This is a genomic window from Sphingomonas aerolata (assembly GCF_003046295.1).
Lineage (GTDB): Bacteria > Pseudomonadota > Alphaproteobacteria > Sphingomonadales > Sphingomonadaceae > Sphingomonas > Sphingomonas aerolata.
The window spans coordinates 1,317,210-1,371,745 of record NZ_PZZN01000001.1 but is presented as its reverse complement, the minus strand read 5'-3'; the positions used below and the strand labels follow the sequence as shown (position 1 = coordinate 1,371,745).

At 67.8% G+C, this 54,536-nt stretch carries 61 protein-coding genes and 1 tRNA gene (1 of these 62 only partly in view); 31 read left to right on the top strand and 31 right to left on the bottom strand.

The genetic code is table 11. The features are described 5' to 3' along the window. Window positions 1–63: 63 nt before the first annotated feature. The 5 genes from C8J24_RS06420 (at window position 64) to C8J24_RS06400 (ending at window position 2,765) form a co-directional block, all read left to right on the top strand. Complete coding sequence (locus C8J24_RS06420; RefSeq protein ID WP_107931477.1) at window positions 64–531, top strand: PTS sugar transporter subunit IIA; 468 nt, start codon at window positions 64–66, stop codon at window positions 529–531. After that, on the top strand, window positions 521–1,000 hold the full coding sequence (locus C8J24_RS06415) for a PaaI family thioesterase (protein WP_031395097.1): 480 nt from the start codon (window positions 521–523) through the stop codon (window positions 998–1,000). Before C8J24_RS06420 ends, C8J24_RS06415 begins: the two co-directional genes overlap by 11 nt. Window positions 1,001–1,010: 10 nt before the next feature. After that, on the top strand, window positions 1,011–1,337 hold the full coding sequence (locus C8J24_RS06410; protein ID WP_107931056.1) for a DUF1491 family protein: 327 nt from the start codon (window positions 1,011–1,013) through the stop codon (window positions 1,335–1,337). Window positions 1,338–1,526: 189 nt separating this feature from the next. After that, complete coding sequence (locus C8J24_RS06405) at window positions 1,527–2,150, top strand: cell wall hydrolase (RefSeq protein ID WP_236559201.1); 624 nt, start codon at window positions 1,527–1,529, stop codon at window positions 2,148–2,150. Window positions 2,151–2,267: 117 nt separating this feature from the next. Then, window positions 2,268–2,765: an MmcB family DNA repair protein gene (locus C8J24_RS06400; protein WP_031395094.1), complete on the top strand. Its 498-nt coding sequence runs from the start codon at window positions 2,268–2,270 to the stop codon at window positions 2,763–2,765. 60 nt (window positions 2,766–2,825) lie between these two features. Here the strand turns inward: C8J24_RS06400 and C8J24_RS06395 are convergent, their stop codons facing one another. Then, the gene (locus tag C8J24_RS06395; RefSeq protein ID WP_244180452.1) at window positions 2,826–3,482 is read right to left on the bottom strand and encodes an ankyrin repeat domain-containing protein; all 657 of its coding nucleotides are present in this window, start codon (window positions 3,480–3,482) and stop codon (window positions 2,826–2,828) included. A 74-nt stretch (window positions 3,483–3,556) separates the two neighbouring features. Between C8J24_RS06395 and C8J24_RS06390 the strand changes: the two genes are divergently transcribed. The 3 genes from C8J24_RS06390 to C8J24_RS06380 are packed head-to-tail and all read left to right on the top strand — an operon-like array spanning window position 3,557 to window position 5,266. Continuing rightward, window positions 3,557–4,156, top strand: a complete 600-nt coding sequence (locus C8J24_RS06390; RefSeq protein WP_107931052.1) for an SCO family protein — start codon at window positions 3,557–3,559, stop codon at window positions 4,154–4,156. Next, the gene (locus C8J24_RS06385; RefSeq protein WP_031395091.1) at window positions 4,153–4,587 is read left to right on the top strand and encodes a YcgN family cysteine cluster protein; all 435 of its coding nucleotides are present in this window, start codon (window positions 4,153–4,155) and stop codon (window positions 4,585–4,587) included. Before C8J24_RS06390 ends, C8J24_RS06385 begins: the two co-directional genes overlap by 4 nt. A gap of 4 nt (window positions 4,588–4,591) precedes the next feature. Then, on the top strand, window positions 4,592–5,266 hold the full coding sequence (locus C8J24_RS06380; protein ID WP_107931050.1) for a M48 family metallopeptidase: 675 nt from the start codon (window positions 4,592–4,594) through the stop codon (window positions 5,264–5,266). Here C8J24_RS06380 and C8J24_RS06375 read toward each other — a convergent pair. The 5 genes from C8J24_RS06375 to C8J24_RS17530 all read right to left on the bottom strand — a co-directional run bounded on the left by C8J24_RS06375 (window position 5,242) and on the right by C8J24_RS17530 (window position 10,687). After that, entirely contained in the window at window positions 5,242–7,401 is a 2,160-nt protein-coding gene (locus C8J24_RS06375; RefSeq protein ID WP_107931048.1) for a transglycosylase domain-containing protein, read from the bottom strand. The two genes, C8J24_RS06380 and C8J24_RS06375, sit on opposite strands and share 25 nt — an antisense overlap. A gap of 119 nt (window positions 7,402–7,520) precedes the next feature. Beyond that, complete coding sequence (locus C8J24_RS06370) at window positions 7,521–8,606, bottom strand: NAD(P)/FAD-dependent oxidoreductase (protein WP_244180450.1); 1,086 nt, start codon at window positions 8,604–8,606, stop codon at window positions 7,521–7,523. After that, complete coding sequence (locus C8J24_RS06365; protein ID WP_107931043.1) at window positions 8,603–9,301, bottom strand: methyltransferase domain-containing protein; 699 nt, start codon at window positions 9,299–9,301, stop codon at window positions 8,603–8,605. Before C8J24_RS06365 ends, C8J24_RS06370 begins: the two co-directional genes overlap by 4 nt. Beyond that, window positions 9,295–10,425, bottom strand: coding sequence for a type III polyketide synthase (locus tag C8J24_RS06360; protein WP_420894096.1), 1,131 nt, complete (start codon window positions 10,423–10,425; stop codon window positions 9,295–9,297). The genes C8J24_RS06365 and C8J24_RS06360 overlap by 7 nt, the downstream gene beginning before the upstream one ends. Before the next feature lie 100 nt (window positions 10,426–10,525). Beyond that, window positions 10,526–10,687 (bottom strand): hypothetical protein, encoded by a 162-nt coding sequence (locus C8J24_RS17530; protein WP_167396709.1) that lies wholly within the window; start codon window positions 10,685–10,687, stop codon window positions 10,526–10,528. Between the two features lie 324 nt (window positions 10,688–11,011). Between C8J24_RS17530 and C8J24_RS06355 the strand changes: the two genes are divergently transcribed. Next, window positions 11,012–11,479 carry a hypothetical protein gene (locus C8J24_RS06355; protein ID WP_031395526.1) on the top strand — a complete coding sequence of 156 codons (468 nt, stop codon included), beginning with the start codon at window positions 11,012–11,014 and terminating at the stop codon, window positions 11,477–11,479. Window positions 11,480–11,691: 212 nt separating this feature from the next. After that, on the top strand, window positions 11,692–12,399 hold the full coding sequence (locus C8J24_RS06350; protein WP_167396708.1) for a PilZ domain-containing protein: 708 nt from the start codon (window positions 11,692–11,694) through the stop codon (window positions 12,397–12,399). On the opposite strand, the gene C8J24_RS17525 is transcribed toward C8J24_RS06350, so the two are convergent. From C8J24_RS17525 to C8J24_RS17830, 3 genes are all read right to left on the bottom strand, one after another. Further along, window positions 12,396–12,551 (bottom strand): hypothetical protein, encoded by a 156-nt coding sequence (locus tag C8J24_RS17525; RefSeq protein WP_166746558.1) that lies wholly within the window; start codon window positions 12,549–12,551, stop codon window positions 12,396–12,398. The genes C8J24_RS06350 and C8J24_RS17525 overlap by 4 nt on opposite strands. Window positions 12,552–12,643: 92 nt before the next feature. Continuing rightward, a tRNA-Leu gene (locus tag C8J24_RS06345) sits at window positions 12,644–12,730 on the bottom strand. Between the two features lie 162 nt (window positions 12,731–12,892). Continuing rightward, complete coding sequence (locus C8J24_RS17830) at window positions 12,893–13,879, bottom strand: zinc-ribbon domain-containing protein (RefSeq protein ID WP_244180448.1); 987 nt, start codon at window positions 13,877–13,879, stop codon at window positions 12,893–12,895. 198 nt (window positions 13,880–14,077) lie between these two features. Between C8J24_RS17830 and ftsE the strand changes: the two genes are divergently transcribed. The 4 genes from ftsE to C8J24_RS06315 are packed head-to-tail and all read left to right on the top strand — an operon-like array spanning window position 14,078 to window position 16,879. Then, window positions 14,078–14,788, top strand: a complete 711-nt coding sequence (gene ftsE, locus C8J24_RS06330) for a cell division ATP-binding protein FtsE (RefSeq protein ID WP_056406665.1) — start codon at window positions 14,078–14,080, stop codon at window positions 14,786–14,788. Next, on the top strand, window positions 14,785–15,663 hold the full coding sequence (locus C8J24_RS06325) for a cell division protein FtsX (protein ID WP_082446879.1): 879 nt from the start codon (window positions 14,785–14,787) through the stop codon (window positions 15,661–15,663). Before ftsE ends, C8J24_RS06325 begins: the two co-directional genes overlap by 4 nt. Continuing rightward, the gene (locus tag C8J24_RS06320; RefSeq protein ID WP_031393671.1) at window positions 15,660–16,196 is read left to right on the top strand and encodes a YdcF family protein; all 537 of its coding nucleotides are present in this window, start codon (window positions 15,660–15,662) and stop codon (window positions 16,194–16,196) included. The genes C8J24_RS06325 and C8J24_RS06320 overlap by 4 nt, the downstream gene beginning before the upstream one ends. Beyond that, window positions 16,193–16,879, top strand: a complete 687-nt coding sequence (locus tag C8J24_RS06315; RefSeq protein ID WP_031393672.1) for a lysophospholipid acyltransferase family protein — start codon at window positions 16,193–16,195, stop codon at window positions 16,877–16,879. The genes C8J24_RS06320 and C8J24_RS06315 overlap by 4 nt, the downstream gene beginning before the upstream one ends. 25 nt (window positions 16,880–16,904) lie before the next feature. On the opposite strand, the gene C8J24_RS06310 is transcribed toward C8J24_RS06315, so the two are convergent. Together C8J24_RS06310 and hisC are read right to left on the bottom strand one after the other, a co-directional pair. Further along, window positions 16,905–17,813 carry a prephenate/arogenate dehydrogenase family protein gene (locus tag C8J24_RS06310; RefSeq protein WP_107931039.1) on the bottom strand — a complete coding sequence of 303 codons (909 nt, stop codon included), beginning with the start codon at window positions 17,811–17,813 and terminating at the stop codon, window positions 16,905–16,907. Beyond that, window positions 17,813–18,910, bottom strand: a complete 1,098-nt coding sequence (hisC, locus tag C8J24_RS06305) for a histidinol-phosphate transaminase (RefSeq protein ID WP_031439518.1) — start codon at window positions 18,908–18,910, stop codon at window positions 17,813–17,815. Before hisC ends, C8J24_RS06310 begins: the two co-directional genes overlap by 1 nt. 73 nt (window positions 18,911–18,983) lie before the next feature. Here hisC and metX point away from each other — a divergent pair, with 73 nt between their 5' ends. From metX to C8J24_RS06290, 3 genes are all read left to right on the top strand, one after another. Continuing rightward, window positions 18,984–20,123, top strand: coding sequence for a homoserine O-acetyltransferase MetX (gene metX, locus C8J24_RS06300; protein ID WP_056673248.1), 1,140 nt, complete (start codon window positions 18,984–18,986; stop codon window positions 20,121–20,123). Next, entirely contained in the window at window positions 20,120–20,740 is a 621-nt protein-coding gene (gene metW, locus C8J24_RS06295) for a methionine biosynthesis protein MetW (protein WP_107931036.1), read from the top strand. The genes metX and metW overlap by 4 nt, the downstream gene beginning before the upstream one ends. 110 nt (window positions 20,741–20,850) lie before the next feature. Next, on the top strand, window positions 20,851–21,246 hold the full coding sequence (locus C8J24_RS06290) for a response regulator (protein WP_031439515.1): 396 nt from the start codon (window positions 20,851–20,853) through the stop codon (window positions 21,244–21,246). 16 nt (window positions 21,247–21,262) lie between these two features. Here C8J24_RS06290 and C8J24_RS06285 read toward each other — a convergent pair whose 3' ends face one another. From C8J24_RS06285 to C8J24_RS06260, 6 genes are all read right to left on the bottom strand, one after another. Continuing rightward, window positions 21,263–22,810, bottom strand: coding sequence for a sensor histidine kinase (locus tag C8J24_RS06285; RefSeq protein WP_244180446.1), 1,548 nt, complete (start codon window positions 22,808–22,810; stop codon window positions 21,263–21,265). 5 nt (window positions 22,811–22,815) lie between these two features. Then, window positions 22,816–23,406: a single-stranded DNA-binding protein gene (ssb, locus tag C8J24_RS06280; RefSeq protein ID WP_056673254.1), complete on the bottom strand. Its 591-nt coding sequence runs from the start codon at window positions 23,404–23,406 to the stop codon at window positions 22,816–22,818. A gap of 8 nt (window positions 23,407–23,414) precedes the next feature. Then, entirely contained in the window at window positions 23,415–25,277 is a 1,863-nt protein-coding gene (gene feoB, locus C8J24_RS06275) for a ferrous iron transporter B (protein ID WP_107931035.1), read from the bottom strand. Between the two features lie 13 nt (window positions 25,278–25,290). Further along, entirely contained in the window at window positions 25,291–25,566 is a 276-nt protein-coding gene (locus tag C8J24_RS06270; RefSeq protein ID WP_031394931.1) for a FeoA family protein, read from the bottom strand. 106 nt (window positions 25,567–25,672) lie between these two features. Next, complete coding sequence (locus tag C8J24_RS06265) at window positions 25,673–26,326, bottom strand: COQ9 family protein (protein ID WP_107931032.1); 654 nt, start codon at window positions 26,324–26,326, stop codon at window positions 25,673–25,675. After that, complete coding sequence (locus C8J24_RS06260; RefSeq protein ID WP_107931030.1) at window positions 26,323–27,300, bottom strand: DMT family transporter; 978 nt, start codon at window positions 27,298–27,300, stop codon at window positions 26,323–26,325. Before C8J24_RS06260 ends, C8J24_RS06265 begins: the two co-directional genes overlap by 4 nt. Window positions 27,301–27,350: 50 nt before the next feature. Here C8J24_RS06260 and C8J24_RS06255 point away from each other — a divergent pair, with 50 nt between their 5' ends. Both C8J24_RS06255 and C8J24_RS06250 read left to right on the top strand, forming a co-directional pair. Then, complete coding sequence (locus tag C8J24_RS06255; protein WP_107931028.1) at window positions 27,351–28,439, top strand: alkene reductase; 1,089 nt, start codon at window positions 27,351–27,353, stop codon at window positions 28,437–28,439. Between the two features lie 90 nt (window positions 28,440–28,529). Then, window positions 28,530–29,066 (top strand): hypothetical protein, encoded by a 537-nt coding sequence (locus C8J24_RS06250; protein WP_236701578.1) that lies wholly within the window; start codon window positions 28,530–28,532, stop codon window positions 29,064–29,066. A 50-nt stretch (window positions 29,067–29,116) separates the two neighbouring features. Here C8J24_RS06250 and ribH read toward each other — a convergent pair whose 3' ends face one another. The 7 genes from ribH to gltX all read right to left on the bottom strand — a co-directional run bounded on the left by ribH (window position 29,117) and on the right by gltX (window position 34,933). Further along, window positions 29,117–29,539, bottom strand: coding sequence for a 6,7-dimethyl-8-ribityllumazine synthase (gene ribH / locus C8J24_RS06245; RefSeq protein WP_031440486.1), 423 nt, complete (start codon window positions 29,537–29,539; stop codon window positions 29,117–29,119). After that, a complete protein-coding gene (gene ribB, locus C8J24_RS06240; protein WP_031440487.1) occupies window positions 29,539–30,702 on the bottom strand; it encodes a 3,4-dihydroxy-2-butanone-4-phosphate synthase in 1,164 nt (387 codons plus the stop codon). Before ribB ends, ribH begins: the two co-directional genes overlap by 1 nt. After that, window positions 30,692–31,333, bottom strand: a complete 642-nt coding sequence (locus tag C8J24_RS06235) for a riboflavin synthase (protein WP_107931026.1) — start codon at window positions 31,331–31,333, stop codon at window positions 30,692–30,694. The genes ribB and C8J24_RS06235 overlap by 11 nt, the downstream gene beginning before the upstream one ends. Next, window positions 31,333–32,316: a bifunctional diaminohydroxyphosphoribosylaminopyrimidine deaminase/5-amino-6-(5-phosphoribosylamino)uracil reductase RibD gene (gene ribD / locus C8J24_RS06230; protein ID WP_420894098.1), complete on the bottom strand. Its 984-nt coding sequence runs from the start codon at window positions 32,314–32,316 to the stop codon at window positions 31,333–31,335. The genes C8J24_RS06235 and ribD overlap by 1 nt, the downstream gene beginning before the upstream one ends. Next, window positions 32,313–32,660, bottom strand: coding sequence for a hypothetical protein (locus C8J24_RS06225; RefSeq protein WP_031396092.1), 348 nt, complete (start codon window positions 32,658–32,660; stop codon window positions 32,313–32,315). Before C8J24_RS06225 ends, ribD begins: the two co-directional genes overlap by 4 nt. A gap of 103 nt (window positions 32,661–32,763) precedes the next feature. Further along, window positions 32,764–33,429: an energy transducer TonB gene (locus tag C8J24_RS06220; RefSeq protein ID WP_107931021.1), complete on the bottom strand. Its 666-nt coding sequence runs from the start codon at window positions 33,427–33,429 to the stop codon at window positions 32,764–32,766. A 160-nt stretch (window positions 33,430–33,589) separates the two neighbouring features. Next, complete coding sequence (gltX, locus tag C8J24_RS06215; protein ID WP_107931019.1) at window positions 33,590–34,933, bottom strand: glutamate--tRNA ligase; 1,344 nt, start codon at window positions 34,931–34,933, stop codon at window positions 33,590–33,592. Window positions 34,934–35,039: 106 nt separating this feature from the next. On the opposite strand from gltX, the gene C8J24_RS06210 reads away from it, so the two are divergent. Beyond that, on the top strand, window positions 35,040–35,978 hold the full coding sequence (locus tag C8J24_RS06210) for a ribose-phosphate pyrophosphokinase (RefSeq protein ID WP_056406689.1): 939 nt from the start codon (window positions 35,040–35,042) through the stop codon (window positions 35,976–35,978). Window positions 35,979–36,014: 36 nt separating this feature from the next. Here the strand turns inward: C8J24_RS06210 and C8J24_RS06205 are convergent, their stop codons facing one another. Further along, window positions 36,015–36,356: a PilZ domain-containing protein gene (locus tag C8J24_RS06205; protein ID WP_042466950.1), complete on the bottom strand. Its 342-nt coding sequence runs from the start codon at window positions 36,354–36,356 to the stop codon at window positions 36,015–36,017. Here C8J24_RS06205 and C8J24_RS17280 point away from each other — a divergent pair. The 6 genes from C8J24_RS17280 (at window position 36,355) to C8J24_RS06180 (ending at window position 41,895) form a co-directional block, all read left to right on the top strand. Continuing rightward, on the top strand, window positions 36,355–36,600 hold the full coding sequence (locus C8J24_RS17280; RefSeq protein ID WP_146163641.1) for a hypothetical protein: 246 nt from the start codon (window positions 36,355–36,357) through the stop codon (window positions 36,598–36,600). The two genes, C8J24_RS06205 and C8J24_RS17280, sit on opposite strands and share 2 nt — an antisense overlap. Beyond that, window positions 36,587–37,789: an ADP-forming succinate--CoA ligase subunit beta gene (sucC, locus tag C8J24_RS06200; RefSeq protein WP_031393438.1), complete on the top strand. Its 1,203-nt coding sequence runs from the start codon at window positions 36,587–36,589 to the stop codon at window positions 37,787–37,789. The genes C8J24_RS17280 and sucC overlap by 14 nt, the downstream gene beginning before the upstream one ends. 231 nt (window positions 37,790–38,020) lie before the next feature. Further along, window positions 38,021–38,767 (top strand): electron transfer flavoprotein subunit beta/FixA family protein, encoded by a 747-nt coding sequence (locus tag C8J24_RS06195; RefSeq protein ID WP_031393439.1) that lies wholly within the window; start codon window positions 38,021–38,023, stop codon window positions 38,765–38,767. Then, window positions 38,764–39,693 (top strand): electron transfer flavoprotein subunit alpha/FixB family protein, encoded by a 930-nt coding sequence (locus C8J24_RS06190; RefSeq protein ID WP_107931017.1) that lies wholly within the window; start codon window positions 38,764–38,766, stop codon window positions 39,691–39,693. The genes C8J24_RS06195 and C8J24_RS06190 overlap by 4 nt, the downstream gene beginning before the upstream one ends. A 165-nt stretch (window positions 39,694–39,858) precedes the next feature. Continuing rightward, window positions 39,859–40,614, top strand: a complete 756-nt coding sequence (locus C8J24_RS06185) for an energy transducer TonB (protein ID WP_107931015.1) — start codon at window positions 39,859–39,861, stop codon at window positions 40,612–40,614. Between the two features lie 42 nt (window positions 40,615–40,656). Next, complete coding sequence (locus tag C8J24_RS06180) at window positions 40,657–41,895, top strand: dipeptidase (RefSeq protein ID WP_107931013.1); 1,239 nt, start codon at window positions 40,657–40,659, stop codon at window positions 41,893–41,895. Window positions 41,896–41,898: 3 nt separating this feature from the next. Here C8J24_RS06180 and C8J24_RS06175 read toward each other — a convergent pair whose 3' ends face one another. The 4 genes from C8J24_RS06175 to C8J24_RS06160 are packed head-to-tail and all read right to left on the bottom strand — an operon-like array spanning window position 41,899 to window position 46,314. Continuing rightward, window positions 41,899–43,173: an MFS transporter gene (locus tag C8J24_RS06175; RefSeq protein ID WP_107931474.1), complete on the bottom strand. Its 1,275-nt coding sequence runs from the start codon at window positions 43,171–43,173 to the stop codon at window positions 41,899–41,901. Continuing rightward, window positions 43,145–44,149: a histone deacetylase family protein gene (locus C8J24_RS06170; protein WP_107931011.1), complete on the bottom strand. Its 1,005-nt coding sequence runs from the start codon at window positions 44,147–44,149 to the stop codon at window positions 43,145–43,147. Before C8J24_RS06170 ends, C8J24_RS06175 begins: the two co-directional genes overlap by 29 nt. A 23-nt stretch (window positions 44,150–44,172) precedes the next feature. Further along, the gene (locus tag C8J24_RS06165) at window positions 44,173–45,747 is read right to left on the bottom strand and encodes a lysine--tRNA ligase (RefSeq protein WP_107931009.1); all 1,575 of its coding nucleotides are present in this window, start codon (window positions 45,745–45,747) and stop codon (window positions 44,173–44,175) included. Between the two features lie 57 nt (window positions 45,748–45,804). Then, complete coding sequence (locus C8J24_RS06160) at window positions 45,805–46,314, bottom strand: outer membrane protein assembly factor BamE (RefSeq protein ID WP_031396395.1); 510 nt, start codon at window positions 46,312–46,314, stop codon at window positions 45,805–45,807. A gap of 129 nt (window positions 46,315–46,443) precedes the next feature. Between C8J24_RS06160 and C8J24_RS06155 the strand changes: the two genes are divergently transcribed. Then, a complete protein-coding gene (locus C8J24_RS06155; protein ID WP_107931007.1) occupies window positions 46,444–46,950 on the top strand; it encodes a ubiquinol-cytochrome C chaperone family protein in 507 nt (168 codons plus the stop codon). Beyond that, window positions 46,947–47,471 (top strand): YceD family protein, encoded by a 525-nt coding sequence (locus tag C8J24_RS06150; protein ID WP_107931005.1) that lies wholly within the window; start codon window positions 46,947–46,949, stop codon window positions 47,469–47,471. The genes C8J24_RS06155 and C8J24_RS06150 overlap by 4 nt, the downstream gene beginning before the upstream one ends. 18 nt (window positions 47,472–47,489) lie before the next feature. On the opposite strand, the gene C8J24_RS06145 is transcribed toward C8J24_RS06150, so the two are convergent. Further along, complete coding sequence (locus C8J24_RS06145) at window positions 47,490–48,029, bottom strand: SixA phosphatase family protein (RefSeq protein ID WP_031396398.1); 540 nt, start codon at window positions 48,027–48,029, stop codon at window positions 47,490–47,492. Between the two features lie 10 nt (window positions 48,030–48,039). After that, complete coding sequence (locus C8J24_RS06140; RefSeq protein ID WP_420894095.1) at window positions 48,040–50,805, bottom strand: ATP-dependent DNA helicase; 2,766 nt, start codon at window positions 50,803–50,805, stop codon at window positions 48,040–48,042. A gap of 270 nt (window positions 50,806–51,075) precedes the next feature. On the opposite strand from C8J24_RS06140, the gene C8J24_RS06135 reads away from it, so the two are divergent. The 3 genes in view from C8J24_RS06135 to C8J24_RS06125 are tightly spaced (at most 43 nt apart) and all read left to right on the top strand, a layout consistent with a single transcriptional unit that may run on beyond the window. Continuing rightward, entirely contained in the window at window positions 51,076–52,455 is a 1,380-nt protein-coding gene (locus tag C8J24_RS06135) for a glycosyl transferase family protein (RefSeq protein WP_107931000.1), read from the top strand. Beyond that, window positions 52,421–53,638, top strand: a complete 1,218-nt coding sequence (locus C8J24_RS17825) for a hypothetical protein (RefSeq protein WP_235516395.1) — start codon at window positions 52,421–52,423, stop codon at window positions 53,636–53,638. The genes C8J24_RS06135 and C8J24_RS17825 overlap by 35 nt, the downstream gene beginning before the upstream one ends. 43 nt (window positions 53,639–53,681) lie before the next feature. Continuing rightward, a protein-coding gene (locus C8J24_RS06125; RefSeq protein ID WP_037529957.1) for a sulfite exporter TauE/SafE family protein crosses the window boundary here: on the top strand, window positions 53,682–54,536 show its 5' portion. The gene runs 60 nt beyond the window's last position; only the first 855 of its 915 coding nucleotides appear in the window; its start codon is at window positions 53,682–53,684; its stop codon lies off the right edge, out of view.

Here is a 54,536-nt window from a genome sequence, read left to right as displayed (position 1 = left end):
CTTTACGCCCCCGTGCAAACCGTTAAGGCGGGGCGTGCGGGGGCGCTTTGAGACATGAACAGCATGAATGACTTCAGTGATATGCTGCGTCCGGACGCGGTCCTGACCGGCATGGTCGCGGCAAACAAAAAGGCCGTGCTTCACCATGTCGCCACGCTTGCTGCCGACATTGTCGAAGGCGACGCAAAAACTATCGCGGACCGTCTGATTGCCCGCGAAAAGCTGGGCTCGACGGGATTTGGCGGTGGTGTCGCGATCCCGCATGCCAAGCTCGACGGACTGACACAGGTCACGGCGGTGTTCGCGCGACTGGCGCAGCCGATCGATTTTCAGGCCGTCGACGATCTGCCCGTCGATCTCGTCTTCATGTTGCTGTCGCCGACCGACGCGGGTGCGGTTCACCTGAAGGCGCTTGCCCGGATATCGCGTCGGCTGCGCGACAAGCTGTTCCTCGACAAGCTGCGCGGTGCAGGCTCGACCGATGCGCTCTATGCGCTGTTCACCGCCGATGCGGTCCGTGATGCCGCCTGAACTGGCCTCCGCCGGCGCCGAGGCGCATTTTCGTGCGCTCGAATCGCTCTACGCCTGTGCGCCGATCAACCGCTTCTTCGAATCGACGCTCGAGATACCGGAGGCCGGTGTTGCGCGGATCCGGTTCACGATCGACGAACGTCATTATCATGCCGGCGGTGCCGCGCATGGGACGAGCTATTTCAAGATGCTCGACGATGCCGCCTTCTATGCCGCAAACAGCCTCGTCACCGATCGCTTTCTCCTGACGACCGCGTTCAACCTGTTGCTGACCCGCCCGTTAAAGGCGGGGCCGGTCATCGCCGAAGGCCGCTGGATCAGCGGGAAGCGCCGCGTGTTCGTCGCCGATGCCCGGCTGATCGACGCCGAGGGGGAGGAGGCGGCGCGGGGGACGGGTACGTTCATGCGCTCGCGGATCGCCTTGGCCGGGCTTCCCGGATACCGCGTCTCGCCGCGTCCGCTGCCGTGATGGTCCTGCGATGAGCGACCGCCTTCCCAGCGGCGTCCTCGTCAGCGCGCTGCTCCGACGGGTCAACGACGCGGGCGGTTTTGGTGCGGTGCTCGCCAAAGGGGACGCACAGGGCGGCGCAATCCTCGTGGTCGCCATCGATCGGGGCGCCCTGCCCCGCCTACTCGAGCGCGGGATCGGCGCCGATGGGCGAACGGCACTGATCGACTCGACTCCGCCCGAAGACCTCGACGGCTATTGGCGTCGACGGCGGTCGAGCGACCCGGATCTCTGGGTGATCGAGGTGGATGTCGCAGCGGCGGAACGGTTCGCCGCTGAAACGATCCTGGCCGATTGACTCCAAAGTCCCCCCGATAGAGGGGATATTCAACATTGATTGGCGTTGTGCTGGGACGGGTGCGATCCGGATCAGTTACGCAGTCGGGGGGATGCCTGGACGATCGGCTCGTACGATTGGTTCCGTGGTCCAACCGCATCTGAATAAGTTTGAATGACGATTTTGCAGCGGGCCGCAACGATTGCGGTCATGACCTTCTCTCTCGCCGGCCTGTTCGGCAACAGCGCGCCCAGCCAGGCGACCGGCGTCGATCGCTCGACCGCCAGCCTTACCGCACTCGCAAATCTAAACGCCCTCTCCTCTCAGAATGTTCCGCAGACCGTTCCCGCCGTGACGCCTGTCACCGCCGTCGAGCCCGCTGCACAGACCGCCGTCCCGACGTCGGCCGAAATCGAAGACGAAGAATTCGAAACGCTTGCCCAGGCCGTTGCCGCGCAGGATAGCGCCGCCGCCGACGAAGCGCTCCAGTGCCTTGCCGGCGCCATCTATTTTGAATCCAAGGGCGAGCCGCTCACCGGTCAGCTCGCCGTCGCCGAAGTCATCATCAACCGCGCCAAGTCGGGCCGCTTCCCCGCCGACGTCTGCGACGTCGTCAAGCAGCGCGGCCAGTTCAGCTTTGTTCGCGGCGGCCAGATCCCCGCGATCAACAAGGGCACGTCGTACCGCACCGCCATCGCCGTCGCGAAGGTCGCACTGGCCGATGCGTGGAACAGCCCGGCCGAGAAGGCACTGTATTTCAATACCGCCGATCGCCGCCCCGCGGGCCGCGTGATCAAGGTCGCTTCGATCGGCAACCACGTCTTCTATCGCTGATCGACAGTCGATCCGGACAGGGTTCGGATCGTGATCAGAATCCTACCTGCATCGCCAAAGCTATAAACAATCCGTGAACGCGCTTGCGTCGTTCGCGGATTGTTCTATTTCTGGCGCATGCTCGACAGCCCCCCGGACTCCTGCATCGACGAACCCGGATCGCCCTTATGTGCCGCCGATGTGGCACGCGGCGTGATCCGGATGTTGTTGCGCCACGACCTGACCGCGATGGCGGAGGTTCCCCTCGACGGGGGGCGTCGCGCCGATCTGATGGCGATCGATGCCCGCGGGCAGATCGTCGTCGTCGAGATCAAGGTGTCGCGCGCGGACCTGGTCGGTGATGGCAAATGGCCTGAGTATCTCGGGCATTGCGATCGCTATTTCTGGGCGGTGCCGGCCGGGTTCGACATGCGGCCGCTGCAGGGGGCGGCGTTTCTGCCCGAACGTACCGGGATCATCGTCGCTGACCGCTATGACGCCGCGATCGTCCGTGAGGCGCATACGACCCCCCTGCCCGCGCATGTCCGCAAGCGCTGCACTTTGGCCTTCGCCAGACGCGCCGCACGCCGTCTGATCGCACAGGTCGATCCCGACGCCGCCGGTCTCGCCTTCTGATCCGGCTGGCGGCTGATCCTCCCGATACGCGGCAGGATCAGCCGCCCGGCGACGGGATCGTCAGAATTTCGGCCCCGAAACTGCCTTGCGGGTCTTCTTCGGCGCATCGGCCAGCAGCTTGGTCACCACGACGTTGCGACCATCCTGCTTGGCATAATCGCGCGCCGACATGCCGGCGATGATATCCGCCTGATCGGGATCGGCATTTTCGTTGAGCAGCACGCGGATCATGGCGATGTCGCGGCGCTGAACGGCGCGGATCAATGGAGTCTCTCCTGCCGAATTGGCGAGATTCGGATTGGCGCCGGCAGCGGTCAGGATCGGGATCATGTCGGTCTGGCCGAGCGTCACCGCGAGGAGCAGCGGCGTGTTGCCCTTGCCGTCGCGCAGATTGGCGTCGGCGCCCTTTTGCAGCAGGAACCGCAGATAGGTCTCGTCGGCACGTTTGATGACGATGTGCAACGCGCCCTCACCCGTCGAGACGTCGCGTGCGTTGACGATGCTGCTGCCCGGACGTCCGAGCATTTCGAGAACCTCGTTGTTCTTCGACTCGCGCACCGCGTTCAGGAATTTATAGCCTTCCGACTGGTTCTGCGCGTGTGCGACATGCGGGGCGATCAGGGTGGCAACGGGAAGCGCGATCACGGCTCCCATCAACAGGGCGCCCATGGTCTTGGCGCCCGTCGTCAGGGCGGGGCACTGGCGGATATACGACATCGATCGATCCTCGGGACGCGGGTGATGTGCGACGCTTGCGCCGCACGGGCTAACAGATCAAGGCTGGCTGTATCATGACCAATCGACGCCCCGCCCTTCTCGCCGCCCTCGCACTCGCGGCGTGCAGCCCCTCTGCGCCCGATACGAGCGCGGCGCCCGCGACGCCGCCGCTTGCCGGCGCGCGGATCGGCGGGCCGTTCACGCTCGTCGATCAGGACGGCCAACAGGTCAGCGACCGGCGGTTCGCGGGCCAATACCGGATCATGTATTTCGGCTACACCTTCTGTCCCGACGTCTGTCCGACCGACATGCAGACGATCGGCGGCGCGATGAAGCTGCTCGAGGCCAGCGATCCGGCGCTTGCGGCGCGGATCGTGCCGATCTTCGTGACCGTCGATCCGACGCGCGACACCCCTGCGGTCGTCAAGCAGTTCGTCACCGCCTTTCATCCGCGCATCGTCGGGCTCACCGGCAGTCCCGCGGCGATCGAGACCGTAAAGAAGGAATTCGCGATCTTCTCAGCCAAGGGGGATGCCGCGCCCGGTGGCGGTTACCTCGTAAATCACTCGCGTCAGGCCTATCTGATGGATCCGGACGGCAAGCCTCTCGCGCTGCTGCCACAGGATAAGGGACCACAGGCCTTGGCCGACGACATCAAGCGCTGGGCCCGATGAGCGCCAGATTCTGGGAAGACACGCCGATCGAGAAGCTCGACCGCGGCCAGTGGGAAGCCCTGTGCGACGGTTGCGGCAAATGCTGCATCCACAAGCTCGAGGACGAGGATACCGGCGAGCTCGTCGCGACCAATGTGTCGTGCCGGCTGCTCGACCGGCGCAGCGGGCAGTGTTCGGACTATCGCCACCGCCACGCCTATGTCGCCGAATGCGTGCGCCTCACGACGTCGAACGTCCGCGACATCGACTGGCTGCCCTCGACCTGCGCCTATCGCCTGCGCGCGGCGGGCGAGCAGCTTCCCGAGTGGCATTATCTCGTCTGCGGCGACCGCGAGGCGGTCCACCGCGCCAAACAGTCGGTCCGCGGCTGGACGATCAGCGAGGACGAGGCCGGCGAGCTCGAATATCACGTGATCGACCGCGAACTCTGACGCGGTGATCGACGGTCTCGAGATCATCCGGCATCCGCGCGCACGCCGGGCACGGTTGTCGATCGATCCCGCCAGCGGCCGCGCCCGGCTCGTCCTGCCCAAGCGGGCGGCGCTGAAGCAGGCGCTGGCCTGGGCGGAGGAGAAAGCAGACTGGATCGCCGAACAGCGCGCGCGGCTGCCGCGGCCGCAGCCCTTCGTTCCCGATGCGGTTGTGATGGTCGCCGATGAGCCGGTGACGATCGCGTGGACCCCGGGCAGCCGCCGCACGGTGGTCCGCGACGGCGCGATCCTGTCATTGTCCGGTCCCGTCGAGACGATTGCGCGCCGTGTCGAGGCATGGCTCAAGCGTACCGCGCTGGACCTGCTTGACCAGGAAACCGCCGAATATGCCGCCAAGGCGGGGGTGAGCGTCACGCAGGTCGCGATCGGCGATGCCAGGGGCCGCTGGGGCAGCTGCGCGTCGAGCGGGGTGATCCGCTACAGCTGGCGGCTGATCCTCGCCCCCGGCTTCGTACGGCGGGCAACGGTGGCACATGAGGTCGCCCACCGCGTCCACATGAACCACGCGCCCGCCTTCCACGCGCTCGTCGCCGATCTCTATGGTGAGGACCCCACCCCTGCGCGCGTCTGGCTACGCACGCATGGCGCGGCGCTTCACTGGGTCGGTCGATCGTCCTGAAAGCGATCGCGCGAACTCTCGCGTGACCAGTCCCGCTGGGGCGCGCGGGGCTGCGGCGCGGCGGGATCGCGGCGTGGTGCGTCCCGGCCCGTCACCCTGTCGATCCAGTCCTGGTTCAACTGCTGCTGCGGCACCGGCGGGGCCTGGTCGGACGGGTCCGCATCGGGGCGCGGTATCGGCTCACCCGCCGGGGCATCGCTTGGCATATCTGGAACACCGCCAGGCTCGATCGGATTGCCATTCTCGTCGACCATCATCTGGCCGTTGTCGGGCTGGCCGAAATAGCTCTCCTCATCGGGTTCGAGCTGCCATTCGGGCAGGGTCACCTGCGTCTCGAACTGCTCGATCGGGCGATTGGCCGTGGCGGGCTTCATGAACGCGGCCCAGGCGCGCGCCGGTGCCGTACCGCCGTGCAGTCCGGAGATCGGCTTGGCATCGTCGCGGCCCATCCACACGCCGGTGGTGATGCCGCTCGAGAAGCCGAGGAACCAGCCATCCTTCGACGAACTCGTCGTGCCCGTCTTCCCCGCCACCGGGCGGCCGATCTGCGCGGCGCGCCCGGTGCCGGTGTTGACCGCGGTCTGCAACAGGTCGGTCATCTCGGCGGCGACATAGGGGGCGACAAGGACGTGGCTGCGATCGACCTCATGCGTGTAGATCGTCTGGCCGTTCGCGGTCACGCGAGTGATGCCATAGGGGGTCACCGCGACGCCCTTGCTCGCGACGCTGGCAAAGGCGCGCGTCATGTCGATCACGCGGACCTCCGACGTGCCCAGCACCATCGAGGGATGCGTGTTGACCGTCGTCGTGATCCCGAACCGCCGCGCCATGTCCGCGACGGTCGTGAAGCCGACCTCCTGCCCCAGCTTGGCCGCGACGGTGTTGAGCGAATAGGCAAAGGCCGTACGCAGGCTGACGGCGCCGGAATTGCGCCGCGAATCGTTGCGCGGGCTCCATCCGTCGATCGTCACGGGTTCGTCGACGATCGAATCCTCCGGCTTGTGCCCGGCTTCGAGCGCGGCAAGATACACGAAAAGCTTGAACGCCGAACCCGGCTGGCGGACCGCCTGCGTCGCGCGGTTGTAGATCGACGAGACATAGTCCTTGCCGCCGACCATCGCCTTAACCGCGCCATCGCGGTCGAGCGACACCAGCGCGCCTTGTGCACCCGCGGGGGCATTCGCCCGGATCGCGGCATCGGCATCGCGCTGCATCGACAGGTCGAGCGTCGTCCACACCTCGAGCGGCGCCTCGGTTTCGTCGATCAGCGTGTCGAGCTGCGGCAAGGCCCAGTCGGTGAAGTAGCGGACGCTGTTCTGCTTCGGCTCGGGTGCCAGTTTGAGACCCTGTACATCCGCATCGGCCGCCTCGCCCGCGCTGATGACGCCGGTTTCCGCCATCGTCTTCAGCACGACGCCCGCACGGCCCATCGCCGCCTCGGCATCGGCGGTCGGCGAATAGTTGGATGGTGCCTTGACGAGCCCGGCGATCACCGCCGCTTCGGCCAGCGACAGGCGGTCCGCCCCGTGGCCGAAGAACTTGCGCGACGCGGCGTCGATTCCGTAGGCGCCGCCGCCATAATAGACCTTGTTGAGGTAGAGTTCGAGGATCTGATCCTTGCTGAACTTGCGCTCGAGCGCGAAGGCCAGGATCCATTCGCGGAACTTGCGCCCGAACTTCTTCTGGTTGTTCAGGAAGACGTTACGCGCCAACTGCTGCGTGATCGTCGACCCGCCCTGCGTCCAGCGCCCGCGATCGAACCGCACCTTGACCGAGCGTGCGATCCCGACCGGATCGACGCCGAGATGCGATCGGAACCGACGATCCTCGACCGCGACGGTCGCGTCTCGCATCACCGCGGGGATCTGGCCATAGGAAAGCCATTCGCCGAAACTCGGCCCCATCGACACGATCACGCTGCCATCGGCAGCATGTACCCGGATCATCTGGCCGTTGGGCGAGGATTTGAGGCTTTCGAAGCTCGGCAGCTGCGCGCGGGCGATATAGATCGCGATCACCAGCGCGCCGAGCGCGAGGATGGCAATACCGGCGAGAACCTTCAGGAGGAGGACAAACCGGCGGCGCCATGAGGAGCGAGGCCGAGAGGGGCGGGAAGCGGGACGCGCGCGAGCCATGAAGGGTCGACGAAATACGCCTTAACCGCGGCGCCGACAAGCGGTTCGCGTGTGCAGCCTTGGTACGCGCACTCCGCCCGGCGTTTCGTCGACAGTATTCATCGCCGCGCGACCGCGCGTCACGCGCCGATCCGGGTCGCCTGCGCGAGCATCCGGATCAGTACGGGATGCGCGAAGGGGATAAGCCGGGCTACACCGCGGCTTTCGGCCACCCGGCGCACCGCGCCCGCCACCCCGATCGGCCGCGCGAGCGTGCGCGCCAGCTGCTGCTGCCATTCCGCTGCGCCCCCTGCCCCGTCGGTGCGATAGGCGCGCGCGGCGGCGAGTCCGCTGGCCAGCGCGATGCCCATGCCCTCGCCGGCCAGCGACGGGATCACCCCCGCCTGATCGCCCAGCCTGTACTGCCCCGCCTGCCCCGTCGTCTGGCGCCAGCCATAGGGGACGTTGGCGATCGCATCGATCGTCGCATCCGGCGCGATCGCGGCGACCCATTCGCCAAGCACAGGCATTGCGCGGCCAAGCTCTGCGAGCAGATCCGCCGGCGTTTCCGCCTCCTGCAACCGCGAGCGATGTACCGCCATGCAAAGGTTCGCGCTGCCATCCTCCTGCATCGCAAGCCCGGCATAGCCCCGGTCGAAGAGATACAGGTCGATCTGCCCCGCCAGCGCGCGGGCCATCGCCGGCGGGGGCATGATGCGGACGCGTATCCCCAGCGTCGGATCGGCGCCGCGTGCGCTTGCCGGCCGTGCGGTCCCGCGGACATCCGACTTGCCATTGGCCAGGAACAGCGCGGGTGCGGCGATCACCGCGCCATCGGCGGTCCGCACCTGGCCGTCTTCGATCGCCCGGACGGTCACCCCGCGTTCGACCGCTGCGCCCTGCGCCACCGCGGCGGCGAGCAGAACGGTGTCGAGCCGCCGTCGCGACACCGATAGTGCAGGCCTTGGCAGCGCGGCATGCGCGACGCGGCTACCGGCAAAGATCCGGACGGTCGTCGTTCGCGCCGGGTTGAGCTGATCCGGATCGATTCCTAGTCGCGCCAGCGTGTCGAGCGTCCGCCAGCTGAGGAAACCGCCGCACAAGGCGTCGCCCGTCTCGCGGCTACGCTCGATCAACAGATGCGGCAGGCCCGCGCGTGCAAGCTCGATCGCGACCGCCGCCCCTGCCGGCCCGCCGCCGACGATCAGCGCGCGCGTCGCGGTCACCGCAGCCGTTCGACGCACAGCCGGAACGGGAACGCCCGGAACACGCGCGCACCGCGGATCCCCGCCTCGTCGAGGATCGCGGGCCATTCATCGGGCCGGTACGACCGCGCGATCGACAGCGTCCCGTCGTGACGCACGATCGGATGCCAGCGCGCGAGCCGTGCGAGAATCGGAAATCCGCGATGCGCAAACCCGTGGCGATGCAGATCGTTGATCAGCCAGCACCGCGCATGCGTGTCCATGAACCGAAGGAATGCGACCAGTTCGGCATGGCTCATATGGTGCGCGACCAGGCTGCTGACGATCGCGTCCCAGCGGGGTTCGGCGCCCCTCTGACCGGCAAGATCGGCGTAATCCCCCGTGATATAGCGGATCGTCGATCCCGCGTCCGTATGCATGCGCGCGGCCTGTTCGCTGCGTGGGTTGAGGTCTACCCCGACCAGTTCGGTGTCCACGCCTCGCCGGCGAGCCCAGCGCTCGATCATCCTCAGCATGTCGCCATCGCCGAACCCGACATCGAGCAGCCTCAGCCGCGTCCGGCCCGCGATGACGCGCTTCAGAAAGGCAAGCGTCGGACGCGCCGCCATCGTCACGACATTCACCTTCGCAAGATCGGCGACCACCGCGGCATAGGTTTCCGGCGACAGGTCGTCGGCGTCCATCAGTTCCTCGGCTTGCGCCCGCGTCGTCAACATCGCGGTGCGCTTCGGAAGCCGATACCCTCGGCTGCGAGACCCGGGCCGAACGCCAGCGCGACGCCGCGTGCGATGTCCGGCCCGGCGAGCAACCGCTGCAGCACGAACATCAGCGTCGCCGACGACATGTTGCCGTTCGCCGACAGCACCGCACGCGACGCGTCGAGCGCATCCGCCGGGAGCGCCAGGGCATGCTCGACCGCATCGAGGATCGATCGCCCGCCGGCATGGACCGCCCATCCGTCGACCGTATCGGCGGGGCGTCCGCCGCTCGCTGCGGCACGGAAGGCGGGATCGGCGAGCGCCTGCGCGATCCGCCCCGGTACTTCTCCAGACAGGTGCATCGCAAAGCCCTGGTCGGTGATGTCCCAGCGGATCAGCGCCTCGCTGTCGGGCAATGCGGTGGCGAACGGTGCTTCGAGTTCGAATCCGCTCGGATCGCTGGTCACCAGCGCCGCGGCGGCACCGTCGCCGAACTGGAGCATCGCCAGCAGCGGCTCGATCTCGGACACCGCCTGCAGGTGCAGCGTGGACAGTTCGACGGTGACGACCAGCACGCGCGCCCCGGGTTCGGAACGGACGATATGCCGCGCGCTGCGGAGCGCGACGACCGCGGCATAGCATCCCATGAACCCGATCAGCAGCCGCTCGACCGTCGCGGGCAGCGCGAGCCTGCGGGCGATGATCTGGTCGATGCCGGGCGCGACGAACCCGGTGCAGCTCGCCACCACCAGATGCGTTATCGTGCCGAGCGCGATCGTTTCCTGAAGCGCGGCGATGGCCTCGAGGGCAAGACCGGGTGCGGCGTCGGCATAGATGGCCATCCGCTCCGCGGTGCCGGGATGCGGATCGATCGCGTAAAAGCCGCCCGGGTCGACCGGAGACCCGGCATGCAGCCGCTGCGTGTCGCCGCTGTCGACGCCGTCCGCGACCGCGATGGCCTTTGTCGGGGGCAGGACCGACCAGCGGTGCGCGATACCCGATCGCCCCGCCATACGATCGAACAGCCTGGCCGAACGGGCATCGACCCGGTCGCGTGCCCAGCGGATAAACGCCTCGTGAATGTCATGGCCGGGGACCGCAGTCCCGATCGCGTTCAGATAGGCAGGCAGGAAAGCGGGCACGACATCCTTTCGCACGGTTGATACGGCCAACGCGTGACGTCCGGACATCGGCCCGACATGCCGCTATAACAAGCCCTTGGCATGCGGAACCGCGCTGGCTTCAGTCCTGATCGATCGGGTCGAGATGGTCGTGCCCGACCAGGTACTTCTCCTCGACCATCGCCATGCTGACACCGACATAGGCCGCAATCGCATGATCGCCCGCCTCTTCGAGCGCGCGACAGGCTTCCTGCAGAAGCTCATAGGTGCGTGCAGCATTCATCGCGTATCTCCGAGGAGGGCATCCGAGCCGGAGGATCATGCCGGATGCGGGCAAAAGCGATCAAACCTTATATTGGTTTCACATTGGTACAAAATTCTACCTGTTGCAGCCAAAAACTCACACGGGGCAAGCCACCAATCACAACCAAACTGAACAGATTTCAACCCGTTTTGCATATCTTAAGAAAGTTCCGAGACTATCGCGTGTACCTAAAAGAATAGAGCGGTAAAACAGATAGCTGAATGATGTTGACCATTATGCCGGCGTGCCGCCATATTTGGGTCATTATGGGCTTAAGACCCTGTGGGCGACCGGGAGCATGTGGTGAAAGACGAATCCGTTGCCGACTTGATCAAGGATCTGGGATCGAGGCTGGCCGCCGTCAGCGAGGAGTTCACGGCGCGGGCATCGCGGGTCGTCGACCAGCGGGCCGAGGATGCGACGAGCCCGATCAGCGAGGAAATGCTCGTCGCCCGGGCCAAGGAGATTCTGGCGCATCGTAAACTGCGCCGTCGCTTCCTGCCGGGCGAATTGTTCCACGAGCCGGCCTGGGACATGCTCGTCGCGCTGTTCGTTTCGCACCGCGATCACCGGCCGACCAACGTCAAGGCGCTGGTCGCGATGGCGGATGCACCGGTCACCACGTCGCAACGCTGGATCGAGCATCTCCACAAGCTGAAGCTGATCGACCGCGTCAACGACCCGACCGATCGGCGTCGCATCGAAATCTCGCTGAGCGCAGCCGGCTATGACGCGGTCGCCGGCTACCTCACCGCGATTGCCCGACGCTGACCGGCATTCAGCACGGTATTACAGTAATTTCGGTTTTGTAGTAATTAGTTAAGCCGCGCCTAGCACGGTTCGCCGACACCGTTCGGGGATATCAAATGTGCGGCAAGGCAGACCAGGCTCAGGCACCAGATGGCGCTATCGCGCACCGACAGGGCGGTGCGTGCTGATCGCGCGTCGCGCCTCCCGATCGCATGGCGGCGGGGAGACGGCGCGTGCTCTCCGGGCCTGACGAGGAAGACGCAACCGGCGGTGACGGCGGGAGCGGAGCAGATCTGCGCCGGCCCGCGGACCGCGACCGGCGTGCCGGTCGACGCCATGCGACCGTCCTGCTGATCGGCCGGGTCATGCATGCCGACCGCGGCTCGATCTGTCTCGTCCATGACATTTCGACCGTCGGTCTGAAGGCGCGCTTCACCACGCTGCCAGCGCTTGGTGAGACGCTCGAGATCAAGGTGCGGGGCATGCCGTTGCTCCGCGCCACCGTCCGCTGGGTCGACGGGTTTCACGCAGGGGTCGATTTCGACGAGCCGCATGTGATCGACCCCGTCTTCGCGACGCGCGACGCCGCCGGGATGATCGCCCGATCGCCACGATTCGTGGTTTCGGCACCAGTCAGGCTGAATGTCGAGGGGTATTGGTATGCTGCAAGGCTGGTCGACATCTCGACCGGCGGCGCGAAACTCGAGGTCGCGGCGTCACTCTGCGGGCATTTTTCACAGGGGCAGGCGGCCCAGCTCGTCGTCGATCCCGGCGGACTCGCGATTTTTGCGGCAATCTGCTGGCGGCGTGGCAACCGATTCGGGCTTCGCTTCGTTGCGCCGCTATCGCTCGTGACTTTGTCCCGGGTGCTGGAGTCAAACCCCGATTGTCAGGTCCCCATCCCCCCTCCCAGGGGCCTGGCAACGACGACCGGCGACTAAACCTCGTCGGTCGTCAACTTCACCTTGTTGGGAAGCTTCTTGCCCTTGGTGCGGCGCGACGGGAGCTGCACGGGGTGCTTCTTCTTCCACTGCGCGAACGTCATCGGGCCATCGGGCGTTTCGATGATCTGGTCGTCGATCGAATCGGCCATCGCCGTGCTCCGCTTTGACAGGATCCCGCAGGACGGACCGTCATGTCCCCCATGGGGGTGGTTCTGATCCGGGTCGGTAGAAACGAGGAAAGTGGTGCGGCCGAGAAGACTCGAACTTCCACGGGCTTTCGCCCACAACGACCTCAACGTTGCGCGTCTACCAGTTCCGCCACGGCCGCACGTGAAACACTGACCGGACAAGCCGGCTAGCTGGTAGGCCGGTGCCACTAGCAAGGCTTTTGCGATCCCGCAACGCCCTTTCGCCATCGAATGCGCGCCGCTGCGAGAAAATCATGCCGCAGGGCCCTATGCCGCCACCGCGTCGGGGCGGGGGGACCGGATCAGGAGGCGTCTTCGCCCACAAAGCTCAGTTCGAGCCGTTTCGAATTCGACGGCACGTCGAGCTTGGCGGAGTTGAAATCGATCGCGGCGCCGGGTGTCAGCGTCCGCTTTTGCGGGGTGATCGTCCAGCTATACACAATCCGGCCCTGCGCATCGCGCAGCTCGGCGCGGATGTCGGGCACACGCTGCGTCGAATCGGAGGGGTTGATAACCTGCCCGCTGACCGCGAACAGCTCGGATCCGTTGTCCAGTTCGCGGCGCTCGATCGGATTGTCGCGCAGCCGCAGCGGCGTCTCGTCCGCGCCCGTCACGAGTCCAAGCTGCGTCGCAAGGCCGGGCGCGCCGACATAGAGGATCGCAGCGACGCCCAGCAGCATCAGAAGCCCGGCCGCCACCGCACCGATCGTCCACAACCGGGTGGTGTTGCGCCGTGCGCGGAACGGCGGGGCATGTGCGAATGCATCATAGGAATCGGCGTCGCTCCGGCTGCCCGCATAGGAGGGCGGAGCGGCGCTGTCGGTGGTCGTGGCAGACACGATCGTCGCAGCCGCCGGCAGTACGGCCTGCGCATCTTCGACATCCGGCGCGGCAGAAGAAGGGGGAGCCGGCGCGGCGACCAATGGCGCAAAGGGTCGGATGATCGGCGGCGGCAGGTCGTCGGCGGTCTGCGCAGCCGAAGGCGGCGAAGACATCGGAACGCCGGACGGGGTGGGCGAGGACGGATTGGGCCACGCCGGATTGGGCCAGACCGGGGGCGCGGCGGGCTCGGCGTCAAACGCTGCGCCGAACGGCGGCGCGGGCGCGAAGCCGAGCGGGGCCGCGGGCATTGCCTCCGCAGGGGCCGGCGCGTCGGGCGCCGTGACGTCCGTCGCGGCCTGGAACCAGCTGTGGCGGCAATTGGCACAGCGCACGGTCCGACCTTCGGTGCCGATCGCGCTGTCGGGGACCAGATAGCGTGTGCTGCACTCGGGGCATTGGAGGATCATCGGGCACGATTCACTGCGGGCCGCGGGACGGGGCCGTTCGCCGTCAAACTAAGCACGTGGCCCCCGCTCGTGGCAAGCATCATGCGCCCGGATGCTGTCTGACACGCTGCAGATGGCCGCCAGCTTGAAGCCGCGCGCGCTTTCATGCGAAAGCGAGGCTGACGGCACAGGCGAACTCGGGCGGGCGCGACCAATTTCATGGCGAATATCGTGCAGTTCGAAAATGTTGGCTTGCGCTACGACACCGGCGCGGAAACGCTGTCCGACATCTCGTTCACGCTGCGCAGCGGCGCCTTCTACTTTCTGACCGGCGCAAGCGGCGCGGGCAAGACGTCGTTGCTACGACTGCTCTATCTCGCGCAGCGGCCGAGCCGCGGGGTGATCCGGCTGTTCGGCGAGGATGCCGTGCTGCTCCCGCGTGACCGGATGCCGGGGTTTCGCCGCCGCATCGGCGTGGTGTTCCAGGATTTCCGGCTCGTCCCGCATCTGTCGACCTGGGACAATATCGCTCTGCCGCTGCGCGTCGCGGGGATGCCCGAGGCGGACCTGCGCCAACCCGTCGAGGAGATGCTCGCCTGGGTCGGCCTGACCGAACGCGCCGAGGCGCGACCGGCGACGCTGTCGGGTGGTGAGCAGCAACGCGTCGCGATCGCCCGCGCGGTGATCGCCCGGCCCGAGATGCTGGTCGCGGACGAGCCGACCGGCAATGTCGATCCCGACATGGCCGAGCGGCTGCTGCATCTGTTCGAATCGCTCAACAAGCTCGGCACGACGGTGGTGGTCGCGACGCATGATCTGCACCTTCTCAACCGGATTCCGACCGCGCAGATGATGCGGCTCGATCACGGCCGGTTGCTCGATCCGACCGGGTCGTTGCAGTACCCCCCATCGCCCCGGGCCGAGCCATGAGCCGCGCATCCGAACGTCGCGTGCTCGACGAGGCTGGCGGCGTCCGTGCCATGACCTGGGTCATGGCGATCATGTTGTTCCTTACCATGCTCGCCGCCGCGCTCGGGCTGGGGACCGCGGGTGCCGCGCGCGCGCTCGATCGTCAGCTGGCGGGACGGCTGACGGTCCAGATCATCGACGGCGACCCGGTTCGGCGTGATGCCAGTGCCGCCCGCGTCCTCGCGACGCTGCGGACGCTGCCGGAGGTGACCCGCGTCGCCGCGGTCGATCGCGCCGAGCTGACGCGGCTGTTGCGACCCTGGCTCGGCAGCGACGGCGCCGATCCGGGGCTGCCCGTGCCGGCGATGATCGACGTCGATCTGGGCGGCCAGGACGATGCCGCGGTCGCAGCGGTCGCGCGCGCGGTTCGCGGCGTTGCGCCGACCGCGCGCGTCGACCGGCACGAAACCTGGATGTCACCCGTCAGCGGGGTGATGCGCTCGCTGACGCTGCTCGCGCTCGGCATCGTCCTGCTGATGGCCGGCGCGACCGCCGCAGTCGTCGTGCTGGCGGCGCGCGCAGGACTTGAAACGCACCGCGCGACGATCGAGGTCATGCACATGCTGGGGTCGACCGATCTGCAGGTCGCGCGTCTCTTCCAGCGTCGGGTGGCGATCGACGCCGCGATCGGCGGCGTGGCCGGTGCCGGCGTCGCGATCGCCGTCATTTTGCTGATCATGACCCGGTTGCAGGGGCTGGGCTCCGAACTGCTCGACGGGGGGCGGTTATCCTCGACCGACTGGGCCACGCTGGGCGCGATGCCGATCGGGTTCATCGTGCTGGCGATGGTCGCCGCGCGCGCGACGATCGTGCGCGCGATGAGGACGACCCTGTGATCGTCCGCCTTCTGGGTGTCGGTGTGCTCGTCTGGGCGCTCGGGTTCGCCGCGTTCATGCTGCTCCTGCCGCCGCCGCTCAATGGCTCGACCACCGATGCGATCGTCGTGCCGACCGGCGGGGCAGGGCGGATCGATCGCGGTCTGGCGCTGCTGCGCGACCGCCAGGCCAAGCGGATGCTCGTGACCGGAGTCGCGCCCGGCGTCCGCCCGATCGACCTCGCGCTCGAATATCGCACCTCGCCCAGCGTCTTCGCCTGTTGCGTCGATCTCGGCGCGGATGCGGTGGATACGCGGTCGAATGCCGAGGAAACCGCGCGCTGGGTCAAGACGCACGACTATCGTACCGTGCGCCTCGTCACCTCGGACTGGCATGTCCCGCGCGCCAAGATGGAGCTTGCCGCGGTGCTCGGGCCGCGGGTGCTGGTGCTCGGCGACGGCGTCCCCGGCACGCCGCGGCTCGGGACGCTGGTCAACGAATACAACAAGTTGATCCTGCGACGGATCGCATTGTGGATAGGATTTGGCGCATGATCGCCTGGTTACGAACGATCGTCTTCATGATCGTCTTTTACAGTATCTCGGCGCCGATCGTGCTGACCGTGCCGATCAGCGCGCTGTTCGGGTCGCGCGCGGTGATCGTCCATTCGACGGTGTGGACGCGGTTCCACCGCTGGGCGACGCGTTGGATCCTCGGCATCCAGATCCGGATCGAGGGGACGCGACCCGCCGGCGCGGCCTTCTACGCGTGCAAGCACCAGGCGATGTTCGAGACGCTCGAGCTCCAGGCGCTGCTCGACGGGCCGGCGATCGTCCTGAAGCGCGAACTGGCGGACATCCCCGCCTGGGGATGGGCGGCGCGGCGCTATGGTGCGATCGTCGTCGACCGCGACGCGTCGGCCAAGGCGCTGCGCAACATGATGCGCGAGGCGATCGCGGCCAAGGCGACCGGGCGCTCGGTCCTGATCTTCCCCGAAGGCACCCGGGTCGCGCCGGGCGAGCATCCCCCGCTCAAGCCGGGTTTTGCCGGGCTGTACCGCGCGCTCGGCATGCCGACGGTCCCGATCGCCTGCGACAGCGGCACCGTCTGGCCGCGCAAGGGGCCCAAGCGCGCGGGCGTCATCACCTTCCGCTTCGGCGAGGTCGTCCCGGCCGGTCTCAAGCGCGAGGAGGCCGAGGCGCGCGTCCATGCGGCGATGAACGCGCTCGACGGCTGACGCCGCTGGTGCCGCTCAAACGGGGTCAGTCGTGCGCGCGGCCGAAATCGGCGGCGTCGTCGTCCTGACCCTGTTCGACGATCGACCGGCGCACCGCGCGGGTGCGCGTGAACAGGTCGAAAAGCTCGTCGCCCTTGCCCCAGCGGATCGCGCGTTGCAGCGCACTGAGATCCTCCGAAAAACGCTGCAGCATGTCGAGCACCGCCTCGCGGTTGGTCAGGAACACGTCGCGCCACATCGTTGGATCCGACGCGGCGATACGCGTGAAATCGCGAAAGCCGCCCGCCGAATATTTGATCACCTCGGACTGGGTGACCTCTTCGAGGTCGCTTGCGGTGCCGACGATCGTGTAGGCGATCAGATGGGGCAGATGGCTGGTGATCGCGAGCACCCGGTCGTGATGATCGGGGGCCATGAACTCGATCTGCGCGCCCAGTCGCCGCCAGAAATCGGCAATCCGCTCGACCGCTGCCGGATCGGCGCCCTCGGGGGGCGTGACGATGCACCAGCGATGGTTGAACAGCGTCGCGAACCCAGCTTCGGGCCCGCTGCGCTCGGTCCCTGCGACCGGATGCGCAGGGATTACTGTCGCGCCCGGCAGCGCCTCCGCCAGCACGCGCGCGACCTCGGTCTTGCTGCTGCCGACATCGCTGACGATCGCCTCGGCGGGCAGGTCCGCGGCAAACTCCGCCGCGACCGCCGCCATCGCGCCGACGGGGACGCACAGGATCACCAGATCGGCGTCGATCACCGCACTGCCCGCGGTGTCGGCGATGTCGTGGCACAGCTCGAGCCGGTCCGCGGTCGCACGCACCGCGGGATCGGCGTCATAGCCGGTGAGCCGCACCGTCGGCATCGCCTGCAGCACGCCGCGCGCGATCGACGATCCGATCAGCCCCAGTCCCAGGATCGTGACGCGTGCGAACGGCAACATCAGCCCCGCTCGACCAGCGCGCGCAACGCCGCGATCACACCGCGCGTCTCATCCTCGGTGCCGATCGTGATGCGCAACGCGTTGGGAAGGCCCTGTCCGGGCAGCCAGCGGACGATATACCCCGCCTCCATCAGCCCGTGATAGGCCGCGTCGGCGGTCAGCTGACCTTCGAACAGGACGAGCACGAAATTCGCCTTGGAGGGTACACAGCGAAGCCCTGCATTGCCCATCTGCGCGACCTGCTCGACGAACCAGCCGCGCCAGCGGTCGTTGTGCGCGCGAGTCGCATCGACGAAGCCGGTATCCGCCAGCGCCGCGACGGCCGCCGCCTGTCCCGCCGTCGTGACGTTGAAGGGCGCACGGATGCGGTGCATCGCATCGATGATCGGCGCGCAGGCATAGCCCCAGCCGATCCGCTCGGCGGCAAGGCCGTGAATCTTCGAGAAGGTCCGCGTGACGAGCACGTTCGCCTCGGTCATCGCCAGCGCGAGGCCCGCATCATCCTCCTCGGGGCTGAGATATTCGGCATAGGCCTGGTCGAGCACCAGCAGCACCGAACGCGGCAGACCGGCGTGCAGCCGGGCGATCTCCGCGCGCGGCGTGAAGGTGCCGGTCGGGTTGTTCGGGTTGGCGACGAACACGACGCGGGTGCGTTCGGTGACCGCGGCGAGGATCGCGTCGACATCGGTCGCATAGTCGCGGTCGTCGACGACGACCGGCTCCGCGCCGACGCGCCGCGTCGCGATCTCGTACACCGCAAAGCCGTAGCGGACATGGATGATCTCGTCGCCGGGGCCTGCATAGGCGCCCGCGACCAGATGCAGGATCTCGTCCGATCCGGTGCCATAGATTACGCGCGCCGGATCCAGGTCGTAATGCGCCGCCAGCGCCTCGCGCAGTGCGGTCGCGCTGGCGTCGGGATAGCGTTCGAGCGTGTGATCCGCGCCGTCGAACGCGGCCTTTGCCGCGGGGCTCGTCCCGAGCGGGTTCTCGTTCGACGACAGCTTGATCACCGTGCGGCCATCATCGGTCGTCGAGCGACCGGGCGTGTACGGCGCGATCCCCAGGATCCAGGGCTTCGGCGTGGGTGCGGGCATGATGTTTGTCATGGCCGCGGGGCATAGCGGTCGGTGTGGCGCAGTGGCAAATGGTTGTGGTAGCGGACGCGTCATGCTCGACACGATTGATCCCGACCGGACGACCGACGCGCGCTTCGGCCTGGCGCGTCGCGTGACCTTGCCGGGACCCTTGCGGCTCGATGGCGGCGTGCTGCTGTCGCCGGTCGACATTGCCTATGAAACCTATGGCACGCTGAATGCCGACGCCTCGAATGCGGTCCTGATCTGTCATGCGCTGACCGGTGATCAGCATGTCGCCTCGACGCATCCCCGGACCGGCAAGCCCGGCTGGTGGACGCGCATGGTCGGCGAGGGGCGGCCGATCGATCCCGCGCGGCATTTCATCGTCTGCGCCAATGTGCTCGGCAGTTGCATGGGCTCGTCGGGGCCTGCGACGATCAACCCCGCGACCGGGCGCGCCTGGGCGATGGGGTTTCCGGTCATCACGATCCGCGACATGGTCCGTGCGCAGGCGATGCTGCTCGACCATCTCGGCATCGACGTGCTGCAGGCGGTGGTCGGCGGGTCGATGGGCGGGATGCAGGCGCTGAGCTGGCCCGCGACCTTTCCCGACCGGGTCCGCGCCTGTGTCGTGATCGCATCGACCGCGCGCCACACCGCGCAGAACATCGCCTTTCACGAGGTCGGCCGCCAGGCGGTGATGGCCGATCCGAACTGGCGCGGCGGCGATTATCACGACGAGTCCGCGCCGACCGCGGGGCTCGCGGTCGCGCGGATGGCGGCGCACATCACCTATTTGTCGGAAGCCGGGCTGACCGAGAAGTTCGGCCGACGCCTGCAGGCGCGCGATGCCAAGTCGTTCGGCTTCGATGCCGATTTCCAGGTCGAGAGCTATCTGCGGCATCAGGGGCTCGCCTTCACCGACCGGTTCGACGCCAATTCCTATCTCTATATCACCCGCGCGATGGACTATTTCGATCTCGCGGAGGAGCATGGCGGGCTGCTCGCCAACGCCTTCCGCGCGACCAGGGCGCGCTTCTGCCTCGTCAGCTTCGACACCGACTGGCTCTATCCGACCGCGGAATCGCGCAGCATCGTCCAGGCGCTCAATGCCGCAGGCGCACCGGTCAGCTTCGTCGAGCTCAGCAGCCCGTACGGCCATGACGCCTTCTTGCTCGAGGCGCCCGAGCTCAACCGCGTCGTCGACGGATTTCTGAGGGCAGGGGCATGAGCACCCCGACGCCGCAGGAGACCCTGCGCGCCGACCTGGGGATCATCGCGCATCACGTGGCCCGTGGGTCGCGCGTGCTCGACGTCGGATGCGGCGACGGCGCGCTGATGGCGGCGCTCCGGGACGAGCGCGCGGTCGATGCGCGCGGGCTGGAGATCGATCCGGGCAACGTTGCGGCCGCGGTAGGCCGCGGCCTGTCGGTGATCCAGGGCGACGCCGATGTCGACCTGCAGGGCTATCCCGATGCCAGCTTCGACTATGCGATCCTCAGCCAGACATTGCAGACCGCGCGCGCGCCCGATCTGGTGCTCGACCATCTGCTGCGGATCGGTCGGCGCGCCTTTGTCAGCTTTCCCAACTTCGCGCATTGGCGTGTGCGGCTGTCGCTGCTGTGGGGCGGGCGGATGCCGGTCACGCGGCAATTGCCCGAAAGCTGGTACGACACCCCCAACATCCATCACGTCACGATCGACGACTTCCGTGCGTTCCTCCGGCAGCGCGGCGTGATCGTCGAGGGCGCCTGGTTCCTGTCGGGCGACAAGCAGACGACGTCGGCGGCCGCCAACCTGCTCGCCGAGCACGCCGTATTCCTGTTGCGGGGCGAACCGGGGGCATGACCCGGGCGCTCCCCCGGTAACACAGGTTATTTGTTTCAATTCGCTACACGTTCTTGATTCAAATCAATAAACCGAAGGAACGGATAGCCCGGCCAACGGTTGCCACGACAATGACCAAGACCGCCATGATCGTTGAAGATGAAATCTTCGTCGCGCTGGATCTCGAAAGGATCCTGATCGACGCGGGATATCACGTCGTGGCGATCGCGGCGGACCGCGAAACCGCGCTCATCGCCGCGGCCGGATGCGATTTCGCCTTTGTCGACGTCAATCTGCGCGACGGTCCGACCGGTCCGTCGATTGCGGAGACGATTGCGCGCGATCACGGCGTGAAGGTCGTCTTCGTCACCGCCAATCCCAGCCAGATCGGCGATGCCGATTGCCTCGGCTATATCCGCAAGCCGTTCAACGATGCCGCGATCCTCGCCGCCGCCGAACTGGCGACCACGGGTCAGGCGCTACGCGGCGGTAGCGAACTGATCCAGATCCGACGGCGCGGGAACTGACGGGGAGACCGCGCGGTCAGCGGCAGAAGGAGGGGAGGGGGACCCCGATCTCGACGCACAGCCCCTCGGGACGCCAGTCGCGCCGCACCGTGCCGCCCAACTGGCGAACCGCACTCATTTCGATCAGCTGACTGCCGAAACCCTTATGGCTCGTCGGGTGTGCGATCGGCGGACCACCCTGCTCGCGCCAGATCAGGCGCACCATGCCTGTGGCGCCATCTTCGTCATGCCCGATCGTCAGCGCAACATGCCCATCGACAGTCGACAGCGCGCCGTATTTCGTCGCGTTCGTCGCAAGCTCGTGGAACAGCAGGGCGAGCGGGGTCGCGGAACGATCGTCGATCCGCACATCGTCGCCGATCACGATCAGACGATCCGTCCCATCCTCGCGATAGGGTTCGAACAGATCGCCCAGCAGGCCCTTCAGACTGTCCTGCGGGGCTTCCGGACGCGACTGGGTGCTGTGCGGGCGGACGAAGTCGTGTGCACGGCCCAGTGCCGTGATGCGGTGGCGCAGATCGGTCGCGATCCCGGCAAATTCGGGTTTGCCGCGCGCGGAAAAGGCGATGAGTCCGGCGATGACGGCGAAGATGTTCTTGATCCGGTGGCTCAGCTCCTGGCTGATCACCTCGCGCTCTTCATAGGCGAGCTTCTGCTCGTGGATGTCGGTGCAGGTCCCGAACCAGCGCGTGATCGCGCCCTGGTCGTCGCGCACGGGCAGCGCGCGGCCGAGCACCCAGCGATAGGTGCCGTCCCGGTGCCGCAACCGATATTCGATCGTATAGGGCTCGCCGCTCGCGAGCGAATGGCGCCAGATCGTCCAGGCGCGGTCCTGGTCCTCGGGATGGAACACGTCGTTCCAGCCCTCGCCATCGGTCGTGCCGGGCGTCGTGCCGGTAAACTCGTACCAGCGCGCATTGTAATAATCATGGAAGCCGTCGGGCAGCGTCGACCAGACCATCTGCGGCATCGTGTCGGCCAGCGTCCGGAACCGCAGATCGCTCGCCTCGAGCGTACGCCGCGCCCGCGCCTCGGCAAAGGCCTGTTCGCGCGCGGTCCGGCGATCGTCGAGCCGCCCCATCGCCGCCTTGGCCAGCAGCGTCAGCCCGTCACGCTGGAACGGCGTAAGCCCCGCCCGCGACGTCGTCGCCAGCACGCACAGCGCGCCGAGCGGCACGCCTTCGCTCGATACCAGAGGCGCCCCCGCGTAGAAGCGGACATGCGGAGCACCGGTGACGAGCGCGTTGTCCACGAACCGCGGATCGGCCTGCGCGTCGGGCACTTCCATCACGTCGTGATGGTGCATCGCATGCGCACAGAAGGACTGGCTCCGCGGCGTCTGGTCGAGATCGGTGCCGCTGCGTGAGAGGAACCGCTGATATTCCTCCTCGACCAGGCTCAGCAGCGCGATCGGCGCATCGCACAACCGGGCTGCGAACGACACGATGTCGTCCAGCTCACCCTGCATGCGCGCGCCCGCGACATCGTAGGACGAGATGACGCGTGATCGCGCCGCCTCGTCGTACACGCTCGGCGCTACTGGAGTCGAAACGGGTGGCGTCACGATGCTTAGAACGGCACGTCGTCGTCAAGATCGTCCGAGAACCCGCCGGTCTGGCCAAAGCTGCCGCCGCGTGCGCCGCCGCCACTTCCGCCACCCGACGGCGCCGAGCGGCCACCGCCGCCGCCGCCGTAACCGCCGCCGCCGCCCGACGAGCCGCCGCCAAAGTCGTTGCCGCCGCCGGCCCAGTCGTCGCCGCCGCCGCGGCTACCACCGCCACCGCCTGCGCCGCCGCCCTGGCCGCCATTCGGGCCGTCGAGCATCGTCAGCACGCTGTTGAAGCCCTGCAGCACGATCTCGGTCGAATACTTGTCCTGGCCCTGCGCGTCCTGCCATTTGCGGGTCTGGAGCGCGCCCTCGATATAGACCTTCGAGCCCTTGCGCAGATACTTCTCCGCGACGTTGGCGAGGCCTTCGTTGAAGATGGCGACCGAATGCCATTCGGTCTTTTCCTTGCGCTCGCCCGACATCTTGTCCTTCCAGGACTCGGACGTCGCGATGCGCAGATTGACGACCTTGCCGCCGTTCTGGAACTGCTTGCTTTCGGGATCGCGGCCGAGATTGCCGACGATGATGACCTTGTTGACGCTGCCTGCCATGATGCCCCTCAGAGGCCGGCGAACACCGCCAGCCAATATGTGATTCCGGCCATGATGTAGGCGGCGGCGAACAAATAGCCAACCATGAACGCCGGCCATTTCCACCCGTTCGTCTCGCGACGCGTGACGGCGATCGTCGAGATGCACTGCGGCGCGAACACGAACCACATCAGGAAGGCGAGCGCGGTCGGCAGGCTCCAGCGGCCACGCAGATTCTCGACCATCGCCTTGCCGCCCTGGTTGCTGTCGGGATCGTCGATCGCATAGACCGTGCCGATCGCCGCGACGGCAACCTCGCGCGCGGCCATCGCCGGGATCAGCGCGAGCACGATGTCGCGGTTGAAGCCGATCGGCGCGAACACCGGGGCGATGCCATTGGCGATCCGTCCCGCCGCCGAATAATCGACCGGCGATACCTTGCTGCCCTCGGGCGGCTTGGGGAAGCTCAGCATCACCCAGAGGATGACGGTGGAGATCAGGATGATGCCACCCGCGCGCTTCAGGAAGATCTGCGCGCGGCTCCACAGGCCGATGCCGACGTCGCGCCACTGCGGCCACTGATATTTCGGCATCTCCATCATGAAGCCCGACGACACGCCCTTGGTGACCGTCCGGCGCAGCACCAGCGCGGCGACGAACGCACCGACGATCCCCATCACGTATAGCCCGAGCATCACCAGACCCTGAAGGCCGACGAACGGCAGCACCTGCGTGTTGGGAATGAAGGCGCCGATGATCAGCGTGTAGACCGGCAACCGCGCCGAACAGGTCATCAGCGGCGCGATCAGGATCGTCGTCAGCCGGTCCTTCTCGTCGTCGATCGTCCGCGTCGCCATGATGCCGGGGATCGCGCAGGCAAAGCTCGACAGCAGCGGGATGAACGCGCGCCCCGACAGCCCGACGCTCGCCATCACGCGGTCCATCAGGAACGCCGCGCGGACCATATAACCGCTCGCCTCGAGCACGAGGATGAACAGGAACAGGATCAGGATCTGCGGCAGGAACACGATCACAGCGCCGACGCCCTTGATCACCCCGTCGACCAGCAGCGACCGGAGCAGCGAATCGGGAAGCTCCGACGTGATGAACGCCTGCAGCGCCGTGAAGCCGCCGTCGATCAGGTCCATGAACGGCTGCGCCCAGCTGAAGACCGCCTGGAACATCAGGAACATGATCGCCAGCAGTAGCACCGGCCCGGCGATGGGATGCAGCGCGACCCCGTCGAGCATGTGCGTCCAGCGCCGTACCGGCGTCTCGGACAGCGTGGCGGCCGTCGCGATGTCGCGCGCGCGCCGTTGCAGCGTGACGATGTCGTCCTGCACGCTGCCGTCCGACTTGCGCAGCCGGATCGGACCGTTGACGACAGTCTGCGTCAGGATCGCACGCAGCGCGTCGAGCCCGCGTTTGCGGACCGCGACGGTCGGGATCACCGGTACGCCGAGTTCGCGCGAAAGCACCGCCGCGTCGAGTTTCAACCCGTCGCGTTCGGCAAGGTCGACCATGTTGAGCGCTACTACGACGGGCAGGCCAAGCGCGATCAACTGGAGCGTGAAGCGCAGGTGATTGTCGAGATTGGCGGCATCGACGACCACGACCAGCGCATCGGGCAGGCGTTCGCCGTCCTGCGTGCCGGTGACGACGTCGCGCGTGACGCGCTCGTCGGGGGAGGAGGGCTCGAGGCTGTAGGCGCCGGGAAGGTCGACCAGCTCGACCGGGCGGCCGTCGTCGAGCGTCAGCCGTCCGGCCTTGCGCTCGACCGTCACGCCTGGATAATTGCCGACCTTCTGCCGCGCACCCGTCAGCGCATTGAACAGCGCGCTCTTGCCGGCATTGGGATTGCCGACCAGCGCGACCAGCGGTGCTGCGTTCATAATGTCAGGCTGATTATTCTGCGGCGGCTGGCGTGGGTGATACGCGAATCGCACCTGCGACCGCACGCCGCAATGCGACGGTCATCCGGCCGATCCGGCAGGCAATCGGACCCTGGCCCAGCGTCGCGCGGTGAAGAACCTCGACATCGACACCCTCGTCAAAGCCGAGTTCGCGCAACCGGCGTGCCTCCGGGCCTGCCAGTCTGGCCCAGTCGATCGCAGCGACGATGCCATGCTGCTTGCGGGGCAGCGTTTCGAGACTGACGGAACGATCGGGGCGAGTGTCCATGATGCGACTGATTATCAGTAACGGATCGCCAAGGGAAGCCCCGGCACGCGCACTTGACGCAGATTGCGTGCATTCCATCGCCGCGTGACGGCGCGCCGCGACCGGCTCACGCCACCGGATAGCGCAACCGCCCGACGAACCGCGACAGGCTGAAGCCATGCTCTGTCCGCTTGAGAAAGCCCGACTTTGCGGTTTCGAACCGCATGATGCCGTCGATCCGCCGGCTGAGAAACGCCCGCGTCTCGGCAAACCCCTCGCTGTCGTCGTCGAGGAAGACGGTGACGGTCGCGGCATAGACGCCGAGCAGGATCGTCCGCTTGGTATAATGATTATAATCGGTCGCGACGTCGCCCGCGGCGCGCCAGATCGTGTCGACCGTCCGCCAGCCGAGCCGACCCGCCTTTGTCAGATTCTGCGGCAGGGCGAGGATCGCCAGCGCGCGGCGCAGCGATTCGCGGTCGGCGGCGGTCGCCTGCAACCGGGCCTCGACCAGCGCGGCGATCCGGGCGCGGATCTTCATCGCCGACAACCGTTCGGGTGGCACGCTTTCGAGCATCGCGACGTCAATATCGGCGAACCAGGCGTCGATCATGTCGACCGGCCCATGTTCGAAGGCGAGCGCGGCGACGTCGCGGTCGATGCCCGCCGCGTCCGCCGCCATGTCGCGCGCCGCGTCGCTCCACCCGTCGAATGCCGCATTGGCGGCGATGCCGGGGGCGAGCAGCGAACGGATTTCGTCGAGCGTGAGGTCTTGGGTCATACCGTCTCCTGCCGTCCAAGATCAGGCGTGTCGAGCGCCTCTTCAATAGGGGGGCGATCGGCCGGGGTCCGGCGGACCAGCACCAGCGCGATCGCGACCATCACCACGCCGACCAGATCGGGCAGGCCGAGCCGCTCGCCATAGACCAGCCAGCCGACCGTTCCCGCGACGACCGGCTGGATCAGCAGCGCGATGCCGATCACCAGCGGCGAAAACCGCCCGAGCGCATAGATCATCAACCCCTGCCCCAGCACCTGGCTGCACAGCGCGAGCCCGATCAGCGGCCCCCACTGCGCCGGTACGATCCGCTCGCCCATCGCCAGCGCGAACACCAGCAGCGGCACGATGCCCGCCAGGGTCGACAGCACCAGTGCGGACAAGGGGGCAAGCGTCGTCCGCGCGCGCGCCATCAGGATGAAATACACCGTGTAGAGCAGCCCCGCGAGGATGCAGAGCAGGTCACCCGCCAGATTCTTCGTATCGAGCTGATAGGAGCGCCCGAGCAGCAGCGCCGCGCCTGCCGCGGCGAGCATCAACGCCCAGCCCTGCGTCCGCGTCGGCCAGGTCCGCGCGACGAGGAACCCGTAGATCGGGAACATCAGCGTCGCCGCATTGCCGAACAGCGTCGCATTGGCGAGCGTGGTGCGCAGGATGCCGAGATGCCAGCTGCCGAGATCCGCGGCGAAGCACACGCCGCCCGCGATCAGCCCGATCCAGACGCCGCGCCCGAGCCGCGTCGGTCGCGCGCCCTGCTGCGCTGCGAGCAGGACGAGAAACGGCACCGCCAGCGTCAGCCGCCAGAACCCTGCCGCCACCGGTCCGACTTCGGTCGCGCGGACGAACCACGGCCCGAATGCGAGCGCGACATTGGCGATCAACAGCGCGCCGAACGCGAGCGTGCCGGGGGCGCCGGTCGTCGTCGCCGTCGGCGTTTCGGGCACGCTAGATATTCTTTGCGGGGCGGGGCGATGCATGCCGCGCTGTAGCGTCCTATCTTGCCCCCGTCAGGCATTAAGGAGCCCCCATGCCAAGCCTTTTCGATCCCATCACGCTCGGCGCCGTCGAAGCGCCCAACCGCATCCTCATGGCGCCGCTCACCCGCGGGCGTTCGGACAAGGATGCCGTCCCGTCCGACCTCATGGTCGACTATTACACGCAGCGCGCCAGCGCCGGCCTGATCATCTCGGAAGCCACCGGCATCAGCCGCGAAGGCCTGGGCTGGCCGTTCGCGCCGGGCCTGTGGACACAGGCGCAGGTCGAGGCGTGGAAGCCCGTCACCGCAGCCGTGCACGCCGCCGGCGGCCGCATCATCGCGCAGCTCTGGCACATGGGCCGCCAGGTTCATTCCTCGGTGATCGGCGGCCAGCCCGTCTCGTCGTCCGCCACCAAGACCGAAGGCCAGGCGCACACGTTCGAGGGCAAGAAGGATTTCGAGGTCGCGCGTCCGCTCGAGCTGAACGAGATCCCGCGGCTGCTGAACGACTATGAGCTCGCGACGAAGAACGCGCTCGAGGCCGGGTTCGACGGTGTCCAGATCCACGCCGCGAACGGCTATCTGATCGACCAGTTCCTGCGCGACAACGCGAACAGCCGCACCGATGACTATGGTGGCAGCATCGAGAACCGCATTCGCCTGCTTCGTGAAGTCACCGAGCGCGTGATCTCGGTCGCCGGCGCGGATCGTACCAGCGTCCGTCTCTCGCCCAACGGTGATTCACAGGGCGTCGACGATAGCAATCCCGAGCCGCTGTTCACCGCCGCTGCCAAGGCGCTGTCCGATCTCGGCATCGCCTTCCTCGAACTACGCGAGCCCGGCCCCGATGGCACCTTCGGCAAGACCGACGTGCCGAAGCTCAGCCCGGCGATCCGCAAGGTCTTCAAGGGCGTGCTTGTCGTGAACTCGGATTACGACACGCTGGAAAAGGCGCAGGCCGAGCTCGACAAGGGCGATGCCGATGCGATCAGCTTCGGGCGGACGTTCATCGCGAACCCCGACCTGCCCGAGCGCCTGCGCACCGGCGCACCGCTGGCGCAGGATAACCCGAAGACCTGGTACAGCCAGGGCCCCGAGGGCTATATCGACTATCCGGCGCTGGAAACCGTGCCCGCCTAAGCCGACCGCCTGATTGTCACCGGTGACGCCATCGCATAGCAGCGCGGCTTTCGCGTCGTGCGCGGCGCACCGGTGACGACAGGACATGACATGACCGACGGCTGGGGCCCGCCGAAATCGCCCCCCAAATCCAGCCCCGCATCGGCCTGGCCGCTGAACGACCGCGGTCCGGGCCCGTTGCTGCCCGGCACCGCGGATCGCGCGGCCCGCCGCGCCGAAGAGCGTGCCCGCGAGCGGGAACAGCGTGCCCAGGACCGCCTCGCCGCGACCGATCAACGCGCCGAAGCGCGCGCCGCGCAACGCGATGCGCTCTCGCAGGACCGGGAACGTGCGCGCGAAGCCCGCCGGGTCGAGGAAGCGCAGCGGATCCGCGCGCGCCTCGACGCACCGCCCGCCAATGACGAGGAAGCGCTCAAGATCGCCAAGCGCCGCCGCTCGGGCGCGCGTGCGCGCAGCGGCGAGGAGACGAAGACCGAACGCGATACGCGCGGCTATACGACGATCGTCGACCCCGCCCGCATCCGCACGCTCGCCGCCCGCGGCGCGTCGATCGCCGCGCTGGCCGCCGCGTTCGGAATTACTGCCGAAGAGGTCGAGGCCGCCCTGCGCGACACTCCCGAGGAATGATCAGGGCGATCGTGGGTAGATGAGGGCGGACGTCCGAACGCCCACGCATCCTACGCGACGAAGCGGTCCTTCAGCGCCAGCATCGCCAGCGCTGCTTTCGCCGCGCCGCCGCCCTTGTCGCCCTCGGTCGGGCGGGCGCGGGTGAGCGCCTGCGCCTCGTTCTCGGTGGTCAGGATGCCGTTGCCGATCGGCAGGCCGTCCATCGTCAGCGCCATGATCCCGCGCGCGCTCTCGCCCGCGACGATCTCGAAATGATAGGTTTCGCCGCGGATCACGACGCCCAGCGCGACATAGCCGTCATAGGTCTCGCTTTCGGCCGCCAGCGCGATCGCGCCGGGGACCTCGAGCGCGCCGGGGACGGTGATCGTCTCATGGCTGTGCCCCGCCGCCTCGATCGCCGCGCGCGCGCCTTCGATCAGCAGGTCATTCAGATGGTCGTAGAACCGCGCTTCGACGATCAGGATATGCGCCATCAGTTGGGAGCCTTTTCGGTGTCGAGGGGAGCGATCGGGCGTTCGCCGACAATCGACAGGCCATAGCCGTCGAGCCCGACCAGCGTGTGGTGGGTGTTGGTGATCAGCACCATGTCATGGACGCCGAGCTCGGTCAGGATCATCGCGCCGACGCCGTAGTCGCGCAGCTCCTCCATGTCCGGGGTGATCTCCGCGCCCGCCTTCTTCAGCACGGCGGAGGTGAACGCGTTGCCGCGCGGCCGGTTGATGACGACGATCACGCCCGCGCCCTCGTCGGCGATCATCTGCATCGACCGGGCGAGGATCCGGCCGCGATCGCCCGATTCGCCGAAGATGTCGGCGAACGGCGACAGCGCATGCATCCGGACGAGCGTCGGCTTTGCCGGGTCGATCCGGCCTTTGACCAGCGCGACCTGCTCGGTGCCCGTCGCCTTGTTCCAGAAGGTCAGCGCGGTCCAGTCGCCGCCCCATTCGGACGTGAACCTGGCCTCGGCGCGCTTCTCGACCAGATGGTCGTAGCGGCGGCGATAGGCGATTAGGTCGCGGATCGTGCCGATCTTGATATTGTGGAACTGCGCGAAGGTGACGAGGTCGTCCATCCGCGCCATCGTCCCGTCCTCGTTCATGATCTCGCAGATCACGCCCGAGGGGTTCAATCCGGCCAGCCGCGCGACGTCGACCGCCGCCTCGGTATGGCCGGCGCGGATCAGCACGCCGCCGTCGCGTGCGACCAGCGGGAAGACATGGCCGGGGGTGACGATGTCCGCCTTCTGCTTGGTCGCATCGATCGCCACCGCGATCGTCCGCGCGCGATCCGCCGCCGAGATGCCCGTCGTCACGCCTTCGAGCGCCTCGATCGACACAGTGAACGCGGTCTCGTGCCGCGTGCCGTTGTTGCGGCTCATCAACTCGAGTCCGAGCTCTTCGGTCCGCGTCTTGGTCAGCGCGAGACAGATCAGGCCGCGACCGAACTTCGCCATGAAGTTGATCTTCTCGGGCGTCGCCATCTGCGCGGGGATGACCAGGTCGCCCTCGTTCTCGCGGTCCTCGTCATCGACCAGGATGAACATCCGGCCGTTGCGCGCCTCGTCGATGATCTCTTCGGGGCTCGACAGATATCCATGCTTCAGGCGCCCGAGTTCGGCGCTGCGTTCAGCTGGCATTGACACGGTAATGCTCCATCCGTTGGAGATAGCGGGCAAGGACGTCGATCTCGATATTGACCGTCCGGTCGGTCTCGATCGTCCCGAGCGTGGTGACGCCCCAGGTATGCGGGATGATGTTCAGCCCGAACTCGACCGCCTTCTGCCCATCAGGGCCGTCGACGTCGCGGACGGTGTTGACGGTCAGCGACACGCCGTCGATCGTGACCGATCCCTTGGCGGCGATGAACGGCGCGATGTCCGCGCCGGCGCGGACGGTGACGCGGTGCGAGCCGCCTTCCTCGACCACCGACACCACCGTGCCGAGCCCGTCGACATGGCCGGTGACGATATGCCCGCCCAGTTCCTCGCCGAGCTTCATCGCGCGTTCGAGGTTCAGCGGGCGACCTTGCGTCCACTGATCGCGCGCGGTGCGGCTGATCGTCTCGCCCGAGACGTCGACCGCGAACCAGTGCGGTCCGTCGCCGCCCGCGGACTTGTCGACCACGGTCAGGCAGACACCCGAACACGCGATCGACGCGCCCAGGTCGATCGTGGCGGGATCATAGGTGGTCGCGATGACCACGCGCGTGTCGCCCTGCTGCGCCACGCTGGTGATTTTGCCGATGTCGGTGACGATTCCGGTAAACATTATCCCTCGTTTCGCTCGCGCTCGTAGACCTCGACTCGGTCGCTGCCAAGTTGCCGTGACTCGACGATCGACCAGCGCCCATGCGCGCTGGAAAGATCGCCGAGACCAATATCGCCAATGGAATGCCGGCCGCCGCCGATCAGGATCGGCGCGCGGTACAGCAGCAGCCGATCGACCAGGTCCGCGGCAAGGAACGTCGACGCTACGGCCGCGCCGCCCTCGACCAGCAGATGGTCGCCGGGCAGGGCCGCAATATCCTGCGGATCGGCGATGACGTGCCACCCCGCGTCCGCATCAGGCGCCGTCCGCGACAGCAGCACGCGGAGCGGTGCCCGCGATTCGAGCCCGGCCAGTCGCACGTCGAGTCGCGGCGCATCTGCCTCCAACGTCCCGCGCCCGACCAGTATAGAATCGTGCCGGCTCCGTTCGAGATGCGCATGCGCGCGCGCCTGTGGCCCGGTGATCCAGCGGCTCGACCCGTCCGCCATCGCGATACAGCCGTCGAGCGAGGTCGCGAGCTTCAGCGTGACATGCGGCCGGCCGCGGGCGAGTCGCATGAGGAACCCCGCCATCGACCGTCGCGCCTCGGCGGCGCGCACACCCGTCTCGACGCGGATCCCGGCGTCGCGCAACCGCGCGAACCCACGCCCCGCCGTCCGGGGATCGGGATCTTCCAGCGCCGCGACGACCCGCGCCACGCCGGCCGCGATCAGCAGATCGCTGCACGCCGGCCCGCGCGGTGATTCATGCGCACAGGGCTCGAGCGTCACATAGGCCGTGGCTCCCCGCGCCTTCACGCCCGCCTGCGCCAGTGCCATCGCCTCGGCATGCGGCCGACCGCCTGCTTGCGTCCAGCCGCGCCCGACGACACGTCCGTCCGCGACGATCACGCAGCCGACACAAGGGTTGGGTGCCGTCCGCCCACGTCCCCGCGCGGCCAGCGCCAGCGCTGCCCCGACAAACCGGCCGGATTCGATGGTCAGATCCCCAGCGCCTTCAGCTTGTCGTCCATCCGCTTGAACGACGCGCGGGTTTCCTCCTCGCGCTTCTTCTGCTCAGCCAGACGCGCGGCCTTGATCGGCGCGTCGATCTTCTGCTGGGCGACGATCTGCGCATCGGTGCGATCCGCGGGCCATTGCTCGACATAGACGATGTTCGGCCGATACTCGCGCTCGGCATAGCTGTCCTTCGAGAAGGCGTAGATCAGGAAGCCCGTGACGAGCATCGCTAGCGCGAGAAAGCCAAGCTCGTACGGCTGCCGGCCCCGGAGGAACAGGCGGAGGTCGCGATAGGCGCGGACCGGCGAGAAACGACTGAAAGAGCCCATCGCGCAAAGATAGGCATGCAGGCCCCCCAAGGCCAGTACCTTGGGCGACGACCCGGGGGGCCGACCTGCAGGCCCATCCTTGCGGAGGGTCGTCGCCCGCGGCTCAGTTTTCCAGCACGAACGACAGGTTCATCGTCTTCCACGCCTCGACCGCGACCCCGTCGCGCGTCGCCGGCCTGAACCGCCACTTCGTCAGCGCCCGGTCCAGCGTCGCGCGATAAAAGGCATCGCTGGTGGCGGTGACCCGCTCGACCTGTTTCACGCGCCCGTCCGCGCCGATCAGCACGCGCAGGACGACTCGCCCCTCGCGCCCGGCCCGGCGTTCCTCGGACGGATAACCCGGCTGGAAATCCGCAGCATAGCGCGGGTCGATGCCCGGCTGGACGAACAGGGGCGACGGCTTGGGCGGATCGACCGCCACGCTGCCTGTGCCCGTGCCGACGACGTCGATCGGCGGGGTGAAGGGCAGGGGGTCTGGCAACACCTCGAACCCCTCGGTGGCCGGCGTCGGCACCTGCCGGATCGGTGCATCGGGCCGCGGCGCGGGGCGCGGCTGCTGGCGGACCAGCGGATCGGCGGGCGGCACCGGCGTGGGCGGCGGCGGGGTGTGCGGGATATAGATTGTGAGTGGCGGGTCGGGCGGCGTGAACGGCACCAGTTCCGGCGCCGCAAAAAACAACGCCCCGATCACCACGCCGTTGATCGCCAGAGCGACGCCCAGGCTTCCGGGATTCAATCCGCCCGTCCGGCTCATTCTGTCCGCGTACATCCGTCCGTCTCCTTCGCATCTCCTCGAGGATGGCGGCGCGATCGATACCGCCGAATGAAATGGTACATCATTACATACGCCGCGCAAGCGCGATTGGAGCCGTTTTGCACGTGGTCGGATCAGCAACGGTCGGCGAGGTTTCAGCCCGCCCGGCCAAGCCTCAGCTGGCGCGCGCGGCCGCCAGTCGCGCCAGCGCCCGCTCACGCCCGATTAGCGGCAGCAGCGCGACCATGTCGGGCCCGTGATCGCGCCCGGTCAGCGCGCGGCGCAGCGGCAGGAACAGCGCCTTGCCCTTGCGCCCGGTCTCCGCCTTCAGTTGGCTCGTCAGGGCGTGCCAGGGGTCACTTGCCCAGTCGATCGCCGCGGCAGCGACCAGCGCCTGGTCGAGATACGCCGCATCCTCGTCTCCGCCGAGGGGTTCGACCGCGACCGGCCCCTCGATCACCCGCCACCAGTCGGCGGCATCGGCGAGCGTCACCAGGTTCGGACGTACCGCCTCCCATGCGGTCTCGCCCATCCCCTCGGGCAGGCGGTCGGCGACGTCGGCAAAGGGCAGCGCATGCAGGATCCGCGCATTTACTTGCGCCAGCTCCCCCTCGTCGAACCGCGCCGGCGCGCGGCCGAACCGGGCGAAGTCGAACGTCGCGATCAGCGGCGCAGCGTCGGTGATCGGCTCGACCGGATCGCTCGTCCCGATCCGCGCGAGCAGCGCGCGCACCGCCTGCGGCTCGATCCCGACGTCCCGGAAATGATCCGCGCCGAGCGAGCCCAGCCGCTTGGACAATTTCCCTTCCGCGCCGGTCAGCAGCGCCTCGTGCGCAAACTGCGGTGCGGGCGCGCCGAGTGCTGCGAACATCTGCAGCTGAAGCGCGGTGTTCGACACATGATCCTCGCCGCGCACGACATGAGTCACGCCCATATCGGCATCGTCGATCGCCGACGGCAGCATGTACAGCCACGACCCGTCCGCGCGCCGGATCACCGGGTCGCTCATCGTCCGCGCCTCGAAATGCTGCTCGCCGCGGATCAGGTCGGTCCACGCGATCGGCGTGTCGTGATCGAGCTTGAATCGCCAGTGCGGCGCCACCCCGTCGCGCTCGAACGCCGCACGCTGCGCCTCGGTGAGCGAGAGTGCCGCGCGATCATAGATCGGCGGCAACCCGCGTCCCGCCTGGATCTTGCGCTTCAGGTCGAGCTCCTGCGCACTCTCATACGCCGGATAGATATGCCCGCTCTCGACCAGCGCCGCGAACCGCGTTTCGTACAGCGCGAACCGCGCCGACTGGCGTTCCTCGCCATCGGGCGTCATCCCCAGCCAGTCGAGATCGCTACGGATTGCGTCGACGAACCGCTCCTCGCTGCGCGCCGCATCGGTGTCGTCGATCCGCAGCAGGAAGCGTCCGCCCTGCGCGCGCGCGAACATCCAGTTGTGGAGCGCGGTACGGATGTTGCCGACGTGCAGCCGGCCGGTGGGCGAGGGGGCGAAACGGGTTATGACGGTCATGCCCTGCGCTGTACGAAGCGGCGCGCGCCCCGGCAAACCCCTTCGGCCCTTTCCCCATTGAAACACCGGGACTAAGGGGCGTGCGACAGGGCGTGGAGCGATTTTGATGAAATTGATGACCGGCAATTCGAACCTGCCTCTGGCGCAGGAGATCGCCGCCTATCTCGAAATCCCGCTGACCGATGTCAGCGTCCGACGCTTCGCTGACGAGGAAGTGTTCGTCGAGATCAACGAGAATGTCCGCGGCGAGGACGTGTTCGTGATCCAGTCGACCGGCTATCCGGCGAACGACAACCTCATGGAATTGCTCATCATGATCGACGCGTTGAAGCGCGCGTCGGCACGCCGCATCACCGCGGTCATCCCCTATATGGGCTATGCCCGCCAGGACCGGAAACCCGGCCCGCGCACGCCGATCTCGGCCAAGCTCGTCGCCAACCTCATCACCGTCGCGGGCGCCAACCGCGTCCTTTCGGTCGATCTCCATGCCGGGCAGATCCAGGGCTTTTTCGATATCCCGACCGACAATCTCTATGCGGCGCCGGTCATGTCCGCGGATATCCTTGCGCGGTTCAAGGGCAAGAACCTGATGGTCGTCTCCCCCGACGTCGGCGGCGTCGTGCGTGCGCGTGTGCTCGCCAAGCGGCTCAACAACGCGCCGCTCGCGATCGTCGACAAGCGTCGCGAGCGCGCAGGCGAATCGGAGGTGATGAACATCATCGGCGAGGTCGAGGGCCGCTTCTGCATCCTCGTCGACGACATCGTCGATTCGGCGGGTACGCTGTGCAATGCGGCGGCCGCGCTGATGGAGGCGGGCGCCGAGGGCGTCGTCGCCTATGTCACGCACGGCGTGCTGTCGGGCGGCGCGGTCGCGCGGGTCGAGGGCTCCGAACTGCGCGAGCTCGTCATCACCGATTCGATCGGCAATCACGACGTGATCAAGGGCGCGCATGGCAAGATCCGCCACCTTCAGATCGCACCGCTGCTCGGCGAGGCGATCAAGCGGATCGCGGATGAAACTAGCGTCTCGAGCCTGTTCGACTGAGGCGCGTCGCTGTCGGATCGTGGTGCGGTCGCCGGGTTACCGCTGCGACAGCGCCACGATGTGATCGAACACCGCAGGGTGTAGCGGCTTGGCGAAGGCGCAGCCATATTTGAACTTGTCGCGCCACGCGACCACCGCCTCGAGCGCGGCGAGGCCGGGCAAGGTCAGCCACACGACCGTCCCCGGCCAGAGCGTAAAGCTCGTCTCGGCCCGGAACCCCGACAGCGACAGGTCGGTCACTTCGATCTCGAACCGCGTCTGGCCGCGGTCGCGCAGATGCGCACGCATCCTGACGGATTTGCGCAACGCCCGGCGCAACTCTCCACCGGGCTCTTCACCGGTCCGAGTCTCAGGCGAGTCGTAGGCGGGGTCTGTCATGGTTCAACTCTGGCACGAAAAGGGTTACTTTTCCGCAAATGTTTGTGATCCGGCAGGCGTTTCGATCCGCCGCGGCGCGCATCCACAAAATGGCCAAAAATCAGCGATCCCCTCGCTCTATTGCGAACGAGACGCAAGTGCAAATGCCTTAAGGGTGGATTTGCGGCGCGCCCTGTGCTTTACGCGCTGGCAATTCCCGAGTTTCCCAAAAATTGCGTGGAGCCTTCCCGATGAACATCCATGAATACCAGGCCAAGGAACTGCTGGCCAAGTTCGGCGTCCCCGTCCCCGCCGGTTTCGCGGCGCTGACCGTCGAGGAAGCCGTCGAGGCCTCGAAGAAGCTCCCCGGGCCGCTCTACGTCGTCAAGGCGCAGATCCACGCCGGCGGCCGCGGCAAGGGCAAGTTCGTCGAGCTCGGCCCCGACGCCAAGGGCGGCGTCCGCCTCGCCAAGACCGAGGACGAGGTTCGCGCGGCCGCGACCGACATGCTCGGCAACACGCTCGTCACCATTCAGACGGGTGACGCGGGCAAGCAGGTCAATCGCCTGTACGTCACCGACGGCGTCGACATCGACAAGGAATTCTACCTCGCGCTGACGCTCAACCGCACCACCGGCCGGGTGATGATGGTGGCCTCGACCGAAGGCGGCATGGACATCGAAGCGGTCGCGCACGACACGCCCGAGAAGATCCAGTCAATCGACATCGACCAGGCGACCGGCTTCATGCCGCATCACGGCCGCGCCGTTGCCGCTGCACTCCAGCTGACCGGCGATCTCGCCAAGCAGGCCGCAAGCACCGCGTCGAAGCTGTATGACGCGTTCATGGGCACCGATGCCGAGCAAATCGAGATCAACCCGCTCGCGGTCACCAACGACGGCAAGCTGATGGTGCTCGACGCTAAGGTCGCGTTCGACGGCAACGCGCTGTTCCGCCACAAGGACCTGCTGCAGCTGCGCGACGAGACCGAGGAAGATCCCGCCGAGCTCGAGGCGTCGAAGTACGACCTCGCCTATATCAAGCTCGACGGCGACATCGGCTGCATGGTCAACGGCGCAGGCCTCGCCATGGCGACGATGGACATCATCAAGCTCAACGGCATGTTCCCGGCCAACTTCCTCGACGTCGGCGGTGGCGCCAACAAGGAGAAGGTGACCGCGGCGTTCAAGATCATCCTCGCGGATCCGAACGTGAAGGGCATCCTGGTCAACATCTTCGGCGGCATCATGAAGTGCGACATCATCGCCGACGGCATCGTCGCGGCGGCGAAGGAAGTGAACCTGTCGGTCCCGCTCGTCGTCCGCCTCGAGGGTACGAATGTCGAGAAGGGCAAGGAGATCCTTGCGAACTCCGGCCTGGCGATCGTCCCGGCGAACGACCTTGGCGACGCCGCCAAGAAGATCGTCGCAGAGGTGCAGAAGGTCGCGGCGTAACCGCTGTCGGCCTCGCATACTGACTTCGCGAAAAACGGGGCTCGGACGGAAACGTCCGGGCCCTTTTTCGTTGGTATCGCAGCCGGTCCGACGGGGCGGTCGTCGTGACGCTACGGTATCCGATGTTTCCGTACCGCACTTGCGAAAACGACGCGAAACCGCCATCTGTCGCACCAACGCAGCCGGTAACCGGCGGGCGAAACGAACATATTCACCTTGGAAGGAATCCTGATGAAGGTGCTGGTGCCGGTCAAGCGTGTGCTTGACTACAACGTGAAGCCTCGCGTGAAGGCGGACGGAACGGGCGTCGATCTGGCGAACGTCAAGATGAGCATGAACCCGTTCGACGAGATCGCGGTCGAGGAAGCGATCCGCCTGAAGGACAAGGGCGTGACCGAGATCGTCGTTGTCTCGATCGGCGAGCAGAAGTCGCAGGAAACGCTGCGCACCGCGCTCGCCATGGGTGCCGACCGCGCGATCCTCGTCCTCAGCGAGACCAAGGTCGAGCCATTGGGCGTCGCCAAGATCCTCGCCAAGATCGTCGAGGAAGAACAGCCCGACCTCGTCATCCTCGGCAAGCAGGCGATCGACGACGACAACAACCAGACCGGGCAGATGCTCGCCGGGCTTCTCAACTGGGGCCAGGGCACGTTCGCGTCGAAGGTCGAGATCGCCGACGGCTCGGTCCATGTGACGCGCGAAGTCGATGGCGGTGCGGAGACGGACACGCTCAAGCTGCCCGCGATCATCACCACCGATCTTCGCCTCAACGAGCCGCGCTATGCGTCGCTGCCGAACATCATGAAGGCCAAGTCGAAGCCGATGGCGACCAAGGCGCCGGCCGACTTCGGTGTCGATGTGACGCCGCGGCTGACCACGCTGAAGGTCGTCGAGCCCGCCAAGCGCTCGGCGGGGATCAAGGTCGCTGACGTCGATGAGCTCGTCGGCAAACTCAAGACGATGGGAGTCGCAAAGTGAAGACGCTCGTTTGGGTCGAACATGACGGTCAGGTCGTCAAGGACGCCACGCTTTCCGCGGTCACTGCCGCGAGCAAGCTCGGCGAAGTCCATCTGCTGGTCGCAGGGCAGGGGGTCGACGCCGTCGCCGTTGCGGCTGCCAAGATCGCCGGCGTCGGCAAGGTGCACGTTGCCGATGACGCGGCGTTCGCGCACGCGCTCGCCGAAAACGTCGCGCCGCTGATCGTCGAGCTGATGGGCCATCACGACGCGTTCGTCGCGCCGTCGACCACGCACGGCAAGAATATCGCGCCGCGCGTTGCCGCGCTGCTCGACGTCATGCAGATCAGCGACATCCTCTCGGTCGAGAGCGACGACACGTTCACGCGGCCTATCTATGCGGGCAACGCGATTGCTACCGTCCAGTCGTCGGACGCGAAGAAGGTCATCACCGTCCGCGGCACCGCATTCGAAAAGGCCGCGACCGAGGGCGGCTCGGGCGAGATCGAGGCGGTCGCCTCGACCGGCGACAAGGGTCTGTCGACCTTTGCCGGCGCGGAGATCGCGAAGAACGAGCGTCCCGAACTGACCAGCGCGAAGGTCATCGTTTCGGGCGGCCGTGCGCTGGCCTCAAGCGATCAGTTCCACGCGCTGATCGATCCGCTCGCGGACAAGCTCGGCGCGGGCGTCGGTGCAAGCCGCGCCGCGGTCGATGCGGGCTATGCCCCGAACGACTATCAGGTCGGCCAGACGGGCAAGATTGTCGCCCCCGAAGTCTATGTCGCAGTCGGCATCTCGGGCGCGATCCAGCACCTCGCGGGCATGAAGGATTCGAAGACGATCATCGCGATCAACAAGGACGAGGACGCGCCGATCTTCCAGGTCGCGGACATCGGCCTGGTCGGCGACCTGTTCAAGATCGTGCCCGAACTGACCGAAAAGCTCTGACGCCGCCCCTCCTCCCCCGCGAGGGGGAGGTGGCAGGCATAGCCTGACGGAGGGGAGGATAGACGGACCCATATTGCCCGTCCTCCTCCCCCACCCACCAAACCCCCGGACAGCGCCGCGGCCCGAACGCTTGCCGCCCCGCGCCATCCTCCCCAGATATCAGTCATGTACGGCGTCCAACCCCATCCGCGCGACCGGATCCTGTCCGCCGCCGGCGCCGCTGCCCTGTGTGCAGCATTGGGCTATGCGCTGATCCTCGGCCTCGGCGTCAGCCTCCCGTCCGCGATCCCCGACGCGCTCAAGACCTTCGCGGTCGGCCCGCCGCCCCCGCCCCCGCCGCTGGAAAAAGTCGTACCCCGCCCGGCGAAGAGCCACCGGCCCGAAGGCGCCGCATCACCCGCCAATCTCCGGTCAAAGGCGACCGAGCTCGTCGCCCCGATCCCGATCGTCCCGCCCGTCATCCCGCCGCCGATCGTCGCTGCGCTCAAGCCCGGCGTCGGCAGTGCAGCGACGACCGGCGCCGCCCCGGTCCCGGGCCCCGGCACCAGCGCGGGCGGTGAGGGCGACGGTACCGGCAGCGGCCGTTATGGCGACGGCGACGGCGATGGCGGTGACGAGAGCCCGCCGCGGCTGTTGAAGGGGCGGTTCCGGAACAGGGACTTCCCCAATGCGGAGGCGATCATCGGCGCGGGCGGCGTGGTCGGTGTCCGCTACACCGTCGAGACAACCGGCCGCGTCACCGGGTGCAGCATCACGCGTTCGAGCGGCAATGCGGTGCTCGACGCGACCACCTGCCGGCTGATCGAGCTGCGCTTTCGCTATCGCCCCTGGCTCGACGCCGCGGGGCGCCCGGTCCGCTCGACCGTCGTCCACAATCAGGAATGGGTCAACGAACTCGGCCCCCCCGAGGACGACGACTGATCCTCTTGCCGCTGTGCGATGCGGCGGGCACGATGGTGCGGCATGATCACGGCCCTGCTCCTGATCGCCGCGCAGGCAAGCGCGGCGCCCGTCGCCCCCGACCCCCGCATAGCCGCGCGTGTCGACCGGGTGCTCAAGAAGACCCCGGTCATCGACGGCCATAACGACCTCGCCTGGGAAATCCGCGACGTGCACGGCGCGAAGGTCGAATCGCTCGATCTCGCTGCGGACACACGCCCGCTCCAGACGGACATTCCCCGCCTGCGCAAGGGCCGCGTCGGCGCGCAATTCTGGTCGGTATGGATCCCCGCGGACACGACCGGCCCGCGCGCCGTCGAGATGACGCTCGAACAGATCGACATCGTCCGCCGGTTCATCGCCGCCAACCCTGCCGCGCTCGAACGCGCGACCAGCGCCGCCGATATCCGTCGGATCGAGAAGGCGGGGCGGATCGCGTCGCTGATCGGGGTCGAGGGCGGGCACCAGATCGACGGGCGCCTCTCCGTGCTGCGCCAGTACCGCGCGCTTGGCGTCGGTTACATGACGCTGACGCACGGCAGGAGCCTGAACTGGGCGGACAGTTCGACCGATGCGCCGCGCGCGAACGGGCTCACCGATTTCGGCCACGCGGTCGTCGCCGAGATGAACCGGATCGGGATGATTGTCGATGTCAGCCACGTCTCCGACGCGACGATGCGCGCGGTCCTCGCCGCCGCCAGGGCGCCGGTGATGGCCTCGCATTCCAGCGCCCGCGCGCTGACCGACGCGCCGCGCGACATTCCCGACGACCTGCTCGCTGCGATCGGCGCGAATGGCGGGATCGTCATGGTCAATTTCTATCCGGCCTTCGTCTCGACCGCGTGGCGGGCCTGGGATGCCGACCGGACCGCCTTCGCCAAGACTGCAGGCGTGCCCGCCAACGTCTACGGCGCGCGTTCGCCTGCGCCGCTGGTCGCCTGGGACCGGGACCATCCCGAACCGCGTGTCACCGCCGCGACCGTTGCGGATCATGTCGAGCATATCGGGCGGGTGGCTGGCCGCGATCATGTTGGCCTCGGTGGCGATTATGACGGGATCAACGGGACCGGGCCGGAGGGGATGACCGGCGTCGACGGCTATCCGCTGCTGTTCGCCGAACTCGCACGGCGCGGCTGGAGCGATGCCGACATGGCCAGGCTCGCCGGCGGCAACATGCTCCGCGTCATGGATGCCACCGACGCGGTCGCGCGGTCGCTGTCCGCGCTGCCGCCGGGCGACGCGATCGATATCGCCTCGCGCTGAGGTTCAGGGCACCGGCATCCGCGGTGCCGTCACCGGCTCGACCCGCAATGGTGGCACCGCGCGCAGCCTCAGCCCGATCGCCAGCGCCGCACCGCCGACGACCAGGCAAAAGCCCGTCACCCCGGGCCAGCCGGCATGCGTCCACGCGAACCCGCCCGCCGAGCCCAGCACGCTCGACCCCATATAATAGAAGAACAGATAGAACGCAGCCGCCTGCCCGCGCGCGCCACCGCCCGCGACGCTCTGTGCCCGCCGCCCGACCCACGCGCTCGCGATCGAATGCGCGCCGAAAAAGCCGCTCGTCACCACCGCGATGCCGGCGATCACCAGTGCCAGCGGCTGCATCGCGGTCAGCGCGACACCCGCGATCAGCACCACCACCGGCACCCAGAAGATCGTCCGCCGCCCCAGCCGCCCGGCGAGCGTCCCGAACCGCGCCGAGCTGATCGACCCCAGCACATAGAGCAGGAACACCGCCCCCACCGCCGACTGGCTGAGCCCGTAGGGCGGCCCCATCAGCCGGAATCCCGCATAATTATAGACGGTGACGAACACCCCCATCAGCAGGAACGCCTCGAGATACAGCAGCGGCATCGCTTGGTCGGCGAACAGCGCACGCGCATCGCGGGCCAAGGCCGCCGGTCGGCCCGCGCTGGGGCGGAAGTTGCGCGACGGCGGAGCAAGCCGGCGAAACCCCTCGGCCATCGCAAGGCCGGCGATGCCGACCGCGGCGATCGCGAACCGCCAGCCGCCGAAATCGGCGACCAGGCTCGCGACCAGCCGCCCGCCCATCCCGCCGATCGCGCTGCCCGCGATATACAGCCCCATCGCACCGCCTACCGACGCCGAATCGACCTCCTCGGCGACATAGGCCATCGCCACCGCCGGCACCCCAGCGAGCGCGAGCCCGGTCAGGAAGCGCAACACGAGCAACCCGCTCCACCCCGGCACCAGCGCGGTCGCGAGCGTCAGCGCACCCGCCGCGAACATCGCCGCGATCATCAGCGGTCGCCGCCCGAGCCGGTCGGACACCAGGCCTGCGAACAGGATTCCGATCGCGAGCGGCCCCGTCGCCAGCGAGACCGCAAGCGACGCCGCCTCCGCGCTCAGGGCGAACTGCGCGGCGAACGACGGCAGCAAGGGCTGCACCGAATAAAGCAGCGAGAAGGTCGAGAACCCCGCGAACAGCATCGCCAGCGTCAGCCCGCGATAGGCCGGCGTCCCCGCCGCAATACCCGTTTGCGAAATGTCAGAATCCCCGCAGGAAGCTGTCGACATTGTGGCCGAGCGCATCGACCGCATAGCCGCCCTCCATCACGATCGCGGTCGGCCAGCCGCGCGCCGCGATATCGCGCGCCAGCACCGCATAATCGGGCGTGGTCAGCGCGAAGTGCGAGATCGGATCCCCCGCCCACGTATCCGCGCCGAAGCTGACGACGAGCAGCCCGGGATCGAACGCCGCGATCGCGTCGAGCGCGGTCGTCTGCGCCGTGCGAAACGCGTCGATCGTCGTGCCGTGGGGCAAAGGCAGGTTCAGCGTCGCACCGCGACCGTCGCCGTCCCCCGTCTCGTCCGCATGCCCCCAGAAGAACGGATAGTCGGTCCGCGGATCGGCATGGACCGAGGCGTAGAACACATCGCCGCGGTCGTAGAAGATGTCCTGCGTGCCGTTGCCGTGATGATAGTCGATGTCGAGGATCGCGACGCGCGCGACGCCCGCATCACGTGCCGCCTGCGCTGCGATCGCCGCGGTGTTGAGATGGCAATAGCCGCCGCAATAATCCGCACCCGCATGATGACCGGGCGGCCGGCACAGCGCGAACGCCGCGCGGTCGCCCGCCAGCACCGCCTGCGTCGCGGCAAGCGCGGACTGCGCGCTGCCATAGGAGGCGGCCCAGCTGTCGGGGGTGATCGGCGTCGTCGCGTCGAAGCTGTGCGCCCCGATCAGCGCATCGATCCGCGTCAGGTCGAGCGGCCGCCGCGCGCGGATCGGAAACGCATAGGGAATCGCATCGCCCGTTCGCCCCGCCTCGCGCCACAGCCGCGCCGCGTCCTTCAGGAACGTGACATAGGCCGGCGAATGCACCGCGAGGATCGCTGCCTCGCCGCGGTCCGCCGGTGTCTCGACCGGCCCCAGCGCCGCTAGGATCGCATCGACCCGCGCGGGCATCTCCGCATAGGTCGTGAAGCCGCCATTGTGCAGCTCCTGCGTCGGCGCATGCGCCCGCTGCCGGTCGTCGAAGAACAGGCGCATCGGGTATACCCTCGTAAGGAGTGTCAGGCAGCGGGGCGGGCGAGCGCCTCCGCGATCAGCTTGCGCGAATTGTCGATCCCGTACAGCGCGATGAAACTGCCCATCCGCGGCCCCTGTTCGGACCCGAGCAGCGTCTCGTACAGCGCCTTGAACCAGTCGCGCAGGGTCTCGAACCCGCCGGTCTTGCCGATCTCGTAGACGATGTTCTGCACATCCTCAGCGCTCCCATCGGCGGGCAGCGCGGCGAGTTCGGCATCGAGCCGCTCGAGCGCCGCGATCTCGACGCCTTCGGGTGCACGCCGCTTGAGCGTCGGCGCGACGAAATCGCGGCCGTACGCCAGCGCATGGTCGATCAGCTTGTCGAGCTCGGGATAGCTCTCCGCCGACGCATCGGGGACATAGTTCGCCAGATAGCCCCAGACCTGCGCCTTGCTCGCATCGCCCATCACGCCGACGAGGTTGAGCAGCAGCCCGAACGTCACCGGCAGCTCGCCCTCGGGCAGCTTGCCGTCATGGATGTGATGCACGGGGTTGCCGAGCTTCTGCTTCAGGTCCTGGCCGGCATAATTGCCGCGGAACTGCCAATATTCGTCCACCGCGCGCGGGATCACGCCCATGTGCAGCGACTTGGCCTTTTTCGGCTCGCGATAGGCGTAGAACGCCAGCGATTCCTGCGGGCCATAGGTCAGCCACTGGTCGAGGCTGAGGCCATTGCCCTTGGACTTCGAGATCTTCTCGCCATTCTCGTCGAGGAACATCTCGTAGTTGAAGCCCTCGGGCGGGCGGCCGCCGAGCACGCGCGCGATCTTCGACGACTGCGTGACCGAATCGATCAGGTCCTTGCCCGCCATCTCGTAATCGACGCCGAGCGCGACCCAGCGCATCGCCCAGTCGACCTTCCACTGCAGCTTGGCCTTGCCGCCGAGCACCGACTGCTCGATCCGCTGCCCCTCGTCCTCGAACGCGATCAACCCGGCCTCGGCATCGATCACCTCGATCGGCACCTGCAGCACGATGCCGCTGGTCGGCGAGATCGGCAGCACCGGTGAATAGGTCGCGCGGCGCTCGGCGCGGAGCGTCGGCAGCATCACGTCCTGGATGCCCTGGAAATGCCGCAACACACCCTTCAGCGCCTCGTCGAAGCGACCGCTCGTGTAATAGTCAGTCGACGACGCGAACTCGTAATCGAAGCCGTAGCGATCGAGAAATTCGCGCAGAATCGCGTTGTTGTGCGCGGCGAAGCTCGAATGCGTCCCGAACGGATCGGGGATCTGCGTCAGCGGCTTGCCGAGATGCTCGCGCAGCATGTCGCCATTGGGGACGTTGTCGGGCACCTTGCGCAGCCCGTCCATGTCGTCCGAAAACGCGATCAGCCGCGTCGGCGTATCGCTCAGTGCGTGGAAGGCGTTGCGCACCATCGTCGTGCGCAGCACCTCGTTGAACGTGCCGATATGCGGCAGCCCCGACGGGCCATAGCCGGTCTCGAACAGGATCGGCGCGTCCTGCTTGCCCTGCGGATAGCGCTTGAGGAGTTTGCGTGCCTCCTCATACGGCCAGGCTTTGGATTCCAGGGCGGCGGTGCGGAGCTCGTCGGTCATGCCCCGCGCCCTAGCGCGAAGGCACGAGTCTGCAAAGTCCGCGACCGCCCGGTAGCGTTAGGGCCGCGTGCGGCCCGTACCCGTATTGGCGCCACCGCCGCCGCCCGTGCCGGGGGCACCGACCGAGCCGATATTGCCGAACAGATCCTGGAAGAAGCCGCGCTGGCGACCCAGCGTCGGCGTCGTCTTGCCATCGGGGCTGATCGACGCGACCTGATCGAGCCCGCCGCGACGGATCGCGGTGACGGTGCCCTGCTGGTCGAAGCTGATCTGCAGCGTGATCTGCGCGTTCGGGCGCGGGTTGCGGAACGCCAGGTTGCGGCTGTCGCGCGCCAGATAATACCAGTCGCCCTGGTCGAACTGTCCCGCGAGCGTCGGCTTGCCGAGCGTCTGGAGCACCGACTGACGGTTGTCGACGCCAGGCTGGACCGAGTTGACGAGGTCGACATCGACCACATAGCCCTGATGCGAGCGAAGCTGCGTGCAGCCTGCGCTCGTCAGGCCGACGAGCGCGAGCGCCGCGACGCTGGCCGTACGGCGTGTCAGGCGGAATGAAAGGACGCTCATATACTCTCCCGGGGCGGGGTCACGCGATACTGGCGGCAGCACGATTGCATCGGCCGCGGATCGCCTCGATATGCGAGGTTGCGCAGGCAAACAAGCCGCCGCGCATTGGCGACGGGAAGGCGACAGGATTTGGGCTGGTTCGGCAGGCTATTGGGCGAGAAGCACGACGAGGCGCTGCCACTTTATACCGCGGTCGTGCAGCGCGCGCGCGCGGAGCACTGGTATCGCGACGGGCAGGTGCCCGACACGGTCGACGGCCGCTTCGACATGATCGCCGCGGTGCTCGCGCTCGTCATGCTGCGGATGGAATCGGAGCCATCGGGTGGTGAGCCCGCCGCGCGACTCGCGGAACGCTTCGTCGACGACATGGACGGGCAGCTTCGTGAGCTCGGGATCGGCGACATCATCGTCGGTAAGCATATCGGCCGGATGATGAGCATGCTCGGCGGGCGGCTTGGTGCCTATCGCGACGGGCTCGCGGCCGGTGATCTCGACGGACCGCTGGTCCGCAACCTCTATCGCGGTGATCCGCCCGCGCCCCCCGCGCTCGCGCATGTCCGCACGGCACTCACCGACTTCCACGCCGCACTCGCCGGTGTCCCGCTATCAACCTTACTCGCCGGAGAGCTGCCATGACCCCCGAATTCAGCCGCCCCGAGCGACTCGACACGATTGGCGAGCGCGATCGCAGCGTGACCTTCGCCGCAACGCCCGAGGAACGCCGCAAGCTTGCCGCACGGTTTGCGATCCTGTCCGTCGACTTGCTCGAGGCGCACTTCACGATCCGACGCGATACGAGTGGGATCGTCGCCAAGGGACATGTGACGGCAAAGGTCGTGCAGGCCTGTTCGGTGACCGACGAACCGCTCACCGCGACGATCGACGAACCCGTCGCGCTGCGCTTCGTTGATGATTTCGGCGCGGTCGACGGCGAGATCGAATTGTCGGACGATGCGCTCGACACCGTGCCGATCGATGGCGGTGCGGTCGATCTGGGGGAAGCGGCGGCCGAGACGCTCGCGCTCGCGCTCGATCCCTTTCCCCGCGGCCCCAATGCCGCGGCCGCACTGCGCGCCGCCGGGGTGATCAGCGAGGATGAATATCAGCCGGTCAACGCGTTTTCGGGGCTGAAGGCCAAGCTCGAGGGCAAGGGCTGACGAGTCCGGCCCGACGCGTCAGTCCGCGTCGGGCCCCAGCGTCGGATCGAGATCGCGTGGCCGCACGAAGCGGGTGAACCGCGCCGATCCGCTCGTCAGATCGTCCCAGTCGTCGATGTCGAACTGCAGCTCGGCGAGACTTGCGGTCGGATATTTGTCCTCGACCGCGTCGCGGAACGGGTGGGTCACGTCTGGGGTCAGCAGCAGGACGAGATCCTCAAGCCCCGGATTATGCCCGATCACCAGCGCGCGATCGACGCCGCGCGGCAGGTCGCGGACGAGGTCGAGAATCGTCCCCGCCGACGCCAGATACAGCCGCCGGTCCCAGTCGGGCGCCAGCGTGCGTCCATAGCCCGCGACGATCTCGTCGAGCGTCTCGACGACACGGACCGCGGGCGAGGCGACGACATGATCGAACGCGAGCGACAGCGTGCGCATCTGCCGCCCGATGATCGTCGCGGCGCGGCGGCCCTTGGCGTTCAGCGGCCGGTCGAAATCGCGCGAGACCGTGTCGTCCCAGCCCGACTTGGCATGGCGCAGCAGCGTCAGCGTCTTCATGGCTCGGGCGTCATGATAAGGGTCCTCGGGCCGGTTCGCCCGCCTCATGCCTCAAGGCGGCGCGCGAGGAAAGCCGTGCCGCGACTCGGGTCACCGCTTCATCGAGCGTCACGCGTGTCACCGGTACACCCGGCGGGAACGCGCTGAGCAGCCGCGACGGCATCGCCGCGGACAGCATGACGAACGCGCCCGAATCGTCCGCACGCCGGATCAGCCGCCCGAACGCCTGCGCCAGCCGCGCGCGGATCAGCCGGTCATCATACACGGCGCCACCACCCGCAAGCCGTCGTGCGGCATGCAGCACGGTCGGCTTGGGCCAGGGCACGCCCTCCATCACCACCAGCCGCAGCGATTCGCCCGGCACGTCGACCCCGTCGCGCAGTGCATCGGTGCCGAGCAGCGACGCGCCCGGGTCGTCACGGAAGATATCGACCAATGTGCCGGTATCGATCGGATCGACATGCTGCGCGAGCAGTGGCAGCCCCTCGCGCGCCAGCCGGTCGGCGATCCGGCCATGCACGCCGCGCAACCGGCGGATCGCGGTGAACAGCCCGAGCGTCCCGCCGCGCGAGGCGACGATCAGCCGGGCATAGGCGTTGGCCAGCGCGCCCACATCACCGCGCTTGACGTCGGTGACGATCAGCACCTCGGCCTGCGTCGCATAGTCGAACGGGCTGAGCGCGGCGAATCGCGCGGCAGGGCGGGTGAGATGCGGGGCGCCGCTGCGCGCCTCGGCGATCTGCCAGCCTTCCTCCGCGCTGCCGCCCCCGGTCAGCGTCGCCGACGTCACCAGCGCGCCATGCGCGGGTTTAAGTACGACCTCCGCAAACGGGCGGGTCGGGTCGAGCCAGCGGCGGTGCAGCCCGATATCGAATTCGCGTCCTTCGACCCGGTCGACCGCGAGCCAGTCGACGAAATCGGCATCCGCCGGCCCGCCGACGCGCGCCAGCAGCGAAAGCCAGGCCGCCACCGTCTCGGCGCGCCATCCGATCGACGCGATCGCGCCCTCGACGCGCGCGCGCGCCGGTCCGTCGAGCCAGTCGGGCGCCTCGCTCAGCACCGCCTCGAGCCGCCGGCCGAGTGTGACCAGCGGGCGCACCAGCGCGTCGAGCGCGGCGGCGGCGGGCGCGGCGGCCTCGATCAGCGTCGGATCGGGTTCGGCCAGTTCGGTCTCCAGCCCATAGCCCGCATCGCCCGGCTGTTCGGCGCGCGCATAGGTCAGCCCGCGTACCGCGGCGAGCAACTCCTCGATCGGCCCGAACGGCGCCCCCTCGCCGATCCGCTGCAGCCAGCCTTCGCTCGCCAGCGCGCCGGCTGCGGCCACCGCCTCGCCGATCGCGCGATTGCCGGCCTCGTCATAGCTTGCGAGATCGGACAGGCGTGCGGCCAGTCCGCGCCGCCGCCCCCGGCTGCTGCCCTCGGGACCGATGATCCAGCGGCGCAGCTCGATCGTCTCGCCGCCGGTCAGCGCGGTCGCGAACATCGAATCGGCGGCGTCGAAGATGTGATGCCCCTCGTCGAACACATAACGCGTCGGTCGCGTCGCGAGTTCGCGTCCGCGCGCCGCGTTGACCATCACCAGCGCATGGTTGGCAATGACGATGTCGGCATCGGTCGAGGCGCGCGCCGCGCGTTCGATGAAGCATTTGCGGTAATGCGGGCAGCCGGCATAGACGCATTCGCCGCGCCGGTCGGTCAATGCGGTCGATCCGTTGCGCCGGAACAGCGTCGGCAGCCAGCCGGGCAGGTCGCCGCCGACCATGTCGCCGTCCGCGCTATACGCGGCCCAGCGCGCGACGAGCTGCGCGAGCACCGCCGCCCGTTCCGCAAACCCGCCCTGCAAGGCGTCCTCGAGGTTGAGCAGGCAGAGATAATTCTCACGGCCCTTGCGCGTGACGACCTTGGTCCGGCGGGTCGCGGGATCGGGAAAGAGCCGTTCGGTCTCGCGTCCCAGCTGGCGCTGCAGCGCCTTGGTGTAGGTCGAGATCCAGACCGCGCCGCCCGCCTTTTCCGCCCAGATCGAGGCGGGGGCGAGATAGCCGAGCGTCTTGCCGATCCCGGTCCCCGCCTCCGCCAGGACCAGATTGGGCGAATCGCGCATCGCTCGCGGCGCGAACGCGGCCGTCGCCGCGGCGGCATAGGCGCGCTGCCCCGGTCGTTCCTCCGCGCCATGCCCGGTCAGGTCGTCGAGTCGCGCCTCGGCATCGCCCGGCTCGATCGCGATCGTCCGCGGCGCGGGGCGCGGGGCCTGCTCCTCCCATTCGGGCAGTTTCGAAAACAGCCAGCGTTCGTTGACCGCCGGCTTGGCCAGCCGTTCGGCGACCACCGGCGCCCAGGGCCAGCGCAACCGGTAGAGCGACTGCGCCGCGGTCCAGGCCCCCTCCCGCTCGGGCCAGTCGGCCGCGTCGGTCAGCGCCAGCATCGCCTCGGCGGCGCGCAACAGGAACGGCGCGACCTCCGCATCCTCAGTCGGCAGGTCGAGACCGGTGACGCGCGCGATGCCCTTTGGCGTCGGCACCGCGAACTGCGCCGGGCGCAGGAACGCGTAGAGTTCGAGCAGGTCGAGCCCCGACAGATCGGCATAGCCCAGACGCTGGCCGATCAGCGCGGCGTTAAGCAGGATGACGGGGGTGTCCGCAGCGATCCGGATGGCTTCGCCACGCCCGATCCCGCGCGTCTCGCCGCCCTGCGCGACCCAGATGCCGCCATGGCTGGCGTGAAGGGCGGGGTAGGCAAGCACGTTGCCGACCGTGCGCGATGCGGAACGAATTGGCAACCTCGCCGTGCCGAAAAGCGCCAGTAACGGCTTGTACGTGGGTCTCGTCGGTGATGAGGGGCTGTCCCCGCCTTGGCGAACAGACGCTGAGTCGCGGACCGGGCAGCGTGGCAGGCGATGTTCATTCGGTGCAATTTTCAGCTTCGGTCAGCGGACGAGCCAAGTCATTCCAATATTCTGACGATCGGTCGGCCGACACCTGTCCGAAACGGATCATGTTTGGTCCGTTACGGCGGGGACAGCGGATAGTCTTGCCCGGGGAGAGGGCCGATGAGCGAGTCGTTGGGAATCATCGATATCATCGTGCGCGAGGCGGTAGCATTTGCTGCGGTCGGCTTGCTGATCGGCGGCATCGATGACCTCCTGGTCGACATCGCATTCTTTGTCTGGAAAATCTGGCGCGGACCGTCGACCTTGCCGGGCATGGACGCGCTGCCCACGCCGTCGGAGCCCGGCCGGCTCGCGGTGTTCGTGCCGGCCTGGGACGAGGTGGCGGTGATCGGCGCGATGCTGTCGGCGGCGGTGGCGCGGTTCGACCATGACGATTACCGCATCTTCGTCGGACTTTATCCGAACGACCGCGCGACGATCGACGCCGCGGCGCGCGTGGCGGCATGCGATCCACGGATCCGCCTGGTCATCGGCCAGCGCGACGGACCGACGACAAAGGCGGACTGCCTCAACACGCTCTGGCATGCGCTGCGCCGCGCCGACGATCGCGACGGGCGGCGGACCAAGGCGGTCGTGCTGCACGATGCGGAAGACGTCGTGCACCCGCTCGAACTGCGCGTGTTCGATTCGCTGATCGATCATTATGCCGTCGTGCAATTGCCCGTCCTGCCGCTCGTCAAGCGCGGCTCGCGGCTCGTGTCGGGGCATTATGCCGATGAGTTCGCCGAAGCGCATATGAAGCAGCTGGTCATCCGTACCGCGCTCGGTGCGGGGATGCCGCTCGCGGGGACGGGGTGTGCGATGTCCACCGCGATCCTCGAAACCGTGGCGGCGACCCGCGACGGCGATCCGTTCGACGCGTCCAGCCTGACGGAGGATTATGAGCTCGGGCTGCGGATCGCCCAGCTCGGCGGGGCCGGACGGTTAGCCCGCATCGTCGACGATGCGGGCGCGCTGATCGCGGTGCGGGCGTTCTTCCCGGCGACCTTCGACGCCGCCGTCCGGCAAAAGGCGCGCTGGATGACCGGGATCGCGCTGGCCGGCTGGGACCGGACCGGCTGGGCCCGTCCGCAGGCGCTGGCCGATCACTGGATGCGGATGCGCGATCGGCGGGCGCCGCTCAGCATGGTCGTGCTGGCCGCCGCCTATGTCGGGCTGACCGCCTGGGTGCTGACGTTCCTGGTTCATGCGATGGTCCCGGCCGCGCAGGGCTGGCCAGCGATGCCGGTCGTCTGGCTGGCGGGGGCGAATATCGGGCTTCTCGTGTGGCGGCTCGGCATGCGGATGGCCTTTACCGCGCGCATCTACGGCTTGGCCGAGGCATTCTGGTCGCTGCCCCGCTTCGTCGTCGGCAATGTCATCAGCCTCATCGCCGCGCCGCGCGCCGTGGTCCGCTATATTGCGATGCTCCGCGGCGCGGCGCTGGTCTGGGACAAGACCCGGCATGAATTTCCCGATCTCCGATCATCGGGAGGGTGAGCGGGACGCGCACGCTGCGCCACGGGTGAAGGGCGGGCGGCCGCTCCGTTTTCTCGCCGCCGCGCTCGGCGCATGGGTCGTGATGCGGATCCTGGTGCTGTCACCCTATGCCGCGGGGGTGCTGACGCCCGGCGGATCTGGCAGCCAGCAGCGTCCCACTGTCGCGGCGGGGACGCGGCACGATCGACAATCTTCGCTCACCGCCCGCGCCGTCGGTATCGCTGCCATCGACCATCATCGCGCCGCCGCCAATGCCAATGCCGCTCTTGCCGCCGCCCGCCGCCCCGACCGGCGTGTCTCGCCGCAACCGCCCGACGATACCATCGGGCACGGTCCCCGCGCGTCGCCCGGTCATGCCCGCGCCGCGCCGGTGCTCGCCGCGGTCATCCTGAACGCGCGTGCTCGCCCCGCTGACGTTCGCGCGAGGCACGCCGCAGATCGTGACGTCGAATTCACTATGGACGTCCAGCCCGACCTTGCGCTCGACCGGCAGGGCCGGATCGCGATGCTCCCGCCGCTCGGTCCGGCCGCGATCGGTGCGACCCGCGCAACTGCGCACGCGCGGCTGAGCGTCAGCAGCTGGCTGCTCGCCCGCGGTGGCGCGTCGGGTACCGTGTCCGGGGGGCAATTGGGCGCATCGCAGGCGGGGGTGCGGGCCGTCTACGGAATCGACCCATCGCGGCGGCTCGGGCTGACCGCGCGGCTGGCAGCGCCGCTCGAGGGACGCGGACGTGAGGCGGCCCTCGGCATCGAATGGCGGCCGACCCGCGGGCCCGTCCGTCTGATCGCCGAACAGCGCTTCGTCCTCGACGGGGGCCGCGGCGGCCCGACGGTCGGCGTGATCGCAGGCTACGGCCCCGCCGAGATCGCACCGGGCGCGCGGATCGAGACCTATGGTCAGGCAGGGGCGATCGTGCGCGACGGCGTCGAAGGGTTCGTCGATGCCGCTGCGCGCCTGACGCACGGCGTCGCGGAACGCGGCAGGCTCCGCCTCGACGCGGGGGTCGGCGCATGGGTGAGCGCGCAGCGGGGCGCGGCACGGGGCGATCTCGGTCCGTCGCTTGGCCTAGCAGTGCCGCTCGGCCGACGATCGGTCCGTCTCGCGCTCGACTGGCGCCAGCGTATCGCCGGCACCGCCCGCCCCGGCTCGGGTCCCGCACTCTCGGTCGGTAGCGACTTCTAGCCGGCCGCTAGCCCCCGCGGCCGGTTTGCGTATAACGACGCGCGTGGACCTGTATCTTCCCATCGCAAACCTGTCGGTCAATGCGCTCGTCATCATCCTGCTCGGCGGCGGTGTCGGGCTCCTGTCGGGGATGTTCGGGGTCGGCGGCGGCTTTCTGACGACGCCGCTGCTGATCGTCTATGGCATCCCGCCGACCGTTGCCGCCGCCTCGTCCGCAAGCCAGGTCACCGGGGCGAGCGTGTCGGGTGTGTTCGCGCATTTCCGCCGCAACGGCGTCGACGTGAAGATGGGCGGCGTCCTCGTCGCAGGCGGCATATTGGGCGCGTTCTTCGGCGCCTGGCTGTTCCGGCTGCTCCAGCAGAGCGGCCAGATCGATACCGTGATCGCGATCGTCTATGTCGTGATGCTCGGCTCGATCGGCGGCATGATGGCGAGCGAATCGATCGGGACGATCCGCCGCGCGCGGACCGGCCGCCCCGCCAAGCCCCGCAAGCGACGCCATCATCCGCTGGTCGCCGCGCTGCCGCTGCGCACGCGCTTCTACGCCTCGGGCCTCTATATCTCGCCGCTCGCGCCGCTGCTGCTCGGCTTTTCGACCGGGATCCTGACCATGTTGCTGGGGATCGGCGGCGGGTTCATCCTGGTACCGGCGATGATCTACCTGCTCGGCATGGCGACGTCGGTCGTGGTCGGGACCTCGCTGTTCCAGACGCTGTTCGTCACCGCGGTGGCGACGATGGTGCATGCGACGACGACCAAGGCGGTCGACATCGTGCTGGCCGGGTTGTTGCTGATCGGCTCGGTCGTCGGCGCGCAGATCGGTGCGCGGTTCGCGACCAAATTCCGCCCCGAATATCTCCGCCTCGGGCTCGCCGTGATGGTCCTGCTCGTCGGCGCA

Bases quoted from the DNA above. Each gene is read 5' to 3' on its own strand.
- ribB (WP_031440487.1), bottom strand. From the start codon at position 30,702: ATGCCAGCTGAACGCAGCGCCGAACTCGGGCGCCTGAAGCATGGATAT.
- C8J24_RS06185 (WP_107931015.1), top strand. From the start codon at position 39,859: ATGTACGGCGTCCAACCCCATCCGCGCGACCGGATCCTGTCCGCCGCC.
- C8J24_RS06375 (WP_107931048.1), bottom strand. From the start codon at position 7,401: ATGGCTCGCGCGCGTCCCGCTTCCCGCCCCTCTCGGCCTCGCTCCTCA.
- C8J24_RS06235 (WP_107931026.1), bottom strand. From the start codon at position 31,333: ATGTTTACCGGAATCGTCACCGACATCGGCAAAATCACCAGCGTGGCG.
- C8J24_RS06205 (WP_042466950.1), bottom strand. From the start codon at position 36,356: ATGACAGACCCCGCCTACGACTCGCCTGAGACTCGGACCGGTGAAGAG.
- C8J24_RS06385 (WP_031395091.1), top strand. From the start codon at position 4,153: ATGAGCGCCAGATTCTGGGAAGACACGCCGATCGAGAAGCTCGACCGC.
- metX (WP_056673248.1), top strand. From the start codon at position 18,984: ATGCTCGACACGATTGATCCCGACCGGACGACCGACGCGCGCTTCGGC.
- C8J24_RS17825 (WP_235516395.1), top strand. From the start codon at position 52,421: ATGAATTTCCCGATCTCCGATCATCGGGAGGGTGAGCGGGACGCGCAC.
- C8J24_RS17530 (WP_167396709.1), bottom strand. From the start codon at position 10,687: ATGAATGCTGCACGCACCTATGAGCTTCTGCAGGAAGCCTGTCGCGCG.
- C8J24_RS06410 (WP_107931056.1), top strand. From the start codon at position 1,011: ATGAGCGACCGCCTTCCCAGCGGCGTCCTCGTCAGCGCGCTGCTCCGA.
- ssb (WP_056673254.1), bottom strand. From the start codon at position 23,406: ATGGCAGGCAGCGTCAACAAGGTCATCATCGTCGGCAATCTCGGCCGC.
- C8J24_RS06225 (WP_031396092.1), bottom strand. From the start codon at position 32,660: ATGGGCTCTTTCAGTCGTTTCTCGCCGGTCCGCGCCTATCGCGACCTC.
- feoB (WP_107931035.1), bottom strand. From the start codon at position 25,277: ATGAACGCAGCACCGCTGGTCGCGCTGGTCGGCAATCCCAATGCCGGC.
- C8J24_RS06420 (WP_107931477.1), top strand. From the start codon at position 64: ATGAATGACTTCAGTGATATGCTGCGTCCGGACGCGGTCCTGACCGGC.
- C8J24_RS06405 (WP_236559201.1), top strand. From the start codon at position 1,527: ATGACCTTCTCTCTCGCCGGCCTGTTCGGCAACAGCGCGCCCAGCCAG.
- C8J24_RS06145 (WP_031396398.1), bottom strand. From the start codon at position 48,029: ATGAAGACGCTGACGCTGCTGCGCCATGCCAAGTCGGGCTGGGACGAC.
- C8J24_RS06180 (WP_107931013.1), top strand. From the start codon at position 40,657: ATGATCACGGCCCTGCTCCTGATCGCCGCGCAGGCAAGCGCGGCGCCC.
- C8J24_RS06310 (WP_107931039.1), bottom strand. From the start codon at position 17,813: ATGTTGCCGTTCGCACGCGTCACGATCCTGGGACTGGGGCTGATCGGA.
- C8J24_RS17280 (WP_146163641.1), top strand. From the start codon at position 36,355: ATGGTTCAACTCTGGCACGAAAAGGGTTACTTTTCCGCAAATGTTTGT.
- hisC (WP_031439518.1), bottom strand. From the start codon at position 18,910: ATGCCCGCACCCACGCCGAAGCCCTGGATCCTGGGGATCGCGCCGTAC.
- C8J24_RS06210 (WP_056406689.1), top strand. From the start codon at position 35,040: ATGAAATTGATGACCGGCAATTCGAACCTGCCTCTGGCGCAGGAGATC.
- C8J24_RS06260 (WP_107931030.1), bottom strand. From the start codon at position 27,300: ATGCATCGCCCCGCCCCGCAAAGAATATCTAGCGTGCCCGAAACGCCG.
- C8J24_RS06415 (WP_031395097.1), top strand. From the start codon at position 521: ATGCCGCCTGAACTGGCCTCCGCCGGCGCCGAGGCGCATTTTCGTGCG.
- ribH (WP_031440486.1), bottom strand. From the start codon at position 29,539: ATGGCGCATATCCTGATCGTCGAAGCGCGGTTCTACGACCATCTGAAT.
- C8J24_RS06160 (WP_031396395.1), bottom strand. From the start codon at position 46,314: ATGAGCGTCCTTTCATTCCGCCTGACACGCCGTACGGCCAGCGTCGCG.
- C8J24_RS06365 (WP_107931043.1), bottom strand. From the start codon at position 9,301: ATGTTGACGACGCGGGCGCAAGCCGAGGAACTGATGGACGCCGACGAC.
- C8J24_RS06170 (WP_107931011.1), bottom strand. From the start codon at position 44,149: ATGCGCCTGTTCTTCGACGACCGGCAGCGGGCGCATGCGCCGACGCAG.
- C8J24_RS06290 (WP_031439515.1), top strand. From the start codon at position 20,851: ATGACCAAGACCGCCATGATCGTTGAAGATGAAATCTTCGTCGCGCTG.
- C8J24_RS06195 (WP_031393439.1), top strand. From the start codon at position 38,021: ATGAAGGTGCTGGTGCCGGTCAAGCGTGTGCTTGACTACAACGTGAAG.
- C8J24_RS06165 (WP_107931009.1), bottom strand. From the start codon at position 45,747: ATGACCGACGAGCTCCGCACCGCCGCCCTGGAATCCAAAGCCTGGCCG.
- C8J24_RS06175 (WP_107931474.1), bottom strand. From the start codon at position 43,173: ATGTCGACAGCTTCCTGCGGGGATTCTGACATTTCGCAAACGGGTATT.
- C8J24_RS06270 (WP_031394931.1), bottom strand. From the start codon at position 25,566: ATGGACACTCGCCCCGATCGTTCCGTCAGTCTCGAAACGCTGCCCCGC.
- C8J24_RS17830 (WP_244180448.1), bottom strand. From the start codon at position 13,879: ATGATCCTCCAATGCCCCGAGTGCAGCACACGCTATCTGGTCCCCGAC.
- C8J24_RS06135 (WP_107931000.1), top strand. From the start codon at position 51,076: ATGAGCGAGTCGTTGGGAATCATCGATATCATCGTGCGCGAGGCGGTA.
- C8J24_RS06315 (WP_031393672.1), top strand. From the start codon at position 16,193: ATGATCGCCTGGTTACGAACGATCGTCTTCATGATCGTCTTTTACAGT.
- C8J24_RS06255 (WP_107931028.1), top strand. From the start codon at position 27,351: ATGCCAAGCCTTTTCGATCCCATCACGCTCGGCGCCGTCGAAGCGCCC.
- C8J24_RS17525 (WP_166746558.1), bottom strand. From the start codon at position 12,551: ATGGCCGATTCGATCGACGACCAGATCATCGAAACGCCCGATGGCCCG.
- sucC (WP_031393438.1), top strand. From the start codon at position 36,587: ATGAACATCCATGAATACCAGGCCAAGGAACTGCTGGCCAAGTTCGGC.
- C8J24_RS06220 (WP_107931021.1), bottom strand. From the start codon at position 33,429: ATGTACGCGGACAGAATGAGCCGGACGGGCGGATTGAATCCCGGAAGC.
- C8J24_RS06400 (WP_031395094.1), top strand. From the start codon at position 2,268: ATGCTCGACAGCCCCCCGGACTCCTGCATCGACGAACCCGGATCGCCC.
- gltX (WP_107931019.1), bottom strand. From the start codon at position 34,933: ATGACCGTCATAACCCGTTTCGCCCCCTCGCCCACCGGCCGGCTGCAC.
- C8J24_RS06265 (WP_107931032.1), bottom strand. From the start codon at position 26,326: ATGACCCAAGACCTCACGCTCGACGAAATCCGTTCGCTGCTCGCCCCC.
- C8J24_RS06395 (WP_244180452.1), bottom strand. From the start codon at position 3,482: ATGTCGTATATCCGCCAGTGCCCCGCCCTGACGACGGGCGCCAAGACC.
- ftsE (WP_056406665.1), top strand. From the start codon at position 14,078: ATGGCGAATATCGTGCAGTTCGAAAATGTTGGCTTGCGCTACGACACC.
- C8J24_RS06325 (WP_082446879.1), top strand. From the start codon at position 14,785: ATGAGCCGCGCATCCGAACGTCGCGTGCTCGACGAGGCTGGCGGCGTC.
- C8J24_RS06150 (WP_107931005.1), top strand. From the start codon at position 46,947: ATGACCCCCGAATTCAGCCGCCCCGAGCGACTCGACACGATTGGCGAG.
- C8J24_RS06390 (WP_107931052.1), top strand. From the start codon at position 3,557: ATGACCAATCGACGCCCCGCCCTTCTCGCCGCCCTCGCACTCGCGGCG.
- C8J24_RS06250 (WP_236701578.1), top strand. From the start codon at position 28,530: ATGACCGACGGCTGGGGCCCGCCGAAATCGCCCCCCAAATCCAGCCCC.
- metW (WP_107931036.1), top strand. From the start codon at position 20,120: ATGAGCACCCCGACGCCGCAGGAGACCCTGCGCGCCGACCTGGGGATC.